The organism is Paenibacillus sp. EB106-06-01-XG199 (assembly GCF_058791575.1).
Window position 1 is genome coordinate 681235 of sequence record NZ_JBYTDQ010000003.1, and the last position, 57671, is coordinate 738905.

The window sequence follows — 57671 nt, forward strand, 5'->3', positions numbered from 1 at the left end:
GCAAGGATACAGGTCATTGCCAGGATCATCGTCATGGAAAAGCGTCTCTTCATTAGTTAGCGCCCCTCTAATTGTTGTTTTGGTGAACGTATTTGTGTTGTCCGGGCCCGGATAGGTACAAACCGTCTCTATATTTAAAATACATCTCTTTGCTAATCTCCAACATGGAAAAAACAGAGGTTTTTCTTGAAATAAATCGAGCTTTTGCAACTCACCGTTCCTGTGCCTCCCTGCTGCGCATATACTCTGTTGGCGTCATGCCGGCGTATCTCTTGAACAATTTGGAGAAATATTGAGCATCCTCAGGATACCCCATCATCACGGCAATATCGTAAATTCTCAGATCCTTGTCCTGCTCCATCATCCTTTTGGCTGACTCCATCCGCAGCTGAACCAAATAATTGGAGAATTTGCTGCCCATTTTTTTGGTGAACATTTTCCCCAGATAATCTACATTCACATACAACAGCTCGTTTCCGATCCACTTTAACGATAAATCAGGATTGCCCAGATTATTTTCTACAATCCGAAGCACCGAGTCGATTAGATCATTCTGCCGTTTGGCCGCCCAGCCTGAATTCCGTGCAGCCAGCTCCAATGCCGTTTTCTCCAGCAGCTGAAAAGCTCCGCGAAGGGAGGCCATATTGTACAGCTTCGGAATATCGGCCACATATTCGTCCAGTCCCCCATCACTTTGGCGGATCACGGTCAGGAACAGATCCAGGCATAATTTTCTGGCTGCAGCCGCATCGAACAAACCGTTCTCCAGCCATCTGCCCGCTTCAGTAATGGTTTCCCTCACCTCTGCGGGATTGCCTGTACGAACTGCCAGCGCCAGCCGATCCGATACATTTGCCGTGTCCACGGGAAGCTCCCGTTCGGCATCCAGCACATCCTGCGGAGTAACGATATATCCTTCTTGAAAGGATATGCCGAAGCTCAGACAGCGCCTCACCGTTTCGTACATCGACCGGATGGTGGTGAATCCCCCTTCATTGCTGATGGCAACAAATATTTCAAACTTATAGTACGCTTTGTAAATCCGCTGAACCTGCTTGACCTTCTCTGACAGCCGTTCGAAATCAACCGCCTTTACAAGCAGCAGAACCTGGTCCCGCACCACTGTCGTTAAATAGGCTCCCTCATCTTTGAACACTTCTTCGGCAATGTTTCTAAGCGCAAATTTGTGAATATACTCCGTTTCTTCATGGAGCGTAAATAACACCAGCTTGAACATTTGCTGCTCAATCATGAACAGGTCCATAAAATAGTCACAATCCTGCTTATTGTACATTCCGGTGAGCACAATATCCCGTAACAGCTGCTCTTTTACGTGAGGCAGCACTTTCTTGAAATCATTCTGCAGCCGTTCCACAAAATGCGCATGCTCCGCCCGCCCTTTCAGTTCAGCGGCTACTTTATGAAGCACTTCCAGAATCTTCGTCTCATTGGACGGCTTCAGCAGATAATGCTTCACTCCCTGAGCCATTGCCTCACTCGTATAGTCATATTCGCCGTAACCGGACAAGACTATATACTCAGTATGCGGCGACTCCTCCTTAAGCTGCCTGATTAATGACAGTCCGTCCATCATAGGCATGCGAATATCCGTAATCACAATGTCGGCAGGCTCACTGCGGAACCGCTCCAAGGCCTCCACCCCGTTGTATGCGGGCTCAAGCAGCTGAAACCCGTTCTTCTCCCATGGGATCAGGCTGGAGATTCCCTGCACCACCAGTTCCTCATCATCGACAAGCAGTACTTTATACATATGTGTTTCCTCCTCTTGGTATCGTGATCCGGACACTGGTTCCTTTGCTAATCTCACTTTCAATCCCGATGCCATAACCCTCTCCAAAAGCAAGCTGCAGTCTCTCGTGGATGTTCCGCAGCCCGATCCCTGTTCCTTTCGCTTCATAATCCAGACTTCTAAGGCTCTCCAGATAAATTTTGTCCACGCCGGGACCATCATCACTAACCACAAACACAAGCTCTTCCCCGTTTCCAGTGGTTTCGGAGTGAATCGTAATATGGCATACCCCAGCCATCTGGTCTACGGCATGATACACCGCATTCTCCACGATCGGCTGCAGCGCAAACTTAGGGATTTGGCTGTCGAGCGCATCGCTTGGTATATCCACTCTGAAATCGATCCGCTTGCCATAGCGCACCTTCTGGATATACATATAGCTGTTAATCAGCTCAATTTCCTCGCGTACGGTCACCATGGTCCGTTTGTTATCCATGGCCCCGCGGAGCAGCTGGCTCAAGGATTCCACCATCGTTGAGATGACCTCATCGCTGCGCATGCGGGCCATCCAATTGATCGAATTGAGCGTATTGTAGAGAAAATGTGGGTTAATCTGAGCCTGCAGCGCCCTGTATTCCGTATCTTTAATCACGATTTGCTTCTTGTAATTCTCATCAATCAGCTGCTCGATATTTCGGATCATGCTGTTAAATCTTTTGTGCAGATAGCCTATCTCGTCCATTTGGGAGGCCGCGCGGATATCCAGCAGGGAAGCGCTGAAATTGCCTTTTTCCGCGCTGCGCATCTGCCTGGCCAGCTGATTAATCGGCCGGGTGAACCTCTTGGCGAATAAATAGCTGATGGAGCAGGCGATTACAACTAACAATGCGGCAATGAGCCAAATCGTGTTGCGCAGTGCTTTTTTCTCCTGAAACACATCATCGTAGGGAATAAGGCTGATATATTTCCACCCCGTCGCCTGAGACTGCTTGTACGCGAGAAAATAAGATTTTCCGGCGATTTGCTGAACAAAAGAACCGTAATTGCCTGTCAGTGCAATGGCTCCCGCATCAAAGCTTTGGATGCTTTCTGCCGCAGGCCGGTACAACACAACCGAGTCGGAAATAACGAATAACTCTGTCGCTGTACTTGATGCAGGCCGGAAATGGCGCTCCACCAGCTTTTGGAAATCAATCTGAAAAATCAGTGTTCCCAGCGGCTCCAGAATCGGTTCGTAAATAGAACGGACTTCTCTTGCCAGAGTCAGTCCTTCATCTTTATTCTCCGGTTCGATCCAGACTCCTGAGCCTTCACGTTCGTGTGCAGTACGGACAATCCCGGCAATTTGTTCCTCCTGATTGGTCACTCTGTTCTGCCCGACAAAAAATTCGTATCCGCTCGTATTCAGGAACCGGATGGAGGCAATACTCTCTTCCGAAAACATATACTGCATGATCTTATTCTTGAAATCTGTCGTTCTGACCGAACGCTCGTACGAGGAAATCCCTCCTTGTATGCTGATCAGCTGCTCCTGAATTCTGGAGTCAAGCGCCATATTCATTGACAGCTTCTCGATATTACCGATCTCATTTTCAATGCCGGAGACCGACAGATTCATGGCGCGGGAAGCCTGCTCGTACAGCATCTCATCATAGGTTTTAAAAGAGATTGTTGTGACCACCAGAAATCCGGTGCACACGAGCGAGATAAGCAGCAGCATAAAAAACACCAGCCGGTGAAAGATTTTCATTCGTTTGATTATGCCAAGCATGGGAATATCTCCTTTGCAGTCATCTTTTGAAATAGCGCTTTCATAAAATTACAGCTGTCCGCCTCGAATTGATTACTAAGTATGAAAACCGCTACGTACTTTGTCAAGATTGATCTTATTAACTCAAAGAACGACTCATCCGTAGATATGTCAATTTGTATTGGTATAATGGAATTAAAGGATGGTTTGATAAAAAACGTTATCATTCTTACATAAAACAAAGGATATTTAAAAAAGTCAGGTAACCTGACCAGGAGACGATCTATCGTTTGTTGACCCATTCCTTTCATAAGGATTGACTAAATACTCCCCCTTTCACTCAAACGTAACGGAGCAAGGTAAGGGGGAGTACTATTTAGCATATCATCTATGGGGATGGATATTCATGCCAGACGACTCCAGAGATTGGTTCTCCCCCTCAGCAATGACACCAGACAGATTACTGATCTCATGGTGAGTAGAAATAACATCTTTATACCAATAGAACGGGTCGATTTGCCATCCCAACGTTATTTCTACATCATTGGGTTTGCATGTATTTGGATAAGTCGTTAACTTAGTAATCATACAACCGATTTGACTTCCAGGAATTTTTTCATGGCATAATTTGTAGCTAAGGATGAGGCAATTGAATTGATGATGAAGAGCTTAATAAATAATCTCTTCCTCTTTCCCTTTAACGAACTCCCCATAATATACTTTATAATTTTAAATTTGTTCGATTATTTCATCTGCGACTTTTATGAACTCTATTGGCACCGGCATCCTGGACCGAAGCATGTCAAGACAGAGCGAAAATTCATGTCACTCCTCCAAATTCAAGATATGAAGGGCAGTATTCCTCCCCGCATCAGCGCCAGTGATATTATAAGCTTTCTGCGTGTAGTGGAAGGCATCTGACATCTGACCCTTCGCTGCCATCTCTTCGAATTTGGCAGACACTAGAGTGGTGTTCGCATATTCCTTGCACAGCTCTGTTTGAGCCGCTTTAATTGGGTTATATAGCGCCGGCTGGTCTCTGTTGTTGCCGGTTCTGATGAGATAACAATGTTCAAGTCCGGCAGCAAGCATAGCCTCTATCATCAGGCTAAGCTTGAATTTATACTCCGCTGCACTCATCCCGAGATCACCGTCGGTCTCTCCCTGACACCAGACCATAAACTTATGCTTCACGCAATATCCGCTGCGCTCAAGATAACGGTCGGCTAAGTGAAAACGATCGATGGCATCATTCAAGAATGCCCCCTCCGGCTGCCATTGATTAATGGAAGTACCGCCTTTGGAACAAGATACGCCTACAACAGGCCGGCTGGTTAGTTTGTAGTATTCTATAGCAAAAGCCGAAATCATCGACCCTGTTTTAATCGTTTCCGAAACGCCGCCCGCAGCATTATTCTCATTCACCCCAAACGGCTCCATAATCTCATATAACCTTGTGGGGTCAGACATCGACCTGAATTCATACCCTGTTCCGGAAGGAACAACGGGGGCTTGCTCCGCTGTCCCTCTTCCTGCCATATTCGACTGTCCCATGAACATAACTAAATCTACTGTTTGTTGGTTCACTGATTCATTCATATTGAGCGACACTCCATTCCCCTCCGTAATCAATTTACAGTATGATTATACTCCCGCCTGGTTTAAGCGAGGTTGTGCTATAATGTAGCTAAATTGCGGTTTCAAGATTGCAAGGAGGGCATTATGCCGAAGATCATCCAGCCCCTTAACCTGGGAGCGAACGCATTTTTCTTAAAATATAAAAAAGAAACACGAAATGAGCATTGGCTGATGTCACATGCTCATCAGGGTTTAGAGCTCCTTTATATACATGAGGGGACGGGTACTGTAACCCTAGAGAGCCAGCAGTATGTGCTGCGTCAGAATACACTCTTTTGTTTCCAACCTTATCAACTGCATAAAGTTGATGTCCCCGCAATGGAGGGTTCCACTTACATCAGAACAAATCTCACCTTTGATCCCCACATCCTGGATCCTTATCTACAGCCGTACCCCCAATTGCAGGCTTTTTTGCAGAGCCTCATGAAAGGTTCACTCCAGCAACAAGTGTTTACAGTTTGCGAAGACCAAACTTTAGAAAATTTATTCACGAATTATAACAACACCCTGACTCTCTCCGGCGGCGAGCCGAGTGTAGAAGACCGGGTGCTGTTCCTCATCTCCCTGCTGAAGCACCTTCAACAACACGTTTTTGGAATTCACGAAGGGAATTCCCCCTTAGACAAGAGCTTAGGCCACGTTGAGAGAATAGTGGACTGGATGGAACTGTATTTCAGATGCCCCTTATCACTGGAGTCACTGTCCCAGGAGCTTCATTTATCTCCGTTTCATATTTCCCACTTATTCCGGCAGCATACCGGTATGACTTTGTCTGAATATCTGGCTGGCCGCCGTATTCGTGAAGCATGTGCATTGCTGGAAAATACAGATACCTCAATTAGGGAAATCGGCCGCATCGTCGGCGGCTTCAGTGCGCCGTATTTTTCTCAGCTGTTCAAAAAGCATAAGGGCTTAACACCTAATTCTTATCGAAAGGCAGTCAAGGAGATATACAGTAAGAATTAAGTTACAGTTTACAAACCAATATAATAACCGCAACGGCCGCAGCAAAATTAAACAAGCTGACACCGGTAGAGTACCGTTGCCAGCTGGCAGCCCAGGGTTTTTTTCACATGATAAAACTCAAATTATTGGTCAGCAAATTCCCTCTATTGAGTCCCTACTTTAACCCCTAGTTCTCCCTTGCATAAGCCTTATAAGCTATTCTACTCTTGGTAATATCATGAACATAATTATAATTGCTGTCGGTTGTGGCAATATCAAAATCATTATAAACTCCTCCACAAATATATACGGTATCCCCGGCGGACGCTACTGATGGCGCTTTCATAATGCATTTAAAAGGTGCATTTTTGGTCCCTGAATTGCTGTCACTGCCGGTTGGAGAAATGTAATAGCTACACAGACTTTAGAGATTTGACTTGCAGAAATAGACGCAGATGTCATTGATTTCACCATAATTTCGCCTCCGATTATATTTATGGAATATAAAAATCTGCAAGCTGTTTATCTGTCAGTGGATACCCTGGCTGATCTTCAAATTCCATGACATATGCTTTCAACGTCTCATCAGGTTCAAGCGTCAAGTCCGTTGTGAAGGTTACAATTTGTGTGCCTTCAATTGTATTATCGATTTGCTCATTTGCATAAGCAGTACCTTTCAGTTCGCCATTAGCCTTATATACTTCTACTATTCCCCGGCCATAGGTAGTAAGGTCACCTTGCTTTGTCACTGACATGGATAATACTTTACCACTGTCATCCATATACACGTTGTTAATCACTAACGGATAAGAAACTGGAGTTACATACGGCTGGGGGTAAGCGCTATTCGGTGCATGCCCCAAACTTGTAATGGATGCAGGAACCGTATATGGAGTTTCATCTCTTACCCCTCTCAGTAAACCTGCTAATACTTTTGCCTGTGGTGTTTGAGGATCTGCATGAACTATAGCTTCTGCACCCTCAAAGAACATTTTGGCAAAATGATCCACACCTGCATCATTCGGATGTGTGCCGTCTACGCTTCCACCCTGTACTCCCCTGAAATAGTAATCCGTACTTGTAGCCTCTTTCCCCAAAAGCTCGCATAGCTGAGAATACCATGCCAGCGAAGGGCCATTAAGATCTACAAAGGCAATATCAGTCGAACCAATAGCCACTTTTTCTTCTACATATTGCTTACCGATCGCAGAGAAGCCGTCTAAAGTAGAAGTCCATTTATTTGTAGCTGCAGTGTATTGATAAGCCCGGTGGCGGTCGATTGGACCTACAACAATGAACTCGGCTCCCTTACTATGCACATAGTCATAATAATAGGAAATACCATTATAATATCCTGTTGGACCATCCGTTTTATGATTATGGCCAAACTCAAAAAATACATAATCGCCCGGCTGAATACGGTCTTTAAACTGATCTGGTATGGAGAGCATTATGGAATCCCTCCGATGAATATACAGATTATTATAAGCCCGCTATGTTTATGAAAGGTTGTGCTATAATATAGCTAAATTGCGGTTTCGAGATTGTAACGGGAATCATATAATCATATATAAAAACATTACAGGGTTAACAACATGATTGCATATGCATAGGGCAGCCAATCACAATACATAATCAGCTGCCCCCTGTAAAGTATATTCTTTCATTAATTCACAATTTTACTTTTGGACCTTTACGGTCATCTTCAAGGTTTTGGTTTCACCCGCCGGATTACGCAACACGGCTTCGTATTCATAGATTCCCGGAGCTTTACCGGATACCACAGTTACTGCAGATTGGGCTCCTGGCGAGCGGGCTTCCAGCGTTTGCGTTTCTACCAATGTTCCATTCTCGTAAAGCACGTACTCTGTAGCGTTCGTGCCCCACCACAGATTCATGCTGACGTTATAATTACCGTCTCCGTCCCAATTATCGCTTGAGAGCACTGCCTGCCCCGGTGACGCGTCCATGACAGCTACAGTCAGCGGAGAACTCTTCGTCGTGCCCAGCGAATTGCTCAGTTCCCCGGTATAGACATAAGTGCCGTTCTTCTTGCCTGTAATGTCGATTCGTGCAGATTGTGCCGATGGAGACTGGTCCGCCAGCGGGATTTCCTTAATCAGAATTCCGTCCTCATACAGCTTGAACCGGGTTCCATTGTTGCCCCACCACAGATTCATGGTAACCGTGTAATCCCCGTCTTTGAGCCCAGTATCATAGCCGTTATTATCGGATAATACCGGAGTTCCTGGAGCACCGGTCGCCGGATCAGGATTTGTGTTGTCAGCAGCTTTAGCCGTAAATGTAATCGTAATAGCCGAATCGGCATAGTTGTCACTCTTAACCGTTATCACCTGTGTAGCAGTGCCAGAGGCCTTTGCATTTCCTTGATAGGACAGTGTAGTACCGGAAAGTGCGGGATTTCCGTTTAGTATGCCTTCTGGATCGGTTAATGCTCCAAGCTCATAGATTACATTGGTAACGCCTGACGGTTCGCCGGTAATGGTACTGATATCCAAGGTGCCCTCGCTGGTGTCTGCAGCTGAAATATCAATATTATATGTCTGTGCAAAGGCGTTCCCCTTGTTCACAGTTAATATGCCGTTTACTTTTTCTCCTTCTTCATGAGTAGCTGTCTTAGCAGTCACAAGTCCGATTATAAAGGTGCCCGGCTTCGTAACCGTTAATGTCTTATGGTCTGCAGCAATTGCCCCCTCTCCGGTTGCAGCTCCGCCGGCCTCTATACTGAATGTCCGCTCTCCTGCGTTACTGTCAACGTCAAACAGACCACTGACTTCGGCGAGATTAATTAAATTTCCGTCGTATGTCATTGCCGCACTCCCTGCGGTATTGATTACCGGAGTTCTGGATGTCGTATCAACTACGGTAAGTGTATAATCCACCGTACCCGCATCTGATAAGGCAAGCCGGAAGGTATACGTGCCGGTATCCAGGCTGCTCAAGAGACTATGGGTTAATGTATAAGTCCTTACATGGTTAGCATCCTCAACTTCATAATCATCACCATCATTTAGTCCTAACTCGGTTTGCTTCCCTTCACTGTCAATGAGATAAGTATTCCATACCGTCTTGTTAAACAGGACAACGGGAATCTCGATGACATTGCCAGGATCATCTGCCTTTTCCGAATTCAGGTCATATGTGCCGGACGGTTGCACCAAATCACCTTCGACCCTGACGCTGAAATGATCAAAGCTCCATGCACTGGCACTGGCACCCAAGCCGGCGTAACCCATTTTGAAGGGAGAAGAAGAATCCACAACATCAATAGCCGGGGTGCTATTGTTGTCAACGTATACCTGTATGCGGTTTCCTATATTGGCCACCTTCAGATGATGCCAGCCGCTTGCAGCTGTTGCAGTGCTCAAGGCAGGAGCCTGGTAGGTTCCGAGTGTCGTACCTGAAGCACCTTTTGCAAGGGTAAGCTGCCCGTTTATTCGCCAATACAAATAATAAGTGTCCTGACGGAAGCTGTTATCCTGCGCACCTTTTCTGAACATTAGTGTAGACCAGTTAGAAAGATCGTTACTGCGGGAAACGCCGTCATATCTCACATCAAACTCATAGATTGCATCGGTCCAGGTTCTTCCTGTTACAGTAGTCCGATACTCATTCCTTGTCGTCGAAGTTCCTGCGGTGGATGCCGTTTGCTTCAATACCTTATTGCCGCTTTCATCAGCTACAGTCCATGCGCCTGCCCCGGCATCCGTCCAGCTTGCTTTGCCATTGGAGAAATCATCAGCGAATCCCTCCGGAATCACCGCCGGAATTACACTTAACTGTGTGCTGATCTGCTTATTGTATTTCGTATCACTATCCTCAAATTGAACCCTGGTTGTTATAATATTGTCTGTAACGGACGCAGTTTCCGGCACATGAATCTGCCATTGCAGGGTCTGCGATTGAGCTGCTGCCAAAGATGCAATGGTGTTGGTATTTCCTGCAACAGGCGCCGCTGACCATCCGCCGGGAACGTCGAGATTTACCGTTACATTGCTTATATTCTTTAAGCCGCTGTTTGTCAGCGTCGTTGTAAGGGTAGTACTCTCCCCCGCGTTTACTGGCGCACTTGGTGTAGAAATGTTCACAGCAGGGATTGTCTCGGCATTCGTAACCGGAATTACCTTGTATAGAGCAGCCCCATGAGCTGGAACACTGACGGAATAACTGCCTGTAAAGGAACCGGCATACTCCTTCGCCCACAAATCCCTAACGGTGTAAGCATCTGCAGGAGCCAGACCTAAGCTCGGGTCAGAAAAATCGAATGAAATAGTAGCTGCGCTGGTGTTCCGATTGAATAGGGCAACATACTTTGAGCCATCCGCTGCATCCGATACCCATTTGGTGATATTTCCGGAATCATAAAACAGTTTCTGATTCGTTCCCTCCTGATTTACAGCGATCGCTTCCTTATTGGTGAGCAGATCAAGTGTAAACTTATCCATTTCATTGCTCATGTCCAGCTTGTACAATACTCCGCCCATAATAATTGGTGATCGTGCAATCAAATGCAGGGTCATCGAAGTCGTGGCCTCGTCTTTGGTAAGCCTGCTCGATCTGTAAGGATTATTCGTTTTGTCTTTCAATGTCCCGAACGGCAGCATGTCCAGATCAATATATTTGCCCGGTTTTCCGGACGTATACTGTGTGTATTCCTTCGCGGGAGCAAACAATTTGTTTACATCAGCCCAGCTGTCCCATACATCCGCACTGACACGCATGGTGTCCAGCTGGCTCAGGATGTTATCCACACGTTCACCCGTCAGTCCTCTTCCCGGCGAACCATTGATGACGATGTCACTGCCTGCAATCTCTCTTGCTGCGGCATACCCCTCAATATCCGCCTGGCGATAAGGAGGAGTGCCGTCCGGGTATGCTGTATACTTGGCATTTGTACTGTCATTTAAATCATCAATCTTAATTAAATCAACCCCCCATTCTTCCCATTGTTGAAATAAAGATACATAGTAAGCCAACGATTCGTTTGGATGTTCATTCCAATTCATACCATAATTAGCTGTTGTCCAGGAACTTATATCCGTTGTATTTGTGATCTGTGCCCCTGTAAGTTGGGCGACCTGCTGACCTGTAGCTGAGGCGACTGCTCCGACTGCTCCTGGCTCTATTGAAACCGTTGCATTATTTGCCGCTCTTGGAATCCCCCTCATTGCATATATTCCAAGCTTTAATCCCTTGCTGTGGACATAATCTGCCAGGTGCTTCAAGCCATCTTTTTTACCATCACCATCAGTATCCAGTTCAGCAGATGGGAATCTTACATTTCCTGGTATCGGCCGTCCGTTTTCATCGATAATTATTGAACCTCCTGGATTTTGCCACCAGCCTCCGTCCAGATTAACATAAAGGTATCCACTTTCCTTCATATTAGTAGCCATATAGTCTGCAATCGCCTTCACATTAGTTTCATTCAAGTCGGTACTATCATAAAATGAATCAAATGAGTTCCACCCCATGAATGGTGTGTCCATGATTGGCCCACCTTGAGTTGCAGTTGAAGCTTTAACTCTTACAGTGAAAGTAAAAGGTGTAAAGATCTCTGTCATATTAATAATTAATACCATTATAGTTAAGCTACATATCCATTTTTTTAACCCAATTACATTCGTTTTATTTACCTCTCGCTTGTTTTGCTTCTTCATAATCCATCACCCTTTCCCATTAAACTCAGAATTCAAACATGCTGATTCCCTCGTGTAATCGCTTACACATGCTTGCAGGTAAGAATTCATAATCTAAACATTATCACTAAAAATTCATTCTTATCACTCTTCATGTGTATATCTCTCCCCTTCCAATTTAAAACATCCTTTGTTCAAATATTTTGTATATACTTTTATTCAATTTGACTTAATTCATTCTTTGTTCTCTAGCCATGCTTCTCTATACTGTCCCGGAGAAACACCAACTAATTTCTTAAATGTTCTAATAAAAGATGTCGGATTAGAGTATCCGAGTAACTGTGAAATATCTTGTATGGTTTCATTCGATTCCTGCAGTAATTTTTTTGCATAGTTAATACGAAGGCCAATCAAAAAATCGCTGAAATTCTGACCAATGGATTCTTTAAAGAGATGACTAAAATATTTAGGGGTAAGCATAAATTTAACACTAACACTACTTAGTGTTAAATCCGGATCTAGATAATTCTCTGCGACATAATCCCGAATATTTTTCATTAGTTCTTTATGGCGCCAGCTTTGTGATAGCTCCTCTATATGCTTAGCCAGTCTGCCTAAAACTTCTTCAAATGCATCCTCTAGCTGCTGAAGTGTATCGGACTGGCCGATGGTATTAAGCAAATAAGATTTTGTATCATGATTATAAGTATAAAAAGCTTCTGGCAACGTCCTTTCCAATTCATACTCCAAATGAAAAATGAAATAATCAAGTAGACGGTCAACATCAGCCTTGTGAAGACAATGAGTAGCCATCTCGTAAAACACTTGTTTGAGCGTTGTACGCCACCCTGGTTCACACATACGAAGCTCCCGGACTATGGTACGGAACATTTCCAGATAGGCGAACCACTCTCCATCTGTCCGTTCTTGAACATTGAGCGCTGCTATTACCCGGTTAATCCCTAAGGATACCTTTCTGGTGACGGCAATGGACGCCTGTGAAAATGAATGGGCGATCGCATATTCATCATTCGCAACTAACCCGATTCCAATCGTTACTGTGAAGTTCAAATGAGACTCAACCCACAACCTAATTTGCTCTGAGAGCTGCAGCATCAGCTGTTCTAAAGAATCATCTTCCTCTGATTTCAAAAGTATAACGAGTTGATTCCTGCTGATCCATTCAACAACAATCCGCTGACTATGCTGTTCTGCAATTTCTAATGCAACACTGCTGATAATAAACTTAAACAGAGACTGGTCATTTTGACTGTAGACCAGACCGAATTGGACATAATTATCCAGTTCAAGTATTGCTGTGATAGAATAACCCGAACTTAGACCAAAATGATTTCGTTCTTGTTCCCAGATCGTACCAGTATTATCAAATTCACCTTTTAGTAAAGTAAGTAAAAACTTCTGCCTCCGGATAACCATATCTTCCTGGCGTTGCTCTTGAAAAGCCATATTATTTGTAATCAAGCGCTCTATTGCTTGATCTATAAAAGCGAACTCATTTGTATTATCCTTATTATCAGCAACCCTCATTGATGTAGAGAAACGCTCAATGCGATGCATAATTTTCTCAATCGGTTTATAGTTTTTCCTAGTCACATAAAAAGTCGAGCCTATTGCAAATGCAATTGCACCAAGGCCTAAAAAAATCCAAACTGTGCTTCCGTGTGACAGAAAGTCTAGTAGTTTTCCTCCCTTCAGCCCGATGTGGTATGTCCAATCTGTATAATCCGATACAATAGCTACACTTAGCCTGTTGTTTGCTGAAACAACCTGATTTTCTTCGAGTATTGAAGCTCCCTTTGAATCATATACCTCAGCTTCAGTAATGGTATTGTCGATCATTTGTCCGATGTAGAAATCTAGAGTAGCCGTTTTTACATTAATAATTAAATATCCAAGACTACCTGAATCACGCGGCACTTTAATTCCTAAAGAGATCACACGCTGTTCAACGTCTGTTTGTATATCTTCAGTCGTTTTTATGCGCGGCGTAGTCCAGACTCTTGAATATGGCATCTCTAATGAACTCTTTGTATAATCCTTATCAGGAAATTCTTCTAATGGACGGATAGCACTCTGGTCAAGAACAGTATTGTCTTTAGCGCGGTAGAAGTAAATAGAATCGATTAGCCAATAACGGGAAATTAAATTATTTAATTTATTAGAAACTTCAAAATTCAAACTACGATTAGAAGGATCGTTAAGAAATTCCTTTAAAATGGACTCTTCGGTCATTTTCTGTGCATCGTATGAAATGTTTTTAAGTGAAGTATCTACCATATTGACGACATATTTGGCCGTCATTCGATTAGCCTGGGCTGCATTGCGTACATTAAGCTGATTTATAATAGAAATGAAAATAAAAATCAGTATACTGATCGTGACAAATAATATGGGGAGGTACGAACGCAGTACACGCATAATATAGTAATTTTTAAATTTCATTCAGTTCACCTTTTATAGTAAAATACTTGGCAAATCCCATTTCAAAAATAGGATTTGCCCGCTTTCTGACTTATTTCTTCATTTCCAGATAAGCAGCGCGTCGCTCATCCTGAATTTCTTGACCGCCAATTTTCAAATATTCTTTAACATAAGAATCATATATCTCATTAAACTTGTCTGGACTAGCTACGATACTTTGCACTACAGCTTCTACTTTCTTTTCTTTAAGTATCTGGCCATACTTGACTTCTGAATCAACAGGTTTTTCAAACCGTGGAGGGGTGAAACCATCTTTTAGTGCATTAATAATGGTTTGTTTGGATAATTCTTTATATTCCGGAGTCTGGAGGGCAGCAGCTTCAATATTTTTCTCCAGAGACCCGAAGTCTTTACCATTTGCTATAATCGCAATATCATTATTGTTATAGAACGTTTGTTTTGCTTCATCAGTCGTAATGGCTACTGGGTAACCATCTTCCAGCGTATAATGTTGGCCTTCGATGCCGTTTTGCAATGTAAACAGTACATCCTGCTGGGACATCCAATCCAAATATTGAATGGCTTCTTTTGCATGCTTACTTGTTTTAGGAATAAAGATATGAATACCGATCGGATCATAAATGACTTTGGGAGTCTTGCCTTCTTTATTAGTAAATGGATCAATAGCAATATATTCGGCACCTGGAACGTTTTGTTTTAATGTGTCAAACACTTTACCTGGCCCAAGCAAGTTGGGATGGGCAGCCAGAGCAGTGAAGGCACCAACGTAGCCGTTGGCGACATCGCTCTCGAATTTCTTCCCGTCTTTATCCAGAGCAAAGTCAGAGTTGATTAAGCCTTCTGCATTCATCTTATTAACGAATTGCACGCCTTCTTTATAACCCGGCTGCGTAATTTCAGGAGTACCAGATAAAGCATAGAAATCTTCTTCGGAAAGATCATTTACGAATGAACTGACTAAAACTAAAGGTGTTGTAATATTTGATCCTTCAAAGGAACTGAAGTCGTAGGGTATTAATTTCCCGCCAACTTGACCTGGATCCTTATCTTTAAACGCTTTCATAGTGTTATAAAATTCTTCTGTCGTGGATGGAACAGGCAGTCCCAATTTATCCAGCCAATCCTTTCGGATATAAGAAGACTGAGTAAACTGCAGCGGTCTCTTTGCTGGAATTGTGTATTGTTTTTCATTAAATACGCCATAGGAGAGGACCTCATCGCCCAGGAATTTCTTCATATTCGGTCCATTTTCTTCTATCAGCTGATCCAGTTCAGTTAATCCCCCATCCTCAACATAATTGTAAATCATGTTCATATCGTAAGTAAACACAATGTCCGGAGCATCACCGGTAGCCATAAGTATATTGAGTTTATCAACTTCCTGGTTCCGTGGAACGGGTACGAATTCCAGTTTTATATTATTGGGGTCGCCAAACTCTGTTTGAATCCATTTTGTCCAGAAATTGTCGGTAACTGGACCAGCACCCGTAGGTGCGTTACCGCGATCAAACATCTCTACTTTAAGTGTAACCGCCTCTTTACTCACATTTGCTTTCCCATCAGTAGCTGATGCATTTGTAGATGAGCTGGAAGAATTCTCATTCGAATTCCCGGAGCAACCTGACAACAAACTGGTTATCAGCAGCAATGACATTGTTGAAGCAACCATCCATTTTTTCTGATTTGTCTGCATACATAAACTCCCCTTTACCATTTTCATTGATTCATATATGTCTTTCAACTTTGCAAATGCAAAGTGATTAACCAGAAAGAACATGTTAACTTGTACTTAATTCCCTAAACAACATGCGCTGCATAACGCTCACTTATTATTCTTTGACCGCTCCGATCATCACACCGGATACAAAATACCGCTGTAACCATGGATATACGATCAGTATAGGTAAGGTTGCAAACATGATACTTGCCGACTTAATCCCTTCTGCGATGACATCCATCTGTAATGCTCCTTCTTGCGCTGTCATTTCTGTCACCATGCTATTCATAACTACCTGATACAATTTCAATTGAATTGGAAATAAGTTCGGATTTGTAATGTAAAAAAGAGCATCCATGTAACTATTCCATCTGGTAACAGCGTAAAAAAGACTGAGTGTCGCAAGCACAGGCATTGACAGCGGTAACACTATTCGGATCAATGTACTAACATGGGAGCTGCCATCTAAATGAGCGGATTCTTCAAGGCTGGGTGGAATAGACATGAAGAATGACCTCAGAATAATCAAATTAAATGCACTGATCATACCGGGAAAAATTAGTGACGACAGGCTATCCAGCATACCGAGTTGTTTCACCAGCAAATAATCAGGAATCAAGCCGCCACTAAAAAACATCGTAAATATAATGAGCATTGAGAAAAAGGATCTTCCTTTTAATTGTTCCTTTGTGAGCGGATAGGCTGCGCAAATACTCATAATCATACTGAGGACCGTGAATACGACCGTAAGTACGATAGTAAGCCCCATAGATTTTAGCATTCTGGCATCCTGAAATACGATTTTATAAGATTCGATATTGAATCCCTGTGGTATTATTGTGACTTTGTCAGAAACAATTGCGGCTTTTGAACTGAAAGAAACAGCAATAATATGCAGAAACGGAAGAATGCATAAGATTACAATTACCCCAATAAACAGCATAATAAGAATATCTGAAAGCCGTGTAGTTCGTTTGATATGGTTTGTCATTGTTTTGCCTCCTACCATAACCCTTGTTCTCCCAGGCGTTTAGCAATTGCATTGGAGCCCACCACAAAGACAAGGCCAACCAAGGCTTGGAACAAGCCCATTGCTGTAGCTAATGAGAAATTACCTGATTGCAAACCTACTTTGTATACGAAGGTACTGATAACTTCCGCGTAATCCATAACTAACGTATTTCCCATTACAAATGGCCGTTCAAAGCCGATCGTCATAATCTTACCCAGTGACATTATAAGCATAACTACAATGGTTGGCCGGATCCCCGGTAGTGTAATGTTCCACATTTTTCTCCATCTTCCAGCTCCATCAACTTCGGCGGCTTCATACAGTTCTTTGTTGATACCAGTCAGTGCTGCCAAGTAAATAATAGTTCCCCAGCCTGCGCTCTGCCAGACACCGGTTCCTAAATAAACCAGCAGCCAATGATTTTTTTCTGTCAGGAACGGCACTGGTTCAAAACCTAGACCTGTAATCATATTGTTGATTAGACCACCACTGTTTGAAAAAATTTGATACACGAGTCCACCGATAATGATCCATGATATAAAGTGCGGTAAATAAAGGATCGTTTGCGATATCTTCTTGAACCAGAGCGATTTAAGCTCATGTAACATAAGAGCAAGCAGAATGGGCGCAGGAAACGAAACGATTAAATCCAGCAGGTTTAGCAGCAAAGTATTGCGTACAACAACATAAAACTGCTGCATCTGAAACAGCTGTATGAAATTCTCAAATCCGATCCATTCACTGCCAAGAACTCCCTTGAAGAGACTGTAATCCTGAAAAGCAATGGCTGACCCGTACATTGGAACATATTTAAACAGAATGAAATACACAATTGGAAGCAGCAACAGTAAATATAGCTGGTAGTCTTTTTTTACTCCCTTCATCATCCATTGTTTTTTCGGAATTTTTTCAGCAGTGACTTTAACTTGCGTCGAGCTAACGTTATTCATATAAATCCAAACCCTTTCACTTTTTGACCTGTAACTTTATAGTATTACCTATCCCAAACTTGATATCGATATCGGTGCGGGGTTCAGTAAACACACTATACGATGTATATAGAAATTCAATCAATAGACTTATTTCACAGCATCATCTTATCTCCCAAACCCTTGATTCTGTACAATCACAGCCTTTGTTCCCAAAAGCTCGGAAGCTGCGAATACTACGCCAGCGAAGGTCATCAAGATCCGCAAAGGCAATACCATCCTCACCAGCGGCCACTTTTCCTTCTACATATTGCTTGCCGACGAATAAACACCCTTCCCTTATTTTCAGTTCGATTAGCCCCGCCTGCTTCCGAATAATTTAATAGCCGCTTACCATCTCCACACTCGGGTTGAGTGGAATATCCAGCTCATTTAATGAAAATTGCACCTGTCAGATAAATTCCCTCAGTGAATGTTACCGTCCCCCCGCTAGCAGTTGCTGCCGCATCGATCGCCAGCTGGATTGCTGCCTTACTGTTGGTCATTATTCTGTTGTGGCTGCATCGTTTATCTCCTTAGTATTAAATAGTCAATCCTGAGTCTTATCCCTTCCGGTAATAAGGAAGTCTGCTTAATGGCACTTCAACTTCAAGCTCGACTGGCCCGTTAACCACGCTTCCGTCATCCCCGCTCCAACTTCCTTCTGGGAAAATAATGCTGCGCTTCCGCACATCTTTTTCTATGACCGGAGCAACGAGGAGTGAGCTTCCCAGCATAAACTGGTCTTGAATGGTATCCAATCCTTGATCAGGAAACTCATAAGCCATATGACGCATAATTGGCTCACCCGTAACCGATGCATGCCTTGCAAGGTCAAGAATTTCACTACCGAACTGAGCGTGCAGCTGAGCTGCCTCTACGCAATAGCCTAATTGTGTTTCATCCAGCAGCCGCCAGGGAGCTGCAGAGAACTGCATCATCGGGAACAGCGCGGAACACTGAGCATAGCGGACAAACAGCTCAGCATCAAATTTAGCAGAAGTAAAGCTTAAGAATTCGCCGCCGCCAATCATATCTGGACAGGTGTAAGCATAACCCAGCAGACCTTGCGCTAGTCCGTCAGGGATCAAAGCATCAAGACCGTTGCCCTGCCACTCATGGCTCTTATCCTTAAGCCGCTGCACAAGCGGTTGTCCCGCCAGCTTCCAGCAGGCCCGGTATTCATTCAGCCTATATTTCAGGCCAACTCTGCCCCAAGCTTCACTATGCCCGCTGCGGGTTGACGGAATGAACGCTATATCATCAGCCTCATAGAACTCTGCATCACCAGCATCCAGCTTGAAGCCGTCTATCCCGTATTCACTCTGCAGCGTATCGAACTTGTCGTGAATCTATTTAATCGCGTCAGGATTGGTGCAATCCAATACCGCGCTGTAGCCATTCCACCATTTCCGGATAGCTGTCTTTCCTTCACAGTCCTTAAGCAGAATTCCAGATGGCTCAACCTCGCGGAATGTAATCGAATCCGGACTGATGAACGGGCATACCCATAACATGACTTGGAAACCCATAACGTGAAGCTCTTCGACCATACGTCTAGGATCCGGAAACTTGCCGGTATGAAAGGTCCAGGTACCGTATGGCTCATGCCAGTTATCATCAATCATGATGACTCCCGGAGGCATCCCGTGATCCAATACCTCCCGGGCATATTGCAATACTTTTTCCTGTGTCGGTTCGTAGAGCAGTTCAATCCACAAATTATACTGCGGTGCGGTAAATAGCAATTCTTCTGGTATCTCCGGAGCAGGCGGAAAGAAGGTGCGGGATACATGCTCGAATACACCTTTTAAACTGCCATATCCTTCTCCAACGATTAGTTCTCCCTTTCCGGCCACCGTCAGGTAATCCGCTTCATACTGGAACACAAATGGCTCTTCACTCCAGAGATATCTTCCTTTACTGGATATCAACAGCGGACAGGCCTGATTTCCATGATGGTTCTCATCCAGATCAGCCTTGAAAAGAGAAAGACCATAGGGCATGCTTCTTCCATCTGCAGTACGGCCGCCCCACCAATATTCACCAGGAAGCATTTTGATAAGCTGTTCACAATTCGACATTTGAATTCACTCCTTTTGTTAAGTTGATCTTACCTTTGGAATAAACCGAATTTTTTGTTTTATAATATAACATAATTGATTATCATATAAAAAATGTTGTTCATTTTTATAGCATTACTATTGCAATTTATAAATTAAAATGAATCAATATTGACTTTGAATCAATTGGTTGACAGAGAATTAATAGTTCTGAGTACAGCTTCTCCGGGAATGAACGGCCGGATTATGGATCTGTCATTTTTCAATATACACTCAGCGGCCAGGGCTGGATTGAGGTGGATCAGCAGGCCATGAAAGACATGTCATTCAGAGAGAAGCGAACTCTTATTTAATAGTAGGTTTACGGGAACTGCTGTGGACAATTGCCGAGGAGAAGATTACGGATAAATATGAATTGTCTGCCAAGGTCTATAGCTGGATGCTCAGCTTGGTCAAGTCGAGTTGAGGGGTTACCAAGGAGATCAGCGCAACAACAAGTTCGCTCGTTTTAAAAGCCAAGGTATAGTATGAAGGAGCGCGTTGAAGTCCCGCTAACCCTAGATATGCTTGCAGGGCACTGTGGGGTCAATAAAATCTGGGTAAAATCAATTCTGTTACATTAGCACGCACATTTTTTTAGATTGTCTCCGATTTATTCCAAAGGTAAAATCAATTACGAAACAGGAATATTTTAAATCGCCATATAAACTGCAACCACTTTAAAAATTATTTCATTCAAATCTGTGCTGTCATAAAATGGATCAAATGAGTTCCAGCCCATCATAGGTGCGTCAACGATTGGGCAGCCGGTATAACAGGAGACGCCTCTGCTCTTGCAATGCCCGTAAAAGATGTAAATTCCCCAATCAGACTAAGTATCTTAACCATTGCGAATAATCTTCCGGCAACACTCTTTGCTATCGCTGTAGTTCCCATGACTTGTTTATTTTTTTATTTTTACCATAAAAATAAAATTTCAGGTGCATAGTTCTCAATCACATGTCTGAAATGTCAAGGTGGGGTGTCCCAAGACCCCTACATCTTACTTGACAGTCCTTCTGTAAGGAATGAAAAATACGAACCTGTCGCATGTCAAATGTGAACATGTATAAATAGGAAAAAGGGCAGCCTTTTCAGCAGTGTTTTGCCGCTGAAAGGCGCCCTTTTAAGTCCTCTCCACCTATCATCAATCTTAGAGCTGGATTTCCAGCCATTCCCCATCGGCAGGGATAACCGCTTCTTGCGATTGTCCCTTTGTCCGGTATCTAAGCACGCCGTGTCCGCCCGTAGACCGGACGCGGATCCGCTGCTCATTCATATCAACTTCAACTTCGCCGTCAGCGGTCGGAACAGTTCCCTTTAACCACTCCAAGCCGCCAAGATGCGGCTCTACGATGAATGCAGCATATCCCGGCTCACATGGTTTGACTCCAAGGAAATATTTGCCCAGCAGATAAATAGGGCTTGCCCCCCATGCATGGCACAGGCTCTTTCCATACGGCATGCCGTACATTCCATAGTGAGTATCACCCGTTTGGGTTGGATCGTACTCTTCCCAGAATGTAGTTGCACCAAGATCAATCATTCCGCCCCAATAGGACAACATCTCATTGCGGACATACTCATGCTGTCCGCTCTCACACAGCACAGCTAATTCATGAAAGCGCATGTACGGGGTCCGGATCTGCGGAACCTCCGGATTCAGCATAACATTACGAATGACGCTGTAGCGTTGTTCAGCAGATAAATAATCATAGGACATGGCGAACATGTTGGCATGCTTGGTTAATTCCGGCAGGGTCTCTCCATCCACACGATGATGAAGCAGGCCTCCTTTGTCCTTATCCCAGAACAGATCAAGCGTTGCTGCTATAATCTCTTCTGCGAGCTTTCCGTAAGAGGCTGAAGCCCCGTTATCCCCAAGCAAGCTGGCAAACTTACTCATGGCCTCAAGCCCGCGTGATAACAGAATCTGTTCCGTACTCACTGCACCCTCGTTAGAGAAATCTGCCCAATCCACGAATACCCAGTCCTGCGGCCGGCCTACGATCAGCCCCTCTTCATTCCTCTGCTGGAGGCAGAAATCCATAAGTGACACCGCACGGTTGTAGTTCACTCTAATGAAATCCAGATCACCGGTGTACATATAATAATCATACAAAGAAATGAACCAGTACAAAGAATAGTCCAGAATTGTGTTAATATGCATGGTCAGAGGATCTTTACCTCTTAGCGCCACAAGTGTTCTGCGGGTTACGTCAAGATCAAAGAAGCTGTAATAGTTCATGAGGAAAGCCTGGTATGCATCACCCGACCATACCCAGCGGTCACGTTTGATGCCATCCAGGAAAAATTCGCGTGTGTTTAAATGCAGCGTATAAAGTGACATGTCATATATTTCATTAATTTTCGGGTCTGAGCACTGGAACGAACTCCGGTAGGTAACGGGAACATATTCATAGAGCATTGATACAGTTTGCCAGTGAACCTCTGCATCCGCTTGGACCCAGACATACCGGAAAGCTTTAGCATTCTTAAGCGTATAACTGCCGTCTTCTGCGCCGGCAATCATCTCAGTAACATTGAATTCATCAATAAGGACACATTCATCCGGGGACAATGCCTCAGCTATGGATTCGCCATAAGAAATGCTCAATTTCCCTTGTCCGCTCAAACCATGAAAGCGCAAGTATCCGAAGGTCTCCTTGCCGAAATCCAGTAAAGGAAATCCGTCTCTTGTCTCAGAGGAAATGGGCTCCTGTGGTGTCAACGCCAGCCGGAATTGCGACGGCGGCTGGTCCGGTGAGTTAAATGTCCAGGAGCCAGCCTTAACCCAGTCATTCTGATAGGATCTGACTTCCCAGGATGAATCCGTACAGAGATTATCAGACTCAATGAATAAAGCCGGAATCTCCACATCATTAAATACGCTTACGGAGATTTTATGCTGTCCGGCTGGTAGCGTAATTAGGGATTGATTGTTCCGGTAGTTATCCTTCCCGTCAAGATATAACGCAAATATTCCTTCCGCTGCGATTTTGATTTGCTCCTCATGGGGCAGATCATAAGTAAACCGGAACTCAATATTAGAATAGTGGCGGTCCAGTCTCCAATAGGAGGGATAAGCACCTTTACGCGCTGTGCGCTTGACAGCCATTTTTTCGTTTAATCTAATCTCGAAATCTCCCGGATACCATATCCAGGTTGCCTGCTGCTCTTGAGCTGATTTTCCCACGTATTATATCCCCTTTCGTTATTTTCTTATCGATTGTATACTAAAGTCACTTTATACAGAGACAGGGAGAAGTGACAATCAACATGGACTATAGTGACAAACCTTTCAAGCCATATGAACGTTTAAAAAAGGCGGACAAAGCACCCGCATACCATTCGGATTTCCTTGAGCATTTCCAGGGAAATTTCCCTCTATTTGTAAATCTCTATGAGGAAGGGTTTGAACTAAGGGAGCATAATCATGCCTATATTGAAATTGTCTATGTCTTATCAGGTGATGGCTTTCACTATATAGGCACCGGTGTAGAGAAAACCAGTAAAGGCAGCCTTTATATATTGCCGGTAGGCACTTCCCACCTGTTCCGGCCCAGCAGCCCCGCGAATCCGAATAAACTTCTTGTTTACAATCTCTGCATACGTCCCGAATTCATTGATGAGCTTGCTTCCTGGATCGGATACTATGGTGACGCTGAAGCCGTATCCATATTTAAAGGCAGGTTAAATACCCACCTTTCTCTTATGGATCAGAAAATGGAGTTAGCACATTTGTTTGAGCTGCTGCACAGGGAATACACGGCAAAGCTTTCCGGCTTTGAAGCTGGTCTTTTCTCGGGTGTTCTACAAATGTCGGTACAAATCCACCGGATGCTTACAAAAGCACAGCATACTGAAGCTTCATTTCATTCACATTCAAGTGGCAGAACCGAGCTTCTTCGCATCCTAAAGGAGATCGATATCCGCTTTACCGAGCCTCTGACGGTAGAGAGCTTAGCTGCAGAGGCCGGAATGAGCAAGCGTAACTTCATTCGTTTGTTCCGTACAATAACAGGTATGAGCTTTTCTGAATATTTACAGCACAGACGGGTAGAACTGGCCTGTCAGTTGTTAAGGAATTCGGATCACACCATCAGCTCTATAAGCAGAATCATCGGCTACCGGGATGCAGCACATTTCCGGGAAGTGTTTCGTAGAGTCATGGGAAGTAATCCCCGGGATTATCGCATAAATAAAGAGAAATAATCTGCACCAAAAAGAGAGCCTTCCGGCTCTCTTTTGGATTTAGCTATCCTTTTACCGATCCTGCCGTCATGCCTTCAATGATATAACGCTGAAGGAAGAGGTATATGATCAGGATGGGCACCATGACGGACAACAAATCTGCGAATACAAACTGCCACTCGGTCCCATACTGTGACACGAAATTATAAACAGAGAATGGCAGCGTCCATTTATTACTGTCACTGATAATGTAAAGCGTGTTCAAAAAGTCATTCCATGCGTATATCGCTACAAATACGGTCACCGTCGCAATGGACGGCTTGAGCAGCGGGAAAATGATCCGGGTGAAGGTGTAGAAGCTGCCGGCTCCGTCAATCGTTGCCGCTTCATCAATCTCCCTTGGTAGCCCTTTCACGAAACCGCTCATAATGACGATGGTCAGCGGCAGATATAATGCGGTTAGGAAAAGGATAAGACCGATGAATTCACCGGAAATATGCAGCGCCTGCATCAGTTTTATGGTCGGGATCATCGACGGGGGTGCAATCATACCGGCAAAGAACACGAAAAACAAATACTGTACCCAGCTGCCATGACGCCGGGATATAAAGTAAGCGGTCATCGAGCCGGCGCCAACAGCCAGAATTACAGTGCCTACAGTTACGATTACGCTGTTCTTGAAGCCGTTCAGCAGCCGGCCTTCTATGAAGACCGTTTTATAGTTGGACCACATCCATTCGGTGGGCAGACTGAGACTAAGCTTTGCTGCTTCCGCCGGCGTTTTCAGTGAGCCCAGGAATACCAGCAGCAAAGGCAGAACAATGATAAGGCTGCCGAGTATCGCGATAACGGTCCGTAACAGCCAAGGGCCTAATTGCCTTTTCATGCAGCGTTCTCCCCTCTTTGCAGCAGCTTCATTAACGCGATGGATACGATACCTACGGAGACGAAGAGCACTACGTTGGCTGCGGTGCCGTATGCGTAAAGACCTGAGCCGAATTGCTTGTAGATATGAATGTTCATTACTTCGGTTGCTCCGCCTGGTCCGCCGCCTGTGGTGACATAGATCAATTCAAACGCCTTCATCGAGCCAATCATGCTCAGCATCACACTGGTAGACACCACCGGAGACAGCGTTGGGATAATTACATACCGGAGACGTTGAAAATAGGTCGTCCCATCAATAACGGCAGCTTCGAGCATATCCTTTGAGATTCCCTGTAAGCCTGCCAGGTACAGCGCCATAGACGAACCGGCCCATTGCCATACGTTAATAAATGCAACTGAATATAGGGCAATTTTGGGATCACCAAGCCAGTCTCTTTCCCAGGAAGAAAGACCGATCGCTCCTAACAGATGATTAAAGATCCCGTCCGGGTGAAGCACTGTTGTGAACATGTAACCGACAACCAGTGCACTGAGGATACAAGGCAGAAAATACATACTGCGGAAGAAATTCCGGCCGGCCAGCGGCGCATTCAGAAACAGGGCCAGCACAACCCCTACTCCATTTTGCAGAATCGTTACGATTGCCGCGTAAATCACCGTGTGCTTCATAATGGTATACAGAGCTTTGGAGCCGAACAGCTCCTTGAACTGATCCAGACCTATGAAATTAATTGTTTCTTTATAGGGGGACCAGTCCGTGAAAGAATAATAGAATCCGGACAACGTTGGATAAATGTACAGTACCGCGTATATAATCAGGGCCGGAGCGATCAGCCATACAGGATACATCTTTCGGTGCAGCATCGTTCCTCACCATCCTTCCATTAGGGCATATATTTAGAAGCCGGCCAGACCGGCTGCCTTTGCCCCTTTATTAAAGTTTGACTGCAGCGCTTCTGCAACATCCTTAGCCGACATTTGTCCGCCGTACATTTGCTGTAACAGGGATTGATAGTCGCCGATATCTACTGCTGCAAGTGAATTGAAGAATGGGGCCGCCTTGCCTTCTTCCACATAAGAATTCATATCTGATGTACCCGGATTCAGTTCAACATTGACCCCAGTCCAGGTTGGAATGGATTTGACCGAGCTGAAATACGTCGACAACTCCTCTTCGCTGGCAAAGAAATCGAGGAACCCTTTCGCGGCCTCCAGATTTTTGGATTTCTTCAATACATAAAGCCCATTCGGATCAGCTATCCCTGCAATGTTGTTGCCGCCCCAAGGCAGCGGGAACATTCCAATTTCCGCATCCGGAAATTTAGTGATAATCGGTTCAATCGCCCAGTCCGCTTCAAAGATCATCGCCGATTTGCCGGTAGCCACCTGTTCCAGTGACATATCATAGGTGCCGGAGAACAGATCCTTATTCAGGTATCCCTTTTCTTTAAGGTCGGCCTGCTTCTGGAGCGCATCTACGTATTCAGGCACTTCACCAAAGCTTGTCTGGTTAGCATTGATTTTGTCCATTAAATCCGGCTGTGAATTAATTACATTAGCCATAGCACTGAACGTATAGATCTGAAGCGGCCAGCCTTCTTTACCTGCTTCGTATACCGGGGTTATGCCCGCTGCTTTAATCTTGTCGCAGGCTGCAAGGAATTCTTCGTACGTTTGCGGAATTTGGATGCCGAGATCATTGAATACCTTTTTGTTATAGATAACTCCGGAAACACTGAGCCCGGTCACCGGTATGCCATACAGCTTCCCTTCACTTTTCAGGAAATATTTCGAAACAGCCGGGTTAATCCGGGATACATAATCTTCATTGCTGAGGTCCAGCAGATTCTTCTCAGGTGTCAGCTGCTTAATGCGTCCTGCCTGACTCCAGTAAAATAGCAAATCCGGCGCATCAGCTGTGGCCAGACGGGTATTTACAAGATCCTGGTAACTGTTAACCGGTGCGCTCTGAATATCCAGCTTGTTGCCTGTTTTGGCTTCATAATCATCAAACACCTGCTGCCACTTCTTCTCTTTCAGCCAGTCGCTGGCTACCAGTACCTTCAAGGTAACCGGCTTGCTTGCCTGCTCCTCTGTACCGGATGTTCCTGTTTGATTAACGGATGAATTATTATTCCCGCTGCCACAGGCAGACAAGAGCATGGTGCTTACCAAAAGCACGGCTGCAGATAAGTGAAACTTTCTCATTTGAACCCCTCCATTTATTAATCATTGGCGCTTTTATATAGTAACGCTCTTACTGTGAAATGCGGAATGGAAAAAGTGAACCTGACTCCTGTAAAATCCGAACCTGCCGGTGATATCCCGATTTCATATGATAAACTACATTATGGGAGGGATTAGAATTGCAGCTTAGCATAAAAACACGGCTCTTTCTTAACTTTACATTGCTCAGTTCCATTTTAGTTGTCAGCAGTGCTTCTCTCTTTTACTATCAATCCTCGAAGGATTTAATAAGCCGGGTTGAAGAAACCAACAGACAGCAGCTGTACCGGTACCAAGAGGCACTTGATAACGTAATCGAAGATATGGACCGGATTTCAGCCCAGGTGATCTACAGCTCCGACGTTAAGAATTATCTCTATGAAGGAATGAACGATGATTCATCGTTTCAAAGCTTCTCCAAACGCCAAAAATATGAGGAACTGCTGCGGTCCTTCAATGGTCCATGGTTTATCGCCTCACAGATTAATATTATCGCCCGTGACGGTTTCTTTCTCACTTACGGCCAGAACATGGATACCGCCCATGATATCAAGAATCAGATCCAAAAAGCAGAGTGGCTTGGCGAGGCCCTTCATCTGAACGGTGAAAAATTGCTGCTCCCTCCTCATATTAGCGAGTGGCAGGAAAACCATTCCGTGTACTTTTCTCTGGTCCGGAGCTTTAATTTTCCTAACAATCAGCCGGAAGCGGTGGTCGAAATTCAGCAGCCGCTCGAATTACTATCAGATACATTGGAGCTTGGCAGCAATGAACCCGGCTCGAATACGTATGTATACGTTATCAACGATAACGGAGACCTATTCTACCCTTATTCTGAAACCGCTGCCAGCCATCCGGCTATTCCGAGGTGGTCAGGCAGCGATACAGAAACCATGATCTCAGACGGTAATACTAAAATGCTATGGAGCCAAATGAGGTCTGACTTCAGCGGACTAACCGTCCTAATCGAACAGCCAAAATCTGAGGTCATGGCACCGATCACCCATCTGCAGCGCATAACACTTATTCTGGCTGTATTTGGAGAAATCGTCTCGCTGATAATCGCCTATGCTCTCTCTGAGCGGATTGCCTCTCCGATCCGGTATTTGCAAAAGCGGCTGGAAAAACTGAACGTTGATAACGTCAATACGTCAAGTGTTGAAAAACTAAAAAATATTACAGAAATGAGTCTGCTGTACGAAACCTTTGAAGAGATGAAAGTCAGGCTAAATCATTCTCTGAGTGATGTGCTGCAGGCTCAAAAAAGAGAAAATGTAGCCCATTTACAGGCGATGTACGCTCAAATGAATCCTCATTTTCTATTCAACACCCTCACTGCCTTAGCATCTTACGCCGAAGAAACCGGATTCCGGGAATTCACACTGCTCACCCAGAAGCTCAGCAGCATGCTTCGCTATTCTACGAATTCAATGGCCGACTACGTTACGCTCAAGCAGGAGATTCATTATACCGTACAATATATGGAGCTAATGGAATTTCGGTATGATGGACAATTTTCATTCACTGTGGACGTTGATCCGTGTATGGAAGGGGAACAAGTGCCGAAATTTTTACTGCAGCCTTTGGTTGAGAATTCATTTGTACATGGCTTCAAGCATGCGCGTCCTCCATGGATGATTAACATTACAGTCACCACCTCAAGTACTGAGGCTTCAGCCTGGGAAATTAGAATCCGCGATAACGGTTCAGGGTTCACTGCTTCTGCATATGAGGATACTGTTACTCTTATCGATGAGCTCAATCAAGGAAAAATCCGGCAGCTTGACAAGCTGTCAACGAAGGGTCTGGGCCATATGGGAATTATCAATACCTTGACCCGCTGCCGCCTCTTCTGGAATTCAAACGTCAGCTTTGCCCTCAGCAATCGGAACGATGGTATGGAATTTACAATCACAGTCAGGAGGTAACCTTATGTTCCGGCTTATACTGGTAGAAGATGAACCCCGTATCCTGCGTTATTTGAAGGAGAAAATTAATCATTTAAGCTCCGATTTCAAAGTGGTCGGGATGTACAATAACGGAGAAGATGCGCTTGTGGAATTACATTGGACACAGCCGCATGCTGTGATCACCGATATACGGATGCCGGTCATGGACGGGATCGAGCTGATCGGGAAGGTCAGGCAAAAGCTGCCTGATATCCAGTGCGCAATTCTAAGCGGCCATGATGATTTTTCCTATCTCAGGGAGGCTATCAAACTCGGCATTACGGATTATCTTCTTAAGCCTGCTGCCGACGAGGAAATCAGTGACCTGCTATTCAAAATGAAAGACCGGTTAATGCTCAATCAGACGCTGCTGGAACGTGAAGTGACCAGACTTATTGTGGATTCGCCAGACATGCTCTTCAGCCAGGAATCCGCCTGGATGGAAGTCGCGCGCGAGCTTTTCTATTATGGGAACTACGTACTGATTTATGCCTGGTCGCCGGTTGGAGACATACCTGATGATTTCCAGACATTCTGCAGCAGTCTCCTAAACACAGGTGAAAAGTGTACACGTCTTCCTTCTCCAGCTGCGGAAGCAATAATGCTGATCGGCGTCCACTCCTGGTCTAAGGATCGTCATCTGGAGTGGATTCATCTGATTACCCGTTCTCTACATAATACAGGTGCTACCTCTGTCCTGGCTTTCTCCCCGGCAGGTTTTGTGCCTATTCCGGAGCTGCTGGGCCGTTGCCGTAAGCTCGTTCCGCTCAAGAGCCGCTTTGAAGGACATTGTTTTGAGCTGGCCGATTCCACACTTGAAGAATTCCCTTTGCTTCTGGAGTCTCTGCAACCTGCATGGATGAGACTCGCGCACTTTATAATCAAGCAGCAGAAGCAATTATTTGTTAAAGAGATCGATACTCTGTTTGCCGGAGAATACCGTGAACAGCTTCCTGTGACACGAAGAGGCTGGGAGAAACTCCTGCTTCACATCTCCCATTCCCTGCACAGCCAGCTTACAAATTCGTCTGATTTTCACTTTGACCTTAAGCAAGCGATGGAGCAGGAGCTGACCGAAGAAGTATGGAAGCTGCGTACAATGGCCGAGCTTCAAATGCAGGTACGGGAGATATGGAGCAGTTACTTTTTCCGTTCCGAACAAGAGCGGAATCTGCAGCGTGATTGGGCGAAGGATGCTAAACAGTACATTAATGATCATTTTCGTGAGAACATCTCTCTGCCAGGTATCGCTGATATCTTTGAACTGCATCCCGCCTATTTGAACAGGGTGTTTAAAAGAGCTTTTCAGCTGTCTATTTCAGATTATCTGGTTCAGCTGCGGATGGAAGCGGCCTGCCGTTTTATCCGGGAACACCCTTTCGTACTAATAAAGGACATTGCTGAGCATGTCGGTTATCTGGACCCTTATTATTTCAGCAAGGTCTTTAAGCAGCACACCGGTCTTAGTCCAAGCGATTACAAGAATAGCAGTATTTGAAAAAAAGGCCTTGGTTTTGACAACCAAGGCCGGCTTTCTCTTTATATGCATATTATCATTGCAGCTGAGTCTTACCCCTTCCGGTAATACGGAAGCCGGCTCAGAGGCACTTCAACTTCATGGATTATCGGCCCTTCCACCACGCTCCCGTCATCCCCGGTCCAGCTTCCTTCGGGAAAAACAATGCTGCGCTTACGTACATTTTTGTCTATGACCGGAGCAACGAGGATAGAGCTTCCCAGCATAAACTGGTCTTGAACAGGCTCCATGACTTGTCCGGGAAACTCATATGCCATATGGCGCATAATCGGCTCACCTGTGCGGGATGCATGCCGGGCAAGCTCAAGAATCTCATCACCATACTGAGCATGAAGCTTAGCTGCTTCTACGCAGTAGCCTAAATGGGTCTCATCCAGCAGCCGCCAAGGGGCCGCAGAAAACTGCATCATCGGGAATAGCGCTGAGCACTGAGCATAACGGACAAACAGCTCCGGATCAAACTGGGCCGAAGTAAAGCTCATGTATTCGCCTCCGCCAATCATATCCGGGCAGGTGTATGCATAACCCAGCAGACCCTGCGCCAGTCCGTCAGGGATCAAAGCATCAAGTCCGTTGCCTTGCCACTCATGGCTCTTATCCTTTAACCTCTGCACGAGCGGCTGTCCAGCCAGCTTCCAACAGGCACGGTATTCATTCAGCCTATACTTCAGGCCGACTCTAGCCCATGCTTCACTATGCCCGCTGCGGGTTGAAGGAATGAACGCCTGATCATCAGGCTCATAGAAATCCGCATCACCGGCATCCAGCTTGAAGCCGTCAACCCCATATTCGTGCTGCAACGTATCAAGCCGGTCGTGAATCCATTTCACAGCTTCGGGATTAGTACAATCCAGTACTGCACTATAACCGTTCCACCATTTGCGGATCGCGGTCTTTCCATCCCTGTCCTTCAAAAGCAGTTCAGCCAGTTCAAGCTTGCGGAACGTCAGCGAATCCGGGCTGATGAACGGACATACCCATAGCATCACCTGGAAGCCCATGGCGTGAAGCTCCTGCACCATCCGCGCTGGATCGGGGAATCTGCCGGAATGGAAGACCCAAGTGCCATAAGGCTCATGCCAGTTGTCATCAATCATGATGACCCCCGGAGGCATCCCGAGATCCAGTACCTTTCGGGCATACTGCAATACTTTTTCTTGAGTCGGCTCGTAGAGCAATTCGATCCACAGATTGTACTGCGGAGCGGTAAACAGCAGTTCTTCGGGTATGCCTGGAGCAGGCGGAAAGAAGGTTCGGGATACATGCCCGAACGCACCTCTTAAGCTGTCATATCCTTCTCCAGTAATTAGATCTCCCTTTCCGGCCACCGTCAGGTAATCCGGTTCAAACTGAAACTCAAACGGCTCTTCACTCCACAGATATCTTCCTTTACTGGATATCAGCAGCGGACAGGCCTGATTTCCGTGATGGTTCTCATCCAGATCAGCCTTGAACAAAGTAAGACCATAAGGCATGCTTCTGCCATCTGCAGTGCGGCCGCCCCACCAATATTCACCGGGGAGCAGTTTTATAAGCTGTTCAGATTTTGGCATTTGACTTCACTCCTTTATCTAAATCGATCTTACCTTTGGAGTGAAGCGGAGACAATCTAAAAGTTTTGCTTTATAATATAACAAAATTGATTTTTTATATTCAGGAGGTCAGTCAATGTTAGAGCCATCTTCTTATGCTTTTCGAAATGAAGATAAATCAATCTTGACTCTGGATTCTATTGGTTGGCAGAGGGTCAGAAGTACTGAATACAGTTTCTCTGGTGACGAACGGCCGGATTCAGGACATGTCATTTTCCAATATACACTCAGCGGCCAGGGCTGGATTGATGTGGATCAGCAGATCGTGCCTGTGCCTAAAGGTTCCGGATTTCTGGTCCAAATTCCCAGTAAACACCGATACTACTACAATGATCAGACGCAGCCCTGGGAAATTCTATGGCTTAATCTAAGAGGCGAAGAAGCCAATCGGATCTGGAAGATGATCATAGAACAGGAGGGACATGTAATTCAACGAGAGGCAACTTCTCCCGTCATCACGGGATTGCAGGAACTGCTGCGGAAGATTTCCGAAGAGAAGATTACCGATAAGTATGTATTGTCTACTGAGATCTACAGTTGGATGCTGACCTTGGTCAGAACAAGCCGGGAGGTCACCAAAGATATTAGCGCAGCTACCAGCTCAATCATCCTGAAGGCCAAAAAGTATCTGAAGGAGAACTACGCAGCTCCGCTGACTCTTGACATGCTTTCTGAACACTGCGGAATCAACAAGCATCACTTATGCCGGCTGTTCCAGAAATCCGATCAGATCTCTCCCCTGGCTTATCTGCGGGAACGGCGGGTAGAAGCCGCTGTCTCTCTGCTGCGTACTACCGATCTCTCCATTCAGGAGATAGGCCGGCAATGCGGCTTTGACAGTCCCAGCTACTTCGGCAAAGTGTTCCGTGAACACATGGAAATGACCCCGAAAGACTACCGGATGAAGAAGCTTGAGTTCCCATATGATGCTATTTATTATGAGTAGCCACATCATCATGCTATTAACCTATGCTGTAAAGTAAAGTGTTTCAGGAATGTCAATTGTATTCAACAGGCTGGCCATGTACAATAAACGATGTTGAAAAATAGCAGTTCTGACAGGAGAATGTTGATGGAGAAAATAAAGAACAAATGGTTCAATAGCAGGAGTGTGCTGCTGACCTGGTCTTTATCTTATATGGCCGTGCTGCTGCTTCCGGTTGCATTGAGCTCGATTGTATACTACCAGTCCAGCAAGATGCTCACTGACGAAATTCATCTGGCCAACAATTCCTTGCTCAAACAATTAAGAGAACTGATGGATAAGCAGATTGACGCGGTCAACCGCTTGGACTTCGAGCTGAATTGGAATACGAAGTTCCGTGAACTGGTCGATCAGCACAAGTATGTCATCTTTCCTGAAGAATACATGTATGATCTCCATGATGCCACCAAGGACATGTCCCTCTATCAATCTGCTTATTCGGAGACAGACCTGTTCTATATCTACTTGGCTTCCCGCGATACCATCCTGCTTCCCGGAGTTTACCGGAACACAAGATTTGCCTACGCTGAGAATCACCAGTCCGATAGCTTAAGCTATGAAGAGTGGATTGATATTCTGCAAAGGAAGAAATTCAAAGGCTTCGTGCCCGTGAAACGTACGAACGAGAATGGCGTTTCTATGGAAGCGCTCGCATATGTAAGCACCTATGATTATGAAGATGATCAGCCCTTAGGCGCTAATGTGATTCTGCTCGACAAGTCCAAAATACTCTCCTCCCTGCTTAACATCGAAGCCTTCAGTAAAGGACATGTCGTGATCGCAGATTCCGACAACAATGTGCTCGTATCCAATTCGAATACTGACCTTCCTGCCCGGTTGCCCTTCGGCAAACAGCCCGGTGCAGGCGGCATGTTCATCTGGGAGTCCGAAGGTCAGCAGTACGAAGTATTCTCTATTCAGTCAGCAGTTTCCAGCCTCAGATATATTTCCATGATTCCCAGTGAAGTCTATTGGAAAAAAGCGGAGCTGGTCCGCAAACTGACGGTGATGAGCATTCTGGCCAGCCTGCTCGGCGGCGGAGGTCTGACATATATTTTTCTGCGTAAAAACTATAATCCGATCCAGCGAATTGTACGCGCTTTCAATAATAAAGTATCTCTCCGGGAGAAAGGAGCGAACGAATTTCTTTTTATCCAGCAGGCGGTGGACAGCACTTTGAATGAAATGGACAATATGATGCTGGAAATGAAGAAACAGCACTACAGCCTCCGTTCTAATTACATCATGAGATTACTCAAAGGCAAGCAAGAACACGAGCTTCCTTTGGCTGAAGCTTTGAGTGCCTTTGATATTCAGCTGCTCTCTGAAGATTTCGGCATCCTTTTATTTTATCTGGAAGATGTGGACATCTTCCTCGAACGTGTTCAAGGAAAAACAGCGGATGAGAAGCTGCGGCTGCTGCATTTTATTGTGAGGAATGTGGTGGAGGAGCTTGTCAATGTCAGACACCGGGGCTATCTGGTTGAGACAGATGAGACGATGCCCTGTCTGATCAGCCTGTCTGAGATCCCTGCAGAGGAGCAGGCGGATGATCTGCTTCAGGCGGCCCGCAGTGCCCAAGAGTTTCTTGCGCATAAGTACAGTATCTATATTACCGTTTCTATCAGCCAGGTTCACCGCGGACTTCATCAGATTCCTCAAGCTTATCAGGAAGCTCTGGAGGCTATGGAGTATAAGCTGGTTATGGGCAAACAGGAAGTGTTGTCCTATGAAGACATCCAGAGATATAACATCCGGGCAGAGACCGATTCAGGTTATTATTACCCTCTTCAGAGCGAGCAACAGCTGATTAACTATGTTAAAGTAGGTGATTTCCCGGCGGCTCAAGGCGCCCTAGATGAAATCCTGCAGATGAATTTCTCAAATCACCCTGTAAAGCTGCCGCTAGCGCGTTGTCTTATACTCGATCTGGCCGGCACCTTGATCAAGAGCATCGGAGAACTGACTGCCAGTCAGAACAACATCCTGATCCAGAATCCTAAACGCATCGACAGACTTTATTCGTCAGAGACGCTTACAGAAATGCAGGAGCAGCTTGAGGGTATGCTTAGTGAAGTGTGCGACTATGCCCGTGCTAAGCGGCTGCAGCATGTTCAGGAGAACCGCCAAGAGGCCTTGAGTGAGCTGATCAACAAGGTATCGGCCTTTATTGATGAGCGATATACCGATCCGGGCTTGAATGTTTCTCTGCTCGGACAGCAATTTGATATGAAGCCTACATATCTGTCCAGGCTGTTCAAGGAACAATCCGGGGAAGGGCTGATGGATATGATCAATAAGAAGCGGATTGCCTGGTCCAAGCAGTTAATTACGGAGCAGCGGTTGACGGTGAATGAGGCGGCGGAGAAATCAGGCTTCAATGATGTCGGCACTTATATCCGCACGTTTAAGAAAATTGAAGGGATTACCCCAGGCAAGTATAAAGAGATCGCCGAGGACTAACCCACCCTCCCCCTGCTTGTCACCATCCATGACAGGCGGGGATTTTTTATGTCAATCCTACTGGAAAAGTCCGGTTATATTCCCATTGCCTATTCGTTTGTCTAAATTGCCGATCCCACGGCGCCCTTTTCAATCCGATTGGATATTCTGCGCATGTACAGTAACACCGGGCTGACCTTATAGTTATGGCATGAACCGCCGCGAAGCAGCAGGTTCTTAGCACATGTTAATGAAGTACACTCAGGGAGGGTTAACAAGAATGAGAAAAGCAAGCAGAAAGCTAATGTTTTCTCTTATGACATTCCTATTAGCGGGCAGCGCGCTTGCGGGATGCTCGGAGAACAACGCTGAGAACGAACCAGCTTCCAGCCCGGACATGTCATCAGAATCAGCAGTGGTATACCCCTTGAAAACGGACACCAAGCTCACTTATTGGGGAGCACTGCCTAACAATCTGACGGGGGTGAAGTCCGCGCATGCGGAGGTTCCTTTTTATCAGGAATGGCAGAAACGCACAGGGATTACAGTGGATTTCACAACCCCTCCGGCTAACCAGGTCGACGAATCCTTCAACGTGATGCTGGCCTCAGGAGAATTGCCCGATTTGCTGGAGTATAACTTCTTCAACTTCCCGGGCGGCCCGGAAAAGGCAATCAAAGACGGTTACATCCTGGAACTCAATGACCTGATTGACAAATATGCGCCGAATTATAAGAAGTATCTGCAAGAGCATCCCGAGATTGAGAAAATGGTTAAAACCGACAATGGAAGCTACTATTCCTTCCCTTTCATCCGTGTAGATGAAACCCAGCTTACGTTCCAGGGTCCGGTGATCCGGAAGGATTGGCTGGATGAGCTGGGTCTGCCCGTACCTGAAACGATCGACGAATGGACCACTACTTTGAAAGCGTTTAAGGAGAAAAAAGGAGCTGCTGCACCGATCTCCTTTGTCGGCAAGCCGCGTGTCTTCAATGAGCTCGGGAACGGTGCTTTTATTGGCGCATTTGGCGTTACCCGCGATTTCTATCTGGAGGATGGAAAGGTTAAGTTCGGTCCGGCTGAGCCGGGCTATAAGGAATTCCTGAGCCTGTTCCATCAGTGGTATGCTGACGGGCTGCTGGATAAAGATGTGGCTACAGTGGATTCCAAGGTGATGGATGCCAACATTACGTCGGGTGCGACAGGAGCTACCTGGGCTAACTCAGGCGGGGGTATCGGCAAGTGGACGCCTATCCTCAAAGGAATAGATGCCAAGGCCTCCATTGTCGCTGCGCCTTATCCGGTTCTCGAAAAAGGCACCACGCCAAAGTTCGGTCAACGGGATTATGCCTACTCCACCGGCGGGATGGTAGCCATCTCGGCAACATCCAAGAATGCGGAGCTGGCGGTCAAATTGCTCGATTATGGCTACAGCGAGGAAGGACAGCTGCTCTTTAATTTCGGAATCGAAGGCGTCAGCTACACCATGGAAAACGGCAGTCCGAAATTCACTGATCTTATCATGAACAACCCCGACAAGCTGGCCCCTGCTCAAGCCATGTCTCTGTATATCCGGGGCAATACCGGAGGCCCATTTATTTCCGATAAGCGGGTTTCCGAGCAATACCTGAACTTGCCGGAACAGCAAGACGCGGTAGCCTTATGGAAAAATACAGATATGGCTAACTACCAGCTTCCGCTCGTTACGCCAACTCCTGAAGAAAGTGCAGAATTCGCCAACATCATGGCCGATGTGAACACGCTGGTGGACGAAATGACATTAAAGATTATCCTGGGTACAGAGCCGCTGGATGCCTATGATAAATATCTGGAAAAACTTAATTCCGTCAAGCTCTCGCGTGCCATTGAAATTAAACAGGCAGCGCTGGAGCGGTATTTGAAGCGCTAAACCACAAGCCACACCGGGAGCAGACAGAACAAACAGTCCCTGCTCTGCTCCCGTAAGGAGGAAAAGAGAAACCATGGCCAAACTAGCTCCAATGACGGGAGTACAAACTACCCTAAATAATAGCTTCAAGCATCGTTTCATCCGGGATTTCAAACTGAACAAACTGTTGTATTTCATGATGATCCCAGTGATGCTCTATTACGTTGTTTTTCATTATGCACCGATGTATGGGGCGATTATAGCCTTTAAAGATTTTTCACCGATGAAAGGGATTGTAGACAGTGACTGGGTAGGACTCCAGCACTTTCAGGACTTCTTCTCCAGCTACTATTTCTGGCGGATTCTAAAAAACACGGTAGTCATCAGTTTGTATTCTATTGTATTTATGTTTCCGGCTCCGATCATACTGGCTCTGCTTATCAATGAAGTCAGGAATCAGTCCTTCAAACGTGTGGTGCAGACCTTTTCATATATGCCCTACTTTATTTCACTCGTCGTGATTTGTGGAATGATCACGGACTTCACCAACAGCAACGGGGTTATTAATACATTATTCTCTTGGATCGGTTATGACGGAACCGCTATGCTGCAGAAGCCTGGTCTGTTCCGCCCGATTTATATTCTTTCCGAAATCTGGCAGAAAGTCGGCTGGGAATCAATTATTTATATTGCCGCCCTGGCGGGCATCGATCAGGAACAGTATGAAGCAGCCCGGATTGACGGTGCCAACCGCCTGAAGCAAATGCTGCACATTACGCTTCCCGGAATCATACCCACAATTACCATTATGTTTATCCTCCGGATGGGCAATATGCTAAATGTCGGCTTTGAGAAAATCATTCTGCTCTACAATCCCGTAACCTATGAAACGGCTGACGTGATTTCCTCCTTTGTGTACCGTAAAGGCCTGCTGGAATTCGGCTGGAGCTACAGCTCAGCTGTAGGTCTGTTCAACTCGCTCGTTAATCTCATTCTATTGATCTCGGCCAATTATATCAGCCGCAGAGTCAATAAAACCAGTCTTTGGTAGGAGGAAACCGTTATGCATGCCGAAAAAGGCTTCAAAAATAAGGCATTTGATTTCATTATTAATACCGCTCTGATTCTTCTTGTTATAGTTACGCTCTACCCGCTTTTATATGTGCTATTCGCTTCTTTCAGTGATTCCTCACAGCTGGTTGCGAACAAAGGTTTTTTATATAAACCGTTAGGCTTCAGCTTAGAAGCCTATCGAAGCGTTTTTAGTAATCCCGGCATTATCAAAGGTTATGGCAATACACTGTTCATTCTGATCTTCGGTGTCACGCTCAACATGCTTCTGACTTCCATAGCGGCCTATGTGTTATCCAGAAAAAATGTAATGTGGAACAGTGCCTTTACCCTGCTGATCGTGTTCACGATGTTCTTCCACGGCGGCCTGATCCCGATGTATTTGATCGTAAAGGGAGTCGGTCTGATTGATTCCATATGGGCAACCATCATACCGTTCGCCGTAAGCACCTTTAACCTGATTATTATGCGTACCGCATTCTCCGCCATTCCCGAGAGCCTTGAGGAATCGGCAAAGATTGACGGAGCCAATCATTTGACGATCCTGTTCCGGATCATTCTGCCTTTATCTAAGCCCGTCGTAGCCGTGATGGTCCTCTATTATGCCGTGGAGAAATGGAATGCCTGGTTCTACGCCTCTATCTTTCTGAAGGACCGCAACCTGTTCCCGCTTCAGCTGATCCTCCGTGAAATCCTGATTTCCAACTCGACGGACAACATGGCCACAGGAGCCAGCTCGGCTGATCAATTCATGATTGGAGAAACCATTAAATATGCCACGATAATAGTAGCGACGGTCCCAATCCTGTGTGTGTATCCCTTTGTGCAAAAGTACTTTGAGAAAGGCGTTATGATCGGTGCGGTGAAAGGTTGACCGATCAGCCCATATATAGCAGAAAGGTGGAAGACAGTAATGACTGTTTTACAATTCGACGAACAAGCGATCCGCGATGCCCTCGACCGTGTGGTACAGCGGACCTTTCAAATGGATTTCGACTGGGACTGGCCGGGAGGCGTGGCCTTCTATGGAGTCGCAGAGGCATATGAAGCAACTGGCCAAGAAGAATATATGAATCAACTGAAGGAATGGGTAGATGAGCAGCTGGAAGACGGATTACCCCGTCTTACCGTTAATGCGGTGTCCATTGGACATACCCTGCTTTCTTTGTACCAGGCTACCGGGGATAACGTATACAAGGATCATGCTGTGCAGATGGCTGAATTCCTGAAGCACGATGCCGTGAGATTTGCAGATGGGGTCTTCCAGCACACCGTGAATTCAGAAGCTTACAACTTTCCCCAGCAGGCTTGGGTGGATACGCTATTTATGGCCGGCTATTTCCTGGTAAGAATCGGGCATCTGCTGGGGCGTGAGGATTATCTGGAGGATGGAATACTGCAATATCATGGGCATGAGCGTTTCCTTCAGAATCCTGTAACCAACCTGTACTGCCATGGCTGGGACCATGTGTCACAGACTAATATGTCCGGAATATTCTGGGGGAGAGGCAATGCCTGGGCTGCTATCACGATGGCCCGCGCCCTGCGGATGATTCATGTTACCCATCCTTCATTCATGGTCATTGATGGTTCCCTCAGAGACCAGCTCAGCGCCTTGGTACGCCTGCAAGGAGAGGATGGATTATGGAAGACGGTACTTACCAATCCTGAGTCTTATTCTGAAGTCTCCGCTTCGGCTGGTATTGCCGCTGCTCTGCTCTCCAAGGGCAAGCTCTACAACAAGGCTATCAACCGGGCGACTGCCGGCATTCTGTCCAGCATATCCCCGGATGGATCGGTACAGAACGTGTCTGCCGGTACGGCAGTAATGCAGAATGCAGCAGGCTACATGGGAGTACCGCGCCAGCGGATACAAGGCTGGGGGCAAGGATTGACTCTTGTATTCCTCGCATCTCTTTTGAACCACCGGGAAGTATAGACTATTTGTTATGAATGTATAACCAGAGCGCTTGATCCTGGAGTGGCGGCTGTTGCTGCCACTCCCTATCTGATGGATTGGACTTATGTCGCACAGTGGCTTGACTATGCGCAGAAAGGTGGATGACAGCTATGGAAGCAGTAACGGATTATGGCAGCAGAGAATTTTATGAAGGCCTGCTCCTTTCCATGATAGAGCCCTTAAAGGGTCGTTTCAGCCCGGGAAAGGCAAGACTTCAGCTTGGTGCTGAAACGGCCGGATACGGGAACAGGATTGCCGGCATGGAAGGCTTTTCACGGCTGCTATGGGGGCTGGTCCCTTATTGGGCCGGCGGCGGTGAAGATGTAAGCCTGCTTCCGGTTTATCTGGAGGGGCTTGCCAGCGGGACAAATCCGGATGCTCCCGAATATTGGGGAGACCTGCATGATAAAGACCAGCGGATGGTGGAAATGGCCGCCATCGCCTTTGGTCTGCTGATGATTCCGGAGAAATTATGGGAACCTCTGGCGGAGCATAGCCGCACCCATCTGGCAGCATGGCTGGGTCAGATTAACCTGTATTCCTTGGCCGAAAACAATTGGCAGTATTTCAATGTCATTACCAACCTGGCCCTGAAGCATGTGGGAAGTCCCTATAGCAATGAGCGGATGGAGGAGGCGATGGCTAAATATGAGTCCTTCTATTTGGGAATGGCTGGTATTCCGATGGATTGCGGCCGCAAAAGGATTACTATATATCCTTTGCCATTCATTTTTATTGCCTCCTGTACGCCAAGTTTATGGAAGAGGAAGATCCGGTAAGATCAGCACTGTTTAAAGCAAGAGCCAAAGAATTTGCCGGAACATTTATCTACTGGTTTGATGATGAAGGCAAAGCGCTGCCCTTCGGAAGGTCCATGACCTACCGCTTTGCACAGGCGGCCTTCTGGAGCATGAGCGCCATGCTGGAGCTGGATGTCCTACCGCCGGGGGTACTCAAAGGGCTAATCGGGCGGCATATGGAGCAGTGGCTCCGGCAGCCCATTTATGACAATGGCGGCGTGTTATCCATCGGTTATGCGTATCCGAATCTCAATATGTCAGAGGGATATAATGCCTCCGGTTCCCCCTATTGGGCCTTCAAAACCTTCGCCCTCCTCGCCCTTCCCGCGGAACACGAGTTCTGGAAAGTGAAGAGCGAACCCTTGCCCAAGCTGGAAAAACAGATGGTCATCCCAGAGTGTAATATGCTCATCAGCCGCAGGGGGTATGATGTTACGGCGCTTACGAGTGGGCAATATCCGGTTCTGCAGCTTACCCACGCAGCGGAAAAATATGCGAAATTCGCTTATTCCACCCGGTTCGGTTTCAGCTGTCCCAGATCGTACTGCCAGTTGCACGAGGCAGGAACCGATAGTATGCTGGCTTTTTCCGTTCACAATATGATTTACGTAAGAAGAGGTTGCCTGGAATTTTCCGTCACCGAAACAGAGGTATATTCCAAATGGAGCCCTGTAGAAGGCATCGAGGTGGAGACATGGCTGATTCCCACCGCTAAGGGGCATATCCGGCGCCACATCATCACAAGTCAGCTGGAATGCACCGCTTACGACTGCGGCTTTGCTTATCCGGACTTGCCCGGAGAGACCCGCAGCCACGCGGGCGGCACGCTAGCTGTGGTCACAGATTCTAACGGCAGAAGCACTGCGGCCTCCGAAACCGGCAAAGCGATGGTCATCACCAGCGCGCCCAATACCAATCTGATTTTCCCCACAACGATCATCCCTGCCATCGAATACCGGATTCCCAAGGGAAGAATTCGTGTCGAAACCAGAATTGAAACAGACTTTGCAGACGTCAAAATACGGACAGGAAGTGGAAACGGTTATGAGATATGCAGTTAGTGAAGCAGACCGCCAGTGGGCGGCCCAAGTTTGGGATAAGCTTGCCATAAAATTAAAAGCAGAGTGTCAGCGCACCGGCCCGATCATGCCCTATATTCCAGTCAATGGAACCTACGAAGACATGGGAGAACGTAATCTTGTCTGGTGGACAAACGGCTTCTGGGGCGGCATCCTGTGGCAGATGTACCACGCCACCAAGGACGATGTGTACAAAGAAACGGCTGAACAAATTGAAGCAAGGCTGGATCAAGGGTTCGCTGACTATATAGGCCTGGATCACGACATGGGATTTTTGTGGCTACATACGGCAGTGGCCGATTACCGGCTCACAGGAAATAAGCAATCCCGAATCCGGGGGCTTCATGCAGCAGGTATTCTGGCCGGGCGGTTCCAGCCAGCCGGAGAATATATCCGCGCCTGGAATGAAGGGCTGGAGGGCATCGCCATTGTGGATTGCCTGATGAATCTGCCGCTGCTGTATTGGGCAGCTGACCAGCGAAAGGACTCCGGCTTAAAGCAGATTGCAATTAAGCACGCAGATATGGCGCTACTGTACGTATTGCGGTCGGATGGCTCCTGCAATCACTTAGTGAAATTTGATACGGAAACCGGCGAGTATCTGGATAATCCGGGAGGCCAAGGGTATGAAAGCGGCTCTTCCTGGACCCGCGGCCAGTCCTGGGCCATCTATGGCATGGCGCTTTCCTACCGGTATACCAAGAAGCCGGAATATCTGAATGCCGCCAAACGGACGGCGCATTATTTCATCGCGAGTGCGGCCGTGAATGATTACGAGGTGGTCATCGATTTCCGTTCGCCGGAGGAGCCTGTTTATTATGATACGACTGCCGCCGTATGCGCCGCTTGCGGACTGCTGGAGCTATCGGAATTTGTAGGCGAGTATGAGAAAGGGTTGTATATAAAGGCGGCGGTCCGTCTCTTGAGAAAGATCGACGAGAAATTCTGTGAGTGGAACCCCGAAATGGATTCGATCGTCTCCCACGGCTCCGGAAAGTATCACCGGGAGTCGGACCGGGAAGTACCAATCATTTACGGCGACTACTTTTTCCTGGAAGCAATCCTTCGGTTGCTGGACCGAGACTTTTTGATTTGGTAAAAGGAGGCCGCTAACCTCTAATTCTTCATAGAAATAGGGGGTCCCGAAAAGATATGCTCCCCATATAGTAGACAGGTGAAATAATAAAAACCTGTTACTGTATGGGGAGCATTTTTATGGAACAAAAGAAGTTTACAGCGCTCGTACCAAGACGCCCAATCGAATTTACCATGCCGCCGCGTCTCACATATGTCTCAAATGTTGATGCTGCCTTCGATCAACCGTACCTGGATATCCATTTTTACTCCTAACTACCTATGATTGCTTCTACCTCTGAAACGAATTAAAAATGAAAAATTCAGTTGAAAAGACCTATGAAATAATCATGAAATAATAACGATAGAATATAGGATATACCAATTCAATTTGCAGGGAGAAGATTTTGTGAAGAAAATAGGTAGTTTGTTGGTGATCGGTTGTATGCTTGCAGCATTTTTCATGGCATTCTCTGTTTATGCAACAAGTACAGCAAGTTATTACGTTTCACCGGCTGGCAGTGACAGCAATCCAGGAACCGAAAGTAAACCATTTAAGAGTTTGATGAAAGCACAATCAGCAGCGTCCTCCGGGGAAACCGTATATATTCGTGGAGGTGTTTATGATGAGTTTGAAATTGCAAAAACCGATAGTACTTACAATTATGTAAATGATTTTATCAAGAGCGGGATTTCCTATGTGGCTTATCCTGGAGAACGCCCTGTTTTCGATTTTCAAAATGTACCTACTAATTTACGTGTCGCTGCTTTTTATGTTGAAGATGGTGTGACTGGCATCACGTTCAATGGATTTGATGTCATAGGGATTAAAGTAGGGGAACGGGAGCAATCTGAAGCCTTTAGAATTAAAGGGCAAGCCGATATCACTAATGTGGCTGCTCATAATAATGAAGCGATTGGTTTTTACTATACTGGACGTGGAACAGGAACTGTCCTGAATTCGGATGCTTATAACAATATTGGACCTACTGATGTATCTGCTAAAAATACAGATGGTTTTGGTGCTCATGGAGGAGCTGTTTCTTTCATTAACTCCCGCGCCTGGAATAACAGTGATGATGGTTTTGACAGTATCAGTTCAACCGGAGCAGTGATTTATGACCATTGCTGGTCGTTTAATAATCAGGGGAATCAAAATGGTGTAGGTGACCAAAATGGGTTTAAGGTTGGCGGATATGCTTACAGAACAACTGGAATTCCAGATCCCTTGCCGATACATACCGTTAAATACTCCTTAGCTGTTAATAACGGAGCTAATGGCTTTTATGCTAATCATATGCCAGGACAATCCGCTAACTGGACTAATAACACAGCCTATAACAATGCTAAATCTAACTTTGATATGCTAGAACGGGTTAGTCCAACTGATATAAACAACATACCTGGTTACAGAGAAATTTTACATAATAACATTGCTTACAAAGGTACAACAATAAGAAATGATAACAATTCAACAGAAAATGTAGCCAATAACTCTTGGACAATTGATGGTGGTCTTCAGATCACTTCCGAAGATTTTGTAAGCTTGGATACGTCCCAATTATCTGCACCCAGAAAATCAGACGGCAACTTACCTGATGTTACATTTATGAAGCCTGTATCCTCCAGTCCTCTCTTCAAATACGATTTAGGCTATCTTGCTGACAAATAAGACATCTGGTTTCCTTACAGACCCAATAACATGAATAAGGCTGCAGGTGATATTTATCCCTGAGTCTTTTTTTATTTTAGCTTTTGGCTCGATTGAACATACCACTAGTACTCAGACGGTAGTCCCCCTGCCACTCATTAGAACAAAGAGGTGAAATGCTTCGAAACTTTGATAAACGTCTATTACTGCGAACACATACAGCTTATGATTGTTATTAGTATCAATTTAAAAGATGAGTAAGGGTGAAACTAGATGAGAAAACGATGACAAGTTCACTCTTAATGTCAAGAAAGCCTTCAGCAGCTATGTAAAGTCCTGTCTTACAGTCATTTACTCTCACTTGGAATACAGTTCCAAAGTATCTTCAGTATCAACAATGAGCGGTGTTTTGGTCTTTTAATAAAAAAGATCGCACAGCCCTCAATATTTCATGAGAGTCATGCGATCTTCTCCTCGTTCTCTCCTTCGGAAAAAGGAGAGAACTGCAGGAGAGAACTCGTTAAAAAGTTCTCTCCCAAGTTGTTTTAAAAACCAAGGTTTTCCGGAAAAACCCTTATAAATCAAGGATGCCGAGGACGGGGGTCGAACCCGTACGGTACTCACGTACCGCAGGATTTTAAGTCTTGAAGTAGCCCCTTTAGCTCCACATCTACACTAATGAAAGATCGCACATAAATCCTTTAACCACGCGGGTTAACGGCTATTATTTGTTCAAAACACTTCTGCATTCAGGGATTGGGATATGCAGCCATGTTAGCAAATATGTTAGCAAAATAGTGGGCAGAAGTCTTATATTTCTGCCTTAAGGTCTTATTTAATAATCTTTCAGGAGATTTTCGACGAATCTCAGAACAGAAAAAGTGCGGTCAAACACCTGACTATAAGGAATCTATAAAATAATGGGAGCAGTTAAATCTAATATTTTCTCTATTTCATTTATTTTATATAGAATTTTTTTGTTGGTTCTTGTTAAATCCTCAGAAATGACTCCCACACTATCAAAAGGTAATAAACCAAGCAAAAAGGATCTATAACCTGCTAAAAAATTATGAAGTTTCGGTATATTGACCTTTATCTGAAAGTTCTTTTCAATCTCCGACAATAGTTCCTCAAGAGTTTTGTTGGGAGAATTTTGATAGCAATGAATAATTGCTGAGATGATTGCTGTTTTTTTACGAGATAAACGAACTTCTTTACCGACTACAAACCCATTTAAAGATATTTCATCCTTCGCTTTCCTAAACTTCTTAAGATTTAATTGAAATCCTTGACTCTTAAGAATTTTTGTAATTCCATTAATAAATACCTTCTTATGAAGAAATAAACTATCTGATGAAAAGAGTAAATCATCGACATATCTACTATAAGTAATCCCAAACTTGCGACAATATCTTGATATTCTGATATCTAAGTATCTGAAATAGATATTTGAAAGAACAGGTGACGTAACTGCTCCTTGAGGAAGACTATTATTAATAGTAGCAACTTTAATAATAAAATCCAGAAGCGTTAATTCATCATTAACACTGACATCATCGATATAATATTCCAATACCTCTCTTAGCTTTTTATCTTTGATAGAGTGAAAGAAATCCTTGATATCCAGCTTCAAATAATAAACATGCTTTACATGTGGTGTAAGATAATCGAAATATGATTTACCCTTAACGTAACCGTATGCATGATTAGAGAGTGGAATGAAGTCAAAAAAATTGTTTTTTAGTTGTTTTTGAATTCCATATAACAAATGTTCACTATCTATACATTGAATAATTCTATCAGAATTATCTTTCTTTTTTATTATTTTCTCATAATATGCAGTAAATTGAAGTTCTTCAGTTAGAAGATCAACGTACTGAGATACACTACCACGAAGAACTTTTTTCTCAAATTTACTTAAACTCTCAATTCGCATCTAAACTCTCCTAGAAAAGCAAGGGGTAAGTACATCCGAGAACCTCGAAATAATAATATAGGCCAATTAGCGTATACGTGTAAAGTGCGACAATTAGCAGGCCTTAAACCATGGATTTTCCCTTTCCCCGTTACTGGAACGTCACAAGAGATCTTTAGTTTCTTGTATAAGGGATAAAACAACTGTCATCATGGCATCTGTAGTCAATAATAATAACTACTTCTGATTTTACTACTTACCCCATACCTTTAGATAATTTTATACCATTTTTTTGAGCTTCTCAACAACTTTTCCTAATTCGGGGAAACTCGCTTGAAATAAGTTTCGATTCAAAAATATCTCATCAGATTTATCTATATTTAATTTATTATCAAAGAACCAATTTAGATAATTGGTAACCCATCCACTTGTCTTGTCTCCAAAATCGAGTGTTGATTCTTTTAATTGATTACGAATCTCTTTTATTATTCGAAACTTTCCTAGGAAGTCTTGATTATTATTATTATTATTGTTTTTTTCTTTTTCACTACTAAAGAAATCTGTTTTCCCAAAAAAAATCAATCTAAGAAATGTAGTTTTATGTTCTTCTGACGGTAAAGTGGCGTACAGATTATCAAATTTCTCTCGATCCCAATCATACTCTTGAATCCATTTGTGAAAAAGATGGTAGTTGCTCTTATTGATAATTGCACCTTCAATAGTGGAATCTAATGGGATGAAGTTATATTGGCCATAATAATGCTGGATAAGTTCTACCAGTTCTGCTCGCTCATTACTTTGTTCAATACATAGTCCAGTAGAGTCCACCTCATAATTAATTGAAGTTAACTTTTGTGTAATTTCTGCCCTTACTCTAAAAGTATCATTAAATTTCCTTTTATAATGATACTTTTCACGATTAATTATGTTATTATTTTTCATCACATTTAAGTAAGAACTACCTGAAATTGAGAACTTCTTCTTTTTAGGTGAGTAATTCAATATCTTGTCCATATCCATCATAACTAAATAGTTTATTTTGCTTTTTCTATCATTTGGATTAACTAGTTTAAGTTTATCTTCCTTGCCTTCGAAAGCATATATATCGATTTTATTCAATTCAGGGTACAAAATACGCAGATTTTTGTTATTAAAAACCTCTAACTCTGTATCTCCTTCTACAAATAAACATGCCTCAGAGAAGAATAAATTAGCTTCGTTATCCGAAATTAATCTATGTTTTTTTTCCTTAAAACCATTTAATCTTGATACATAGGACTTATTATAAAATTCCGTATTAGTTATGTGAAACATTTCATACTCATTGTGCTCAACTATTATATTCTTTACAAAAGTCGGTGAGTGAGTTGCAAAAATCCATTTAGTTGTTGAGAATCTATCATATTCTTTGATTTCTCTTGTAAATTGTTCTATTTTTTTTAAATGAAGATGAAGTTCTGGTTCGTCTATCATTATCATTGGACTTGATAAATGTTTATTATTAAAAAGACGTAAGATTAATTTCACATATAAACTCATAAATGAATATGAATTCATTCCATAAGAACCCTGGTTCAACTGATGGACTTCGTACTCGAATTTATTCCCACCTAATTGAAGCTGTATAATCTGGCTGATCTTTTCGTAAATATTTGATTGTTGAATTCGAATATTTGATTTTTCAATTTCTGAAATAATCTCATGAATCACCGTATCATAATTATCTTGTACTTCATCATCTAATTCAAAAACCCCTTTAATGTTCCCTTTTATAGAAACTTTTTTTCTAAAAGGCGCTATCTCCCCTATAAGCTTCCAAATCGATTCCCAATTATATAAATCAATACTTCTAGACTCTAAAAAATAAATAGGGAATCTAACAGAAATAAATGCACGAAATTCATACTCTTTTACATTCCAATTGATTGATTTATCTTGACGATTGTATCTTAAAGTAAGTGTACATGTATCTTTTAAAGTGTATTTATCGACATATCTTTTTATTTTATCTCCAATTTCATTCGAAGGGTCTATACCATTCTGAAATTGACTAAAGTCAATGTTTGAAAAAAAGTCATCTAAAAACACATTATTAGTGTGTATACTACCTTGTACTTTATTGATTAACTCTGTAAAATCATACTCTATTGAAATTTCAATTTCATCGTTATAAGGATTACTTTTACTAAACATTGAGTCATCATAAAACTCTCTAGTTAGGTTTGTGTGGAAAAAATTGATAATTTTCATAATGTTTGATTTGCCAACATTATTGATACCTATAAAACAATTTATATTTTTATTTAAATTAAGCTCAAGAAAATCGATTGACTTGCAGTTTTTAATTGTTATTTTTGTGATAGACACTTAATTACGCCCTTTTCTGATATCAAATGGGTGATAGGAATTTAATAATAGTTTTGGCTCTAATTATTCTTTTTCAAAATTATCATTGAATGTTTTGCATTATTGTATAAATATCGCAGATCTCAGCCTAAAGGAATTTGCTGGCTTTTGTCCTCAAAAAAAACTGAGAATTATGTTGTAAATAAGCTGTAGCGTTTTCCTAATACTGCCTCATTAACGATATAACCGAGCAGGAACTAGTAAACGTCAAATGTATCTGGTTTCGCTCATTATAGAATGTATTTACATTGATTATATATACTAATGGCACAATCTCCAGCGCCACTGAATTACGTAACAAGGATTTTTTAATTCGAGATTTAATTCATTTCTATAACCAATCTTCAGGGATTAACGCTTCCTTTTCTCCTCTCCATCTTTCAACTACATGGATGTCTTGTTCTGTGCCACTCCAAGTAATTTCATCAGCATGTTCAATAATTATCAACTGAACGGAGTGTTTTGTTAAACCTAAGCAGGTTGAAAGAGCAGTGAAAATTTTTTGAACTCGTATTATATCTTCTTGTCTAAAAGCAGGAGGGGAAGTAATTTGTTTTCCTTCCTCAGCTTGATCTTCTGGTCTACTCTGTACAATTTTTTCAGGGAAATATACTTGACTAGGCTGGTCAATGATAAGGAATTGAGGTACAGGGTTCCATTTCAAATCAATAAAAAACTCATGTAAGGCGAGTAGAGTGGCCACATGATACCCCATCCAGTTAGCACCACTACCAATTTCCCAAAGATAATCTTCCCTTTGCCCGGATTTTTTTTTCAAGGTTAAATTAGTTATATCAAGTTCAATTGGCTGATCTGCATCTTCAACACCTAAAAAATCCGCATACCTATTTATTTTTTCTGAGATTGTATTTAAAGCTAATTTAAGTTTTGCCTCTATACCCTTAGGATCTATTTTCCGTTTTAAAATAAAAATTTGTTCTTCCAGTGCTTTTACTTCGGTTTCTAAGTCATTATTTTCATGCGTTAGTTTATAATCAGATAGTGATTTTTCTAGACGCCCAATAAATCGAAAAATCTCTTGTTCAGTTTGTCTGGTTCTTCTTACTTCCTCTGATTCTATTTCTAATTCAGTTCTTTGCTTTCTGATGAAGTTCAGTGAACTTTCTAATTCTTTTAGTCGAATTCTAAGTTTAACAATTTCCCTATCTAACATAGCAGAGGATTTTTCAATGTTATTTGAAGTTGAACTGATTTTTGATTGATAATTGTAAAGCCGATGTATTTCATCATGTGCTTTACTGTTTTCAGAACCGCAAAATGGACATACTGTTTTAGGCTCTAGTAACTGAACTAACCAATTAGACGGTTGTAACCTTTCTTGTTGCGCATCAAGAGATTCCTGATATAGCTTTTCTGATTCAAAAAGTCTAGTCATTTTATATAATCTCTGTCTCAGAGAGCCAATTTCATGAGAGAGATTAAGTTCTTCTTTAAATAAATTACTTAGCTCTGTTACAGCAGCTTGTGTATCTATGTTCTTAAATGTTAACGTCTGTGATTGAATTCTTTTTGGTATTTCTGATAATTGACTTATATATACTTGCGTAGACCAGCCTAATTCCGAACTAGAGGGATTTAAGAGTAGTCCGTATTCTTTTGCTTGAGCATAGTAACTTTTCAAATTATAGAACCAATGAGAATTGATCTTTTTTATTTCAGAAAGCTCGTTCTGTTTCTGTTTATGCTCCTTTTCCAACTCTTTCAGTTGTTGTCTTAAATATAGAATTTCTTTATCAATTGCACCAAGGACAAGTGGGAATATATTCTTCAATCTCTCTCTGTTTTGATATGTATCAGCCTTATAAAAAAGAGTATATGGGTTTGCTACTATATGTTGAGGTTGGAACTGAAAAGCTGAAAAATCTCTGAAACTGGCTCTTTTGTTTGAAGATTCACTATCATTCTCATCTGATAATGTTAGGAAAGGAAGGGTAGCAATTTCATTAAGTTTATTTTTCAGAAATTCAACATTGCGTTCTGCTTCAGGTCTGGGTAGTTTTTCCAGGTCTACATTTTCAAAAATGAATACATCACCACTTTGGCTATGTATTCCAGGCTCTTTACGAGCTAGTAATATCAGTTCTCCTTTGATTGCCACAACAATACCAAACCAATCGGTTTTTTCTCTAATGATACCCACAGGAATTGTACATTTAGAACTTCCTAAACAATAATCAATTATGGGGATTATAGAGGATTTCCCTTTCTGACTATCACCAGTAATAACGTTAATTTTGGTCACATCGAAACTTAAAATTCTTTCCTTTTTACTTTTGTCCTTTGGCCACAATATGATATGTTTTATCTTAAAATCCATAGTTAAAACCTCACTTTTAACAGATGACATAGTTCAGAGAAGTCAATCGTTGCAAACCAATAACCAAGACGATCAGACGCTGCAATCATTCGCTTAATACTTTCGTTTTCACTGTATTTTGGAACAGAAGTCCGTACTGGTATAAAATTGCAAGTTTCCTGTTCATACATGAGGAGTTTGCTAGAGAGGCACATATTAATAGCACTAAAAGTCATTTTTGACATGTTTTGAGTTCTTTCTTGCAACCCTACAAAAAAACTCCTATTGTCATTTAATGCTACAAAAAATCCCTTCTTATAATTTCTCCTGTGAATAGAATTAACAATACTTTCATTAAAAACTAGTGGCAGGATTAACATAAGAGCTTGTATATCGACACCTTTATTTTCCTCAGTAGTGGAGTAATACTTTACAGAAAATGACCAAAGAACTAAAGAAGCGAGGGCTACATTTTGAACTATTTCATACTCATCTAAATGGTCCAATAGTTATTCTCCTTGTTTCAGCAAAAATTTAAACTCAGGGTGCCAACCCAAAGCTAATTGTTTATTATTTGCAAGCCTATGGTAGCTACCACGAGTTAAATAATATTGTTCTGTAGGTTGATTTGCTAATGGTTCCCTATGTTCTAATGTCTTTGTGAGAATTTCCATTCCCATATCTTCGCCTAAGATGCTGGCATCCGTACAAGTTTTTAAAGATCTTTTATATTTTCGATCATATTGAGCGAAGATAATTTCCCATCTATCCATTAAATTCTGATCAAATCTATCCATTTCTTCCTTTGTTATATCTCCTTCAATACTGAAACGAGTTCTCTCGTGATTGCATCGTAAATAGTCTTCAATAGAACTAATTAGGAGACTATCATCTTGTTCCAAGGCTATTAAATACAGTTGTCTAACAAACAACTCATTATATTGAGATTCTTTATCTACCAGTGAAAGAGTGATAAGAGATTTATCTGTTTCTATAAAACGCTTATTATTATATCTAGTTAATATTTTTTGATAGTGTTCAGTAAATTTATCTCTGGATAACCAAGCAGGCTTATTATTACGCCAACAATGCATAGCGGTACTGTGAACCCATCCCAGTAAAGAATTATAAATTTCTTCAAAAGGGAGACTTTCTGATATATGTAATAGTGATTTTATTTCTTCTTTCAATTTATTACCATGACTGCTATTACTGCCATCACATAAAACAATTTTTCTTAATAATTTCCGAAGAAGGCTTATGTCATATTCACATACTTTATCTGCATACTTCTTAATACCATCTGGGACATTAGCGGCATGAGTTATAATTGTGTCCGAACACGTAATGCAATCCTGATTGGAGGTTGCCTTTCCAATTTTTACAACTAAACCATCTTTAACTATTTTGTTTGTAACTAGATGAAATTCAGTATTCTCTAAATCAAATCCTGGTTCCGCAGCAGCTTTTAGCCATATACATAAAGTATTCCATAAATCTTTACTATTATCACCAAACGGAATGTTATTGGATATAGAATGTTTATCTTGTTCGTATATATGGTTTTCTCCATCTTTAGCGATTCGGACTACGTCATCTTCTGTTTCAATTCCAACCAAAGCTCCCATTTTACTTTTTGCAAGCCAAAAAACTGCTCTTTCCGGTTGAAAGAGATATCCAGATATGCTTCCTGGGGCAGCGTGCTTATTAACATAACTAGAAATAATTATCTCTCCTATCTACCTAAAACTAAATATAGACTTTAGAACTAAGTCAAAATACATAATTCGTCAGTAATCTACCATCTCCTTCCAAACACGCGTTCTATATAAGGGAATTGTATATATTTGTCGCAATTTTGAAAAATTCAATTCTATATTATATATGTAATAATCAGAAATTACTTGGGAGGAAAACACCATGCGACAGCCTAAGGATAATGATCTGAGACAATTAGTATCTGAATCATTAAGGGAAAGCAATGACAGCTACACAATTCAAGAGCTTTTCGAACGCTTTCCTACTGCTACAGAACTAATGGATGTATCAGAGCAACAGTTGGTATCTATAAAAGGAATCGGCAAGGGAAAAGCTCGGCAAATTACAGCTATGCTAAAGCTTGCTAAGGCACTCACCTACCCGGAGCAGTCTAGCAATTCTATCCGAAGTCCCAAAGACGTTTATGATCTCCTCAAACCCGAACTCCATTTTAAACAGAAAGAACACTTCATTTGCCTCTTCCTCAATACCAAGAACCGCCTCATCTTCAAAGAAACCATCTCTATAGGCTCTCTGAACGCCGCAATCGTCCATCCCAGAGAAGTATTCCATGCAGCTATTAGACGCTGTAGTGCCTCACTCATTTGCGCTCACAACCACCCGAGCGGAGACCCGGAGCCATCAATAGAGGACGTGAATCTTACAAAACGACTTATAGCCGCTGGGGAAATCATAGGAATAGAAGTCCTTGATCATGTAATAATTGGTGGCAATCGCTTCTATAGTTTGAAAGAACATGGGCATTTCTAAAGTTCACTAAACAGCTTTTATTGGCATGTCCTTCAAATAATCAGATGAAAAGACATCTCTTAAGTGCTTTTATCCACGGTTTAACCACACTCCGTATCAATTCTCTACTATAAGCATTGATATCCGTACTATATCCTGTTGAGCCTCTTACCAAAAAATTCTATCGTTTGATTAGGGGTGAAGGGAAATGAACAGCATCGAATCAATTGGGGAAAATATCAGGATTTTACGATTGAAACATGGTTTCAGTCAGGAGCAGCTTGCACTAAGTGCAGGGGTAAACACATCTTACATTGGGCAGATCGAACGTGGAGAAAAGAACCCTACGATCAAAATACTAGAACAAATCTCGGCTGCTCTGGAGATCACCTTAGTTGACTTATTGACTTTGTATGATCCGAAGGGAGGTGTGAGAAGCGGTTGCCATCCGTCAGCTTTAACTATAACCCCTGAAACCATTAAGCAGTGTCTACTGGAAGTATTGATGGACAACACAAATATGATTATTGAAAACAAGAAAGAAACTTAAAGGGCAGTTAGTCTTTTAGTTATTGAAAAATAGCATATCAATCATATTGGAGGAAATATAATGATGAACAGTGCTTCAGGCAAGCTTACATTTGCCCAAGAACCTATAGTCTTAGAGAATCCTATGAAGGGCTACAGAAAATGGTACTACGGCTTAATTCCTGTATCATGCATTTCTTTTATGATAATCGGGGGTCTGGGATTTGGTTTGTTTATTGGTTTCATTATTGGATGGGCTTTGGCCTATATGGTTGTAAACGGAATAGCCGGAGTAAGGTTATTGAAGTTAAACTTCGCAAATCATCCTATGTCGGCACTAATTACAAATGAACAGTTATATGAGCGGTTGGGTACTTTCACCCATCCCGATTTCACAGTTGAAAAAGGACAGGGACGTGTTCGCTTTGTATTTAAAAATAAGACTGTGCATACAATCTGGATTGATGAGAAAAAACAGACGTATTCTGTCATTTCAAGATTCAAGAAAAGGAGCATGATTACTAATCGGCATAATTCAGGTATCAAAGAATACATACATGCCTATAATGCCAACCCTATTGTTCAAAATGCTGTTAATTCAGCAACTCTATCCTCCAAGAAACAAGTAGGTACTCTTTTTCAAAAAGCATAATTCAAATTATATTGGAGGATATAAGCCCATGATTGAAATCTACGTTCTTCTTTCTATACCGTTTGGTTGGAAATTCATAAGCAAGCTACAACGTAACATCACCGTATTTACGACGATTTCTAATTACATCGTTTACAAAATAATCTTGTCTGTATTTGTTGGTTGGGCGGTAACACCGTTTTACTTGATCGGATATCTCTTTAAGTTAATTCGAATGTTTAATCCACCCTCAAAGACTAAGCAGCAAACAAAATAGAATCATCAATGCAACGGGGAGAGCAGCGCTCTTCCCGTTTATTTTGCGTTAATCCCTGAGAGGAGGTGAGAATCATGGATAAAGTAATTGAAGCTGCCGGGAAGACAGCGCTGACCGCAGCGGGCGCACTAATCGGAGGAGGAGCAGGAGCAGCACTTGGCACAGCAATATTCCCTGGTGCAGGAACAGCCGTTGGTTATTTATTCGGTGTTGGATATGGAACACTCAGCGGACTTAAAGCTTGGAAACATTAATCAAAATAAAGTAATTGGAGGAATTAAACGATGAGTGATTTTTGGGAGCGTGTAGTAGAGACTGCTGTAGATGCAGTGAGCCAAACGATTGAAAACAAATTTGATGTGGTCGAAACCGCACAGGATTTATACGATAAGTATAAAAAAGATTAATAAGAATCAGCTACTTGAAGCCCGTATTTTAATTAATAGCGGGCTTCAGTTCATTCAAATTCATCTTGAATTTTCGCATAAGGATTCTCAATATAATCAATTCCCCATTCTTCAGGAATGAGCACAGGATTTATATTCAAATCCCTAAGCTTCTTAAGAAGCTTACCAAATTTATCAGAAGATTTCTTAGCATTTGCACCATTAATATAAACTTCTTTTGCTTTAGTGATTCCACCGCAATGTTCGATGAATTTAAGCAAAGAAATGAGTGTTCGACGCTTCATAGAATTGGGCACACTTTGATTTATTATTTGCTCTGCTCTCTTTAAGGTATGATAATCACCCTTACCAACAATCAGTTTGTAAAACTTCATTACTTCATTTTTCAATTTTTCTTGGTCTAATAATTCCTTCACAGTTTCTTTTCCATCTCGAACTTGAGTTTCAAATCGGAGTATTCCTTTTGTCATTGTAAAATCTATAAATTTCTTACCAGATTCTTTTTCTTTATTTAATAGTGTCTCAAAACGATTATACCAATTGACCGTTTTATTCTCTGACATCAAATAACAATTAGTAATGGAACAGAAGTAAGCCTTGGTTTTTTGATTATTCCAGAAGTAATCTGGAATGAACCCTTTTTTAAATAAGGATATATATTTAGGAATTAATTGTTCTGGTAGCTTTATATCTACAGCAGCTTCTATTCTTTTAGCTGTCCAATCAAAAAAATCAGGGACTTTCAAGGAGAGAATGTCCTGTAATATATAATTAAAGACATTTCGAACACCTTCAAATTCAGAAATCTTTATTATGCAATAGTATCCATCTTTATCAATAGTAAGCTTGGGACGTAGACGCACCTCTATGGAATAGTAGCCCCAAGACGCAGAGCGTAATCGAATTTCTTGAAAACCAAACTCAGAGAATGCATTGGTGATATGGGCATTTTTATCATACTTGTCTTTACGAAGTTGGCCCCTAGTGAAGTGTTTCTTCAGGTATGCCTGCATTAACGTAAAGGCCTTATCATGTTCTCTCTTAGTCATTACATACACCAGATACATCATATCCACCATGAATGAACAGCACCTCCAATACCCCTCAAAGCCTACATGACAACATCTAGTTGGCGGAGGGGTATTATTATCTAAGTCAAGGTACTGTTATGGAAACAATAAAAAAGTACACTCCAGCAAATTGTCGCTGTCATGCACTTAGCAGTTAAAGAGATTGTGAATGTTTATTGGTTACTGGTTTAGAAACAGCAATGCTTTCTCTTTATCAAGTATCAACGCTTTAATTGTAACGCCCTTTATATTTTTGGATACCTCCATTTTA

The 57671-nt window shown here is 43.3% G+C and carries 43 protein-coding genes and 1 pseudogene (2 of these 44 only partly in view); 19 read left to right on the forward strand and 25 right to left on the reverse strand.

What is annotated here, in order from left to right; genetic code table 11:
• From AC3WT9_RS13830 to AC3WT9_RS13845, 4 genes are all read right to left on the reverse strand, one after another.
• Positions 1-53, reverse strand: the start of a protein-coding gene (locus AC3WT9_RS13830; protein WP_492407656.1) for an ABC transporter substrate-binding protein. It extends 1291 nt beyond the left edge of the window; 53 of the gene's 1344 nt are visible here — the first part of the coding sequence; its start codon is at positions 51-53; its stop codon lies beyond the left edge, outside the window.
• 158 nt (positions 54-211) lie between these two features.
• Positions 212-1771 (reverse strand): response regulator transcription factor, encoded by a 1560-nt coding sequence (locus tag AC3WT9_RS13835; protein WP_492407657.1) that lies wholly within the window; start codon positions 1769-1771, stop codon positions 212-214.
• A complete protein-coding gene (locus tag AC3WT9_RS13840; RefSeq protein ID WP_341095305.1) occupies positions 1764-3521 on the reverse strand; it encodes a sensor histidine kinase in 1758 nt (585 codons plus the stop codon). Before AC3WT9_RS13840 ends, AC3WT9_RS13835 begins: the two co-directional genes overlap by 8 nt.
• 804 nt (positions 3522-4325) lie before the next feature.
• Positions 4326-5099 carry a sialate O-acetylesterase gene (locus tag AC3WT9_RS13845; RefSeq protein ID WP_492407658.1) on the reverse strand — a complete coding sequence of 258 codons (774 nt, stop codon included), beginning with the start codon at positions 5097-5099 and terminating at the stop codon, positions 4326-4328.
• Positions 5100-5222: 123 nt separating this feature from the next.
• Here AC3WT9_RS13845 and AC3WT9_RS13850 point away from each other — a divergent pair, with 123 nt between their 5' ends.
• Positions 5223-6104 (forward strand): AraC family transcriptional regulator, encoded by an 882-nt coding sequence (locus AC3WT9_RS13850; protein ID WP_492407659.1) that lies wholly within the window; start codon positions 5223-5225, stop codon positions 6102-6104.
• A 166-nt stretch (positions 6105-6270) separates the two neighbouring features.
• Here AC3WT9_RS13850 and AC3WT9_RS13855 read toward each other — a convergent pair whose 3' ends face one another.
• From AC3WT9_RS13855 to AC3WT9_RS13900, 10 genes are all read right to left on the reverse strand, one after another.
• Positions 6271-6504, reverse strand: coding sequence for a DUF1565 domain-containing protein (locus tag AC3WT9_RS13855; RefSeq protein ID WP_492407709.1), 234 nt, complete (start codon positions 6502-6504; stop codon positions 6271-6273).
• A gap of 73 nt (positions 6505-6577) precedes the next feature.
• A complete protein-coding gene (locus AC3WT9_RS13860; protein WP_492407660.1) occupies positions 6578-7534 on the reverse strand; it encodes an SGNH/GDSL hydrolase family protein in 957 nt (318 codons plus the stop codon).
• Between the two features lie 228 nt (positions 7535-7762).
• Positions 7763-11593, reverse strand: coding sequence for an NEW3 domain-containing protein (locus AC3WT9_RS13865; RefSeq protein WP_492407661.1), 3831 nt, complete (start codon positions 11591-11593; stop codon positions 7763-7765).
• Positions 11594-11977: 384 nt separating this feature from the next.
• Positions 11978-14206, reverse strand: coding sequence for a helix-turn-helix domain-containing protein (locus tag AC3WT9_RS13870; protein ID WP_492407662.1), 2229 nt, complete (start codon positions 14204-14206; stop codon positions 11978-11980).
• A 70-nt stretch (positions 14207-14276) separates the two neighbouring features.
• Positions 14277-15899: an extracellular solute-binding protein gene (locus AC3WT9_RS13875; protein ID WP_492407663.1), complete on the reverse strand. Its 1623-nt coding sequence runs from the start codon at positions 15897-15899 to the stop codon at positions 14277-14279.
• A 136-nt stretch (positions 15900-16035) separates the two neighbouring features.
• The gene (locus AC3WT9_RS13880; RefSeq protein WP_492407664.1) at positions 16036-16914 is read right to left on the reverse strand and encodes a carbohydrate ABC transporter permease; all 879 of its coding nucleotides are present in this window, start codon (positions 16912-16914) and stop codon (positions 16036-16038) included.
• Positions 16915-16925: 11 nt separating this feature from the next.
• Positions 16926-17822 (reverse strand): ABC transporter permease, encoded by an 897-nt coding sequence (locus tag AC3WT9_RS13885; protein ID WP_492407710.1) that lies wholly within the window; start codon positions 17820-17822, stop codon positions 16926-16928.
• 644 nt (positions 17823-18466) lie between these two features.
• The gene (locus AC3WT9_RS13890) at positions 18467-19048 is read right to left on the reverse strand and encodes an alpha-amylase family protein (RefSeq protein ID WP_492407665.1); all 582 of its coding nucleotides are present in this window, start codon (positions 19046-19048) and stop codon (positions 18467-18469) included.
• Between the two features lie 207 nt (positions 19049-19255).
• The gene (locus AC3WT9_RS13895) at positions 19256-19987 is read right to left on the reverse strand and encodes a TIM-barrel domain-containing protein (RefSeq protein WP_492407666.1); all 732 of its coding nucleotides are present in this window, start codon (positions 19985-19987) and stop codon (positions 19256-19258) included.
• 1171 nt (positions 19988-21158) lie between these two features.
• Positions 21159-23201 carry an alpha-L-rhamnosidase-related protein gene (locus AC3WT9_RS13900; protein ID WP_492407667.1) on the reverse strand — a complete coding sequence of 681 codons (2043 nt, stop codon included), beginning with the start codon at positions 23199-23201 and terminating at the stop codon, positions 21159-21161.
• Positions 23202-23284: 83 nt separating this feature from the next.
• Between AC3WT9_RS13900 and AC3WT9_RS13905 the strand changes: the two genes are divergently transcribed.
• Positions 23285-24220: a helix-turn-helix domain-containing protein gene (locus AC3WT9_RS13905; protein WP_492407668.1), complete on the forward strand. Its 936-nt coding sequence runs from the start codon at positions 23285-23287 to the stop codon at positions 24218-24220.
• Positions 24221-24263: 43 nt separating this feature from the next.
• On the opposite strand, the gene AC3WT9_RS13910 is transcribed toward AC3WT9_RS13905, so the two are convergent.
• From AC3WT9_RS13910 to AC3WT9_RS13920, 3 genes are read right to left on the reverse strand one after another with little or no spacing between them, the layout of a single operon-like run.
• Positions 24264-25085 (reverse strand): carbohydrate ABC transporter permease, encoded by an 822-nt coding sequence (locus AC3WT9_RS13910; RefSeq protein WP_341095323.1) that lies wholly within the window; start codon positions 25083-25085, stop codon positions 24264-24266.
• Entirely contained in the window at positions 25082-25951 is an 870-nt protein-coding gene (locus tag AC3WT9_RS13915; protein ID WP_341095325.1) for a carbohydrate ABC transporter permease, read from the reverse strand. The genes AC3WT9_RS13910 and AC3WT9_RS13915 overlap by 4 nt, the downstream gene beginning before the upstream one ends.
• A 33-nt stretch (positions 25952-25984) precedes the next feature.
• Complete coding sequence (locus AC3WT9_RS13920; RefSeq protein ID WP_341095327.1) at positions 25985-27295, reverse strand: ABC transporter substrate-binding protein; 1311 nt, start codon at positions 27293-27295, stop codon at positions 25985-25987.
• Positions 27296-27453: 158 nt separating this feature from the next.
• Between AC3WT9_RS13920 and AC3WT9_RS13925 the strand changes: the two genes are divergently transcribed.
• Positions 27454-29241 carry a cache domain-containing sensor histidine kinase gene (locus AC3WT9_RS13925; RefSeq protein WP_492407669.1) on the forward strand — a complete coding sequence of 596 codons (1788 nt, stop codon included), beginning with the start codon at positions 27454-27456 and terminating at the stop codon, positions 29239-29241.
• A 4-nt stretch (positions 29242-29245) separates the two neighbouring features.
• Positions 29246-30760 carry a response regulator gene (locus tag AC3WT9_RS13930; RefSeq protein ID WP_492407670.1) on the forward strand — a complete coding sequence of 505 codons (1515 nt, stop codon included), beginning with the start codon at positions 29246-29248 and terminating at the stop codon, positions 30758-30760.
• Positions 30761-30831: 71 nt separating this feature from the next.
• Here the strand turns inward: AC3WT9_RS13930 and AC3WT9_RS13935 are convergent, their stop codons facing one another.
• The gene (locus AC3WT9_RS13935; protein ID WP_341379402.1) at positions 30832-32352 is read right to left on the reverse strand and encodes a glycoside hydrolase family 31 protein; all 1521 of its coding nucleotides are present in this window, start codon (positions 32350-32352) and stop codon (positions 30832-30834) included.
• Positions 32353-32467: 115 nt separating this feature from the next.
• On the opposite strand from AC3WT9_RS13935, the gene AC3WT9_RS13940 reads away from it, so the two are divergent.
• From AC3WT9_RS13940 to AC3WT9_RS13985, 10 genes and pseudogenes are all read left to right on the forward strand, one after another.
• Positions 32468-33337: an AraC family transcriptional regulator gene (locus tag AC3WT9_RS13940; protein WP_341095335.1), complete on the forward strand. Its 870-nt coding sequence runs from the start codon at positions 32468-32470 to the stop codon at positions 33335-33337.
• A 126-nt stretch (positions 33338-33463) separates the two neighbouring features.
• Positions 33464-35839: a helix-turn-helix domain-containing protein gene (locus AC3WT9_RS13945; protein ID WP_341379403.1), complete on the forward strand. Its 2376-nt coding sequence runs from the start codon at positions 33464-33466 to the stop codon at positions 35837-35839.
• A gap of 259 nt (positions 35840-36098) precedes the next feature.
• On the forward strand, positions 36099-37727 hold the full coding sequence (locus tag AC3WT9_RS13950; RefSeq protein WP_341379404.1) for an extracellular solute-binding protein: 1629 nt from the start codon (positions 36099-36101) through the stop codon (positions 37725-37727).
• A gap of 73 nt (positions 37728-37800) precedes the next feature.
• Positions 37801-38757, forward strand: coding sequence for an ABC transporter permease (locus AC3WT9_RS13955; RefSeq protein ID WP_445744988.1), 957 nt, complete (start codon positions 37801-37803; stop codon positions 38755-38757).
• A 12-nt stretch (positions 38758-38769) separates the two neighbouring features.
• A complete protein-coding gene (locus tag AC3WT9_RS13960) occupies positions 38770-39651 on the forward strand; it encodes a carbohydrate ABC transporter permease (protein ID WP_341095341.1) in 882 nt (293 codons plus the stop codon).
• Between the two features lie 39 nt (positions 39652-39690).
• Positions 39691-40716 (forward strand): glycoside hydrolase family 88/105 protein, encoded by a 1026-nt coding sequence (locus AC3WT9_RS13965; RefSeq protein WP_341095343.1) that lies wholly within the window; start codon positions 39691-39693, stop codon positions 40714-40716.
• 188 nt (positions 40717-40904) lie between these two features.
• A pseudogene (locus AC3WT9_RS13970) lies at positions 40905-41839 on the forward strand (DUF2264 domain-containing protein); the annotation flags it as partial.
• Between the two features lie 81 nt (positions 41840-41920).
• Positions 41921-42598 (forward strand): DUF2264 C-terminal domain-containing protein, encoded by a 678-nt coding sequence (locus tag AC3WT9_RS13975; protein ID WP_492407711.1) that lies wholly within the window; start codon positions 41921-41923, stop codon positions 42596-42598.
• The gene (locus AC3WT9_RS13980; protein ID WP_341095347.1) at positions 42582-43715 is read left to right on the forward strand and encodes a glycoside hydrolase family 88 protein; all 1134 of its coding nucleotides are present in this window, start codon (positions 42582-42584) and stop codon (positions 43713-43715) included. The genes AC3WT9_RS13975 and AC3WT9_RS13980 overlap by 17 nt, the downstream gene beginning before the upstream one ends.
• Positions 43716-44099: 384 nt before the next feature.
• Positions 44100-45362 (forward strand): right-handed parallel beta-helix repeat-containing protein, encoded by a 1263-nt coding sequence (locus tag AC3WT9_RS13985; protein WP_341095349.1) that lies wholly within the window; start codon positions 44100-44102, stop codon positions 45360-45362.
• Positions 45363-46251: 889 nt separating this feature from the next.
• Here the strand turns inward: AC3WT9_RS13985 and AC3WT9_RS13990 are convergent.
• The 5 genes from AC3WT9_RS13990 to AC3WT9_RS14010 all read right to left on the reverse strand — a co-directional run bounded on the left by AC3WT9_RS13990 (position 46252) and on the right by AC3WT9_RS14010 (position 53607).
• Complete coding sequence (locus AC3WT9_RS13990) at positions 46252-47277, reverse strand: reverse transcriptase family protein (protein WP_492407671.1); 1026 nt, start codon at positions 47275-47277, stop codon at positions 46252-46254.
• A gap of 258 nt (positions 47278-47535) precedes the next feature.
• Positions 47536-49623 (reverse strand): retron Eco8 family effector endonuclease, encoded by a 2088-nt coding sequence (locus tag AC3WT9_RS13995; RefSeq protein ID WP_492407672.1) that lies wholly within the window; start codon positions 49621-49623, stop codon positions 47536-47538.
• Between the two features lie 370 nt (positions 49624-49993).
• A complete protein-coding gene (locus tag AC3WT9_RS14000; protein WP_492407673.1) occupies positions 49994-52000 on the reverse strand; it encodes a DUF3732 domain-containing protein in 2007 nt (668 codons plus the stop codon).
• Positions 52001-52002: 2 nt separating this feature from the next.
• Positions 52003-52485, reverse strand: a complete 483-nt coding sequence (locus tag AC3WT9_RS14005; protein ID WP_492407674.1) for a three component ABC system middle component — start codon at positions 52483-52485, stop codon at positions 52003-52005.
• A gap of 3 nt (positions 52486-52488) precedes the next feature.
• Positions 52489-53607 carry an ABC-three component system protein gene (locus AC3WT9_RS14010; protein WP_492407675.1) on the reverse strand — a complete coding sequence of 373 codons (1119 nt, stop codon included), beginning with the start codon at positions 53605-53607 and terminating at the stop codon, positions 52489-52491.
• A 292-nt stretch (positions 53608-53899) separates the two neighbouring features.
• On the opposite strand from AC3WT9_RS14010, the gene radC reads away from it, so the two are divergent.
• The 5 genes from radC to AC3WT9_RS14035 all read left to right on the forward strand — a co-directional run bounded on the left by radC (position 53900) and on the right by AC3WT9_RS14035 (position 56330).
• Positions 53900-54508 (forward strand): RadC family protein, encoded by a 609-nt coding sequence (radC, locus tag AC3WT9_RS14015; RefSeq protein WP_492407676.1) that lies wholly within the window; start codon positions 53900-53902, stop codon positions 54506-54508.
• Between the two features lie 187 nt (positions 54509-54695).
• Entirely contained in the window at positions 54696-55037 is a 342-nt protein-coding gene (locus AC3WT9_RS14020) for a helix-turn-helix domain-containing protein (protein ID WP_492407677.1), read from the forward strand.
• A gap of 60 nt (positions 55038-55097) precedes the next feature.
• Complete coding sequence (locus tag AC3WT9_RS14025; RefSeq protein ID WP_492407678.1) at positions 55098-55667, forward strand: hypothetical protein; 570 nt, start codon at positions 55098-55100, stop codon at positions 55665-55667.
• Between the two features lie 330 nt (positions 55668-55997).
• On the forward strand, positions 55998-56177 hold the full coding sequence (locus tag AC3WT9_RS14030) for a hypothetical protein (protein ID WP_492407679.1): 180 nt from the start codon (positions 55998-56000) through the stop codon (positions 56175-56177).
• Positions 56178-56207: 30 nt separating this feature from the next.
• Positions 56208-56330: a hypothetical protein gene (locus AC3WT9_RS14035; RefSeq protein WP_492407680.1), complete on the forward strand. Its 123-nt coding sequence runs from the start codon at positions 56208-56210 to the stop codon at positions 56328-56330.
• Between the two features lie 50 nt (positions 56331-56380).
• Here AC3WT9_RS14035 and AC3WT9_RS14040 read toward each other — a convergent pair whose 3' ends face one another.
• Complete coding sequence (locus AC3WT9_RS14040; RefSeq protein WP_492407682.1) at positions 56381-57409, reverse strand: hypothetical protein; 1029 nt, start codon at positions 57407-57409, stop codon at positions 56381-56383.
• A gap of 171 nt (positions 57410-57580) precedes the next feature.
• Positions 57581-57671: the 3' end of a hypothetical protein gene (locus tag AC3WT9_RS14045; protein WP_492407683.1), read on the reverse strand. It continues 1760 nt past the right edge of the window; 91 of the gene's 1851 nt are visible here — the last part of the coding sequence; its start codon lies off the right edge, out of view; the stop codon is at positions 57581-57583.

Coding starts and splice junctions, on each gene's coding strand:
- AC3WT9_RS13835 (WP_492407657.1), bottom strand. CDS start 1,771: ATGTATAAAGTACTGCTTGTCGATGATGAGGAACTGGTGGTGCAGGGA.
- AC3WT9_RS13840 (WP_341095305.1), bottom strand. CDS start 3,521: ATGCTTGGCATAATCAAACGAATGAAAATCTTTCACCGGCTGGTGTTT.
- AC3WT9_RS13845 (WP_492407658.1), bottom strand. CDS start 5,099: ATGAATGAATCAGTGAACCAACAAACAGTAGATTTAGTTATGTTCATG.
- AC3WT9_RS13850 (WP_492407659.1), top strand. CDS start 5,223: ATGCCGAAGATCATCCAGCCCCTTAACCTGGGAGCGAACGCATTTTTC.
- AC3WT9_RS13860 (WP_492407660.1), bottom strand. CDS start 7,534: ATGCTCTCCATACCAGATCAGTTTAAAGACCGTATTCAGCCGGGCGAT.
- AC3WT9_RS13865 (WP_492407661.1), bottom strand. CDS start 11,593: ATGGACACACCATTCATGGGGTGGAACTCATTTGATTCATTTTATGAT.
- AC3WT9_RS13870 (WP_492407662.1), bottom strand. CDS start 14,206: ATGAAATTTAAAAATTACTATATTATGCGTGTACTGCGTTCGTACCTC.
- AC3WT9_RS13875 (WP_492407663.1), bottom strand. CDS start 15,899: ATGCAGACAAATCAGAAAAAATGGATGGTTGCTTCAACAATGTCATTG.
- AC3WT9_RS13880 (WP_492407664.1), bottom strand. CDS start 16,914: ATGACAAACCATATCAAACGAACTACACGGCTTTCAGATATTCTTATT.
- AC3WT9_RS13885 (WP_492407710.1), bottom strand. CDS start 17,822: ATGATGAAGGGAGTAAAAAAAGACTACCAGCTATATTTACTGTTGCTG.
- AC3WT9_RS13895 (WP_492407666.1), bottom strand. CDS start 19,987: ATGTCGAATTGTGAACAGCTTATCAAAATGCTTCCTGGTGAATATTGG.
- AC3WT9_RS13905 (WP_492407668.1), top strand. CDS start 23,285: ATGGACTATAGTGACAAACCTTTCAAGCCATATGAACGTTTAAAAAAG.
- AC3WT9_RS13910 (WP_341095323.1), bottom strand. CDS start 25,085: ATGAAAAGGCAATTAGGCCCTTGGCTGTTACGGACCGTTATCGCGATA.
- AC3WT9_RS13915 (WP_341095325.1), bottom strand. CDS start 25,951: ATGCTGCACCGAAAGATGTATCCTGTATGGCTGATCGCTCCGGCCCTG.
- AC3WT9_RS13920 (WP_341095327.1), bottom strand. CDS start 27,295: ATGAGAAAGTTTCACTTATCTGCAGCCGTGCTTTTGGTAAGCACCATG.
- AC3WT9_RS13930 (WP_492407670.1), top strand. CDS start 29,246: ATGTTCCGGCTTATACTGGTAGAAGATGAACCCCGTATCCTGCGTTAT.
- AC3WT9_RS13935 (WP_341379402.1), bottom strand. CDS start 32,352: ATGCCAAAATCTGAACAGCTTATAAAACTGCTCCCCGGTGAATATTGG.
- AC3WT9_RS13940 (WP_341095335.1), top strand. CDS start 32,468: ATGTTAGAGCCATCTTCTTATGCTTTTCGAAATGAAGATAAATCAATC.
- AC3WT9_RS13945 (WP_341379403.1), top strand. CDS start 33,464: ATGGAGAAAATAAAGAACAAATGGTTCAATAGCAGGAGTGTGCTGCTG.
- AC3WT9_RS13950 (WP_341379404.1), top strand. CDS start 36,099: ATGAGAAAAGCAAGCAGAAAGCTAATGTTTTCTCTTATGACATTCCTA.
- AC3WT9_RS13955 (WP_445744988.1), top strand. CDS start 37,801: ATGGCCAAACTAGCTCCAATGACGGGAGTACAAACTACCCTAAATAAT.
- AC3WT9_RS13960 (WP_341095341.1), top strand. CDS start 38,770: ATGCATGCCGAAAAAGGCTTCAAAAATAAGGCATTTGATTTCATTATT.
- AC3WT9_RS13965 (WP_341095343.1), top strand. CDS start 39,691: ATGACTGTTTTACAATTCGACGAACAAGCGATCCGCGATGCCCTCGAC.
- AC3WT9_RS13975 (WP_492407711.1), top strand. CDS start 41,921: ATGGTCATCCCAGAGTGTAATATGCTCATCAGCCGCAGGGGGTATGAT.
- AC3WT9_RS13980 (WP_341095347.1), top strand. CDS start 42,582: ATGAGATATGCAGTTAGTGAAGCAGACCGCCAGTGGGCGGCCCAAGTT.
- AC3WT9_RS13990 (WP_492407671.1), bottom strand. CDS start 47,277: ATGCGAATTGAGAGTTTAAGTAAATTTGAGAAAAAAGTTCTTCGTGGT.
- AC3WT9_RS14000 (WP_492407673.1), bottom strand. CDS start 52,000: ATGGATTTTAAGATAAAACATATCATATTGTGGCCAAAGGACAAAAGT.
- AC3WT9_RS14010 (WP_492407675.1), bottom strand. CDS start 53,607: ATGGGAGCTTTGGTTGGAATTGAAACAGAAGATGACGTAGTCCGAATC.
- radC (WP_492407676.1), top strand. CDS start 53,900: ATGCGACAGCCTAAGGATAATGATCTGAGACAATTAGTATCTGAATCA.
- AC3WT9_RS14020 (WP_492407677.1), top strand. CDS start 54,696: ATGAACAGCATCGAATCAATTGGGGAAAATATCAGGATTTTACGATTG.
- AC3WT9_RS14025 (WP_492407678.1), top strand. CDS start 55,098: ATGATGAACAGTGCTTCAGGCAAGCTTACATTTGCCCAAGAACCTATA.
- AC3WT9_RS14030 (WP_492407679.1), top strand. CDS start 55,998: ATGGATAAAGTAATTGAAGCTGCCGGGAAGACAGCGCTGACCGCAGCG.
- AC3WT9_RS14035 (WP_492407680.1), top strand. CDS start 56,208: ATGAGTGATTTTTGGGAGCGTGTAGTAGAGACTGCTGTAGATGCAGTG.
- AC3WT9_RS14040 (WP_492407682.1), bottom strand. CDS start 57,409: ATGGTGGATATGATGTATCTGGTGTATGTAATGACTAAGAGAGAACAT.